This is a genomic window from Pseudomonas sp. BF-R-01, assembly GCF_019946615.1.
Taxonomy (GTDB): Bacteria; Pseudomonadota; Gammaproteobacteria; order Pseudomonadales; family Pseudomonadaceae; genus Aquipseudomonas; species Aquipseudomonas migulae.
Genome location: NZ_JAGYFX010000027.1, coordinates 1 through 57671 on the forward strand (window position 1 = coordinate 1; position 57671 = coordinate 57671).

At 59.7% G+C, this 57671-nt stretch carries 49 protein-coding genes and 1 tRNA gene (1 of these 50 running past the window's edge); 19 read left to right on the top strand and 31 right to left on the bottom strand.

Going from position 1 to position 57671, the window contains the following annotated elements; genetic code table 11:
* Positions 1 to 58: 58 nt before the first annotated feature.
* The 4 genes from KGB27_RS12580 to KGB27_RS12595 form a co-directional block, all read right to left on the bottom strand.
* Entirely contained in the window at positions 59 to 1033 is a 975-nt protein-coding gene (locus KGB27_RS12580) for a serine/threonine protein kinase (RefSeq protein WP_008034976.1), read from the bottom strand.
* A 182-nt stretch (positions 1034 to 1215) separates the two neighbouring features.
* Positions 1216 to 3117, bottom strand: a complete 1902-nt coding sequence (locus KGB27_RS12585) for a PhoX family protein (protein WP_207284827.1) — start codon at positions 3115 to 3117, stop codon at positions 1216 to 1218.
* Between the two features lie 58 nt (positions 3118 to 3175).
* Positions 3176 to 3940: a TOBE domain-containing protein gene (locus tag KGB27_RS12590; protein ID WP_223480091.1), complete on the bottom strand. Its 765-nt coding sequence runs from the start codon at positions 3938 to 3940 to the stop codon at positions 3176 to 3178.
* A gap of 180 nt (positions 3941 to 4120) precedes the next feature.
* Positions 4121 to 4861: a ComF family protein gene (locus KGB27_RS12595; RefSeq protein ID WP_223554707.1), complete on the bottom strand. Its 741-nt coding sequence runs from the start codon at positions 4859 to 4861 to the stop codon at positions 4121 to 4123.
* 92 nt (positions 4862 to 4953) lie between these two features.
* Here KGB27_RS12595 and bioB point away from each other — a divergent pair, with 92 nt between their 5' ends.
* The 10 genes from bioB (at position 4954) to KGB27_RS12645 (ending at position 17511) form a co-directional block, all read left to right on the top strand.
* Positions 4954 to 6009, top strand: coding sequence for a biotin synthase BioB (gene bioB / locus KGB27_RS12600; protein WP_008024223.1), 1056 nt, complete (start codon positions 4954 to 4956; stop codon positions 6007 to 6009).
* A gap of 137 nt (positions 6010 to 6146) precedes the next feature.
* Complete coding sequence (gene bioF / locus KGB27_RS12605) at positions 6147 to 7325, top strand: 8-amino-7-oxononanoate synthase (protein WP_223554710.1); 1179 nt, start codon at positions 6147 to 6149, stop codon at positions 7323 to 7325.
* Entirely contained in the window at positions 7318 to 8049 is a 732-nt protein-coding gene (locus KGB27_RS12610; RefSeq protein WP_008035901.1) for an alpha/beta fold hydrolase, read from the top strand. Before bioF ends, KGB27_RS12610 begins: the two co-directional genes overlap by 8 nt.
* A complete protein-coding gene (bioC, locus tag KGB27_RS12615) occupies positions 8042 to 8854 on the top strand; it encodes a malonyl-ACP O-methyltransferase BioC (RefSeq protein ID WP_223413648.1) in 813 nt (270 codons plus the stop codon). Before KGB27_RS12610 ends, bioC begins: the two co-directional genes overlap by 8 nt.
* Entirely contained in the window at positions 8851 to 9531 is a 681-nt protein-coding gene (bioD, locus tag KGB27_RS12620; RefSeq protein ID WP_223554712.1) for a dethiobiotin synthase, read from the top strand. Before bioC ends, bioD begins: the two co-directional genes overlap by 4 nt.
* Before the next feature lie 120 nt (positions 9532 to 9651).
* Positions 9652 to 9948, top strand: coding sequence for a hypothetical protein (locus tag KGB27_RS12625; RefSeq protein ID WP_008024213.1), 297 nt, complete (start codon positions 9652 to 9654; stop codon positions 9946 to 9948).
* Between the two features lie 278 nt (positions 9949 to 10226).
* Positions 10227 to 12032, top strand: a complete 1806-nt coding sequence (locus KGB27_RS12630; protein ID WP_008024212.1) for a phenylacyl-CoA dehydrogenase — start codon at positions 10227 to 10229, stop codon at positions 12030 to 12032.
* Positions 12033 to 12307: 275 nt separating this feature from the next.
* The gene (locus KGB27_RS12635; RefSeq protein ID WP_008035909.1) at positions 12308 to 13594 is read left to right on the top strand and encodes a GGDEF domain-containing protein; all 1287 of its coding nucleotides are present in this window, start codon (positions 12308 to 12310) and stop codon (positions 13592 to 13594) included.
* Positions 13595 to 13684: 90 nt separating this feature from the next.
* Positions 13685 to 15481 (top strand): acyl-CoA dehydrogenase C-terminal domain-containing protein, encoded by a 1797-nt coding sequence (locus KGB27_RS12640; RefSeq protein WP_223554715.1) that lies wholly within the window; start codon positions 13685 to 13687, stop codon positions 15479 to 15481.
* Positions 15482 to 15732: 251 nt separating this feature from the next.
* Positions 15733 to 17511, top strand: coding sequence for an acyl-CoA dehydrogenase C-terminal domain-containing protein (locus KGB27_RS12645; protein WP_008024204.1), 1779 nt, complete (start codon positions 15733 to 15735; stop codon positions 17509 to 17511).
* A 227-nt stretch (positions 17512 to 17738) separates the two neighbouring features.
* Here KGB27_RS12645 and KGB27_RS12650 read toward each other — a convergent pair whose 3' ends face one another.
* Entirely contained in the window at positions 17739 to 18659 is a 921-nt protein-coding gene (locus tag KGB27_RS12650) for a LysR family transcriptional regulator (RefSeq protein ID WP_008024202.1), read from the bottom strand.
* A gap of 169 nt (positions 18660 to 18828) precedes the next feature.
* Between KGB27_RS12650 and KGB27_RS12655 the strand changes: the two genes are divergently transcribed.
* From KGB27_RS12655 to KGB27_RS12670, 4 genes are all read left to right on the top strand, one after another.
* Positions 18829 to 20112, top strand: coding sequence for an aspartate aminotransferase family protein (locus tag KGB27_RS12655; RefSeq protein ID WP_223554717.1), 1284 nt, complete (start codon positions 18829 to 18831; stop codon positions 20110 to 20112).
* A 241-nt stretch (positions 20113 to 20353) separates the two neighbouring features.
* A complete protein-coding gene (locus KGB27_RS12660; protein ID WP_192227621.1) occupies positions 20354 to 20710 on the top strand; it encodes a type II toxin-antitoxin system RelE/ParE family toxin in 357 nt (118 codons plus the stop codon).
* A complete protein-coding gene (locus KGB27_RS12665; RefSeq protein WP_207284820.1) occupies positions 20703 to 21023 on the top strand; it encodes a helix-turn-helix domain-containing protein in 321 nt (106 codons plus the stop codon). Before KGB27_RS12660 ends, KGB27_RS12665 begins: the two co-directional genes overlap by 8 nt.
* A gap of 84 nt (positions 21024 to 21107) precedes the next feature.
* Positions 21108 to 21266: a YqaE/Pmp3 family membrane protein gene (locus KGB27_RS12670; RefSeq protein ID WP_207284819.1), complete on the top strand. Its 159-nt coding sequence runs from the start codon at positions 21108 to 21110 to the stop codon at positions 21264 to 21266.
* Positions 21267 to 21378: 112 nt separating this feature from the next.
* Here KGB27_RS12670 and KGB27_RS12675 read toward each other — a convergent pair whose 3' ends face one another.
* The 10 genes from KGB27_RS12675 to KGB27_RS12720 form a co-directional block, all read right to left on the bottom strand.
* Positions 21379 to 23205, bottom strand: a complete 1827-nt coding sequence (locus KGB27_RS12675; protein ID WP_223554719.1) for a S9 family peptidase — start codon at positions 23203 to 23205, stop codon at positions 21379 to 21381.
* Positions 23171 to 24346: a pyrroloquinoline quinone biosynthesis protein PqqE gene (pqqE, locus tag KGB27_RS12680; RefSeq protein ID WP_008024195.1), complete on the bottom strand. Its 1176-nt coding sequence runs from the start codon at positions 24344 to 24346 to the stop codon at positions 23171 to 23173. The genes KGB27_RS12675 and pqqE overlap by 35 nt, the downstream gene beginning before the upstream one ends.
* The gene (gene pqqD / locus KGB27_RS12685; protein WP_008024193.1) at positions 24318 to 24593 is read right to left on the bottom strand and encodes a pyrroloquinoline quinone biosynthesis peptide chaperone PqqD; all 276 of its coding nucleotides are present in this window, start codon (positions 24591 to 24593) and stop codon (positions 24318 to 24320) included. The genes pqqE and pqqD overlap by 29 nt, the downstream gene beginning before the upstream one ends.
* Positions 24590 to 25342: a pyrroloquinoline-quinone synthase PqqC gene (gene pqqC / locus KGB27_RS12690; protein WP_192416808.1), complete on the bottom strand. Its 753-nt coding sequence runs from the start codon at positions 25340 to 25342 to the stop codon at positions 24590 to 24592. Before pqqC ends, pqqD begins: the two co-directional genes overlap by 4 nt.
* 129 nt (positions 25343 to 25471) lie before the next feature.
* A complete protein-coding gene (gene pqqB / locus KGB27_RS12695; RefSeq protein WP_207284816.1) occupies positions 25472 to 26383 on the bottom strand; it encodes a pyrroloquinoline quinone biosynthesis protein PqqB in 912 nt (303 codons plus the stop codon).
* Between the two features lie 72 nt (positions 26384 to 26455).
* Positions 26456 to 26530 carry a pyrroloquinoline quinone precursor peptide PqqA gene (pqqA, locus tag KGB27_RS12700; protein ID WP_009045898.1) on the bottom strand — a complete coding sequence of 25 codons (75 nt, stop codon included), beginning with the start codon at positions 26528 to 26530 and terminating at the stop codon, positions 26456 to 26458.
* 155 nt (positions 26531 to 26685) lie between these two features.
* Positions 26686 to 29112, bottom strand: a complete 2427-nt coding sequence (pqqF, locus tag KGB27_RS12705) for a pyrroloquinoline quinone biosynthesis protein PqqF (RefSeq protein WP_223554721.1) — start codon at positions 29110 to 29112, stop codon at positions 26686 to 26688.
* A gap of 48 nt (positions 29113 to 29160) precedes the next feature.
* Positions 29161 to 29955 (bottom strand): carbon-nitrogen hydrolase family protein, encoded by a 795-nt coding sequence (locus KGB27_RS12710; RefSeq protein ID WP_223554723.1) that lies wholly within the window; start codon positions 29953 to 29955, stop codon positions 29161 to 29163.
* 12 nt (positions 29956 to 29967) lie between these two features.
* Positions 29968 to 31650, bottom strand: coding sequence for a flavin monoamine oxidase family protein (locus KGB27_RS12715; protein WP_223554725.1), 1683 nt, complete (start codon positions 31648 to 31650; stop codon positions 29968 to 29970).
* Between the two features lie 263 nt (positions 31651 to 31913).
* Positions 31914 to 32375 carry an Lrp/AsnC family transcriptional regulator gene (locus tag KGB27_RS12720; RefSeq protein ID WP_008027020.1) on the bottom strand — a complete coding sequence of 154 codons (462 nt, stop codon included), beginning with the start codon at positions 32373 to 32375 and terminating at the stop codon, positions 31914 to 31916.
* Positions 32376 to 32549: 174 nt separating this feature from the next.
* Between KGB27_RS12720 and KGB27_RS12725 the strand changes: the two genes are divergently transcribed.
* Both KGB27_RS12725 and KGB27_RS12730 read left to right on the top strand, forming a co-directional pair.
* Complete coding sequence (locus KGB27_RS12725) at positions 32550 to 34904, top strand: glucose/quinate/shikimate family membrane-bound PQQ-dependent dehydrogenase (RefSeq protein ID WP_223415956.1); 2355 nt, start codon at positions 32550 to 32552, stop codon at positions 34902 to 34904.
* Positions 34905 to 35049: 145 nt separating this feature from the next.
* Positions 35050 to 35697, top strand: coding sequence for a peptidase M41 (locus KGB27_RS12730; protein ID WP_223554727.1), 648 nt, complete (start codon positions 35050 to 35052; stop codon positions 35695 to 35697).
* A gap of 69 nt (positions 35698 to 35766) precedes the next feature.
* Here KGB27_RS12730 and KGB27_RS12735 read toward each other — a convergent pair whose 3' ends face one another.
* The 6 genes from KGB27_RS12735 to rpsU form a co-directional block, all read right to left on the bottom strand.
* Positions 35767 to 36075 carry a DUF3077 domain-containing protein gene (locus KGB27_RS12735; RefSeq protein WP_223452636.1) on the bottom strand — a complete coding sequence of 103 codons (309 nt, stop codon included), beginning with the start codon at positions 36073 to 36075 and terminating at the stop codon, positions 35767 to 35769.
* Between the two features lie 717 nt (positions 36076 to 36792).
* Positions 36793 to 36869 (bottom strand) — tRNA-Ile (locus KGB27_RS12740).
* Positions 36870 to 36884: 15 nt separating this feature from the next.
* Positions 36885 to 40631, bottom strand: a complete 3747-nt coding sequence (locus tag KGB27_RS12745) for a bifunctional diguanylate cyclase/phosphodiesterase (RefSeq protein ID WP_223554729.1) — start codon at positions 40629 to 40631, stop codon at positions 36885 to 36887.
* 122 nt (positions 40632 to 40753) lie between these two features.
* On the bottom strand, positions 40754 to 42601 hold the full coding sequence (gene rpoD / locus KGB27_RS12750) for an RNA polymerase sigma factor RpoD (RefSeq protein ID WP_008027035.1): 1848 nt from the start codon (positions 42599 to 42601) through the stop codon (positions 40754 to 40756).
* 67 nt (positions 42602 to 42668) lie between these two features.
* Positions 42669 to 44648: a DNA primase gene (dnaG, locus tag KGB27_RS12755; protein ID WP_008035947.1), complete on the bottom strand. Its 1980-nt coding sequence runs from the start codon at positions 44646 to 44648 to the stop codon at positions 42669 to 42671.
* A gap of 481 nt (positions 44649 to 45129) precedes the next feature.
* Positions 45130 to 45345: a 30S ribosomal protein S21 gene (rpsU, locus tag KGB27_RS12760; RefSeq protein WP_002551877.1), complete on the bottom strand. Its 216-nt coding sequence runs from the start codon at positions 45343 to 45345 to the stop codon at positions 45130 to 45132.
* A gap of 199 nt (positions 45346 to 45544) precedes the next feature.
* Between rpsU and tsaD the strand changes: the two genes are divergently transcribed.
* A complete protein-coding gene (gene tsaD / locus KGB27_RS12765) occupies positions 45545 to 46570 on the top strand; it encodes a tRNA (adenosine(37)-N6)-threonylcarbamoyltransferase complex transferase subunit TsaD (protein WP_008027039.1) in 1026 nt (341 codons plus the stop codon).
* 23 nt (positions 46571 to 46593) lie between these two features.
* Here the strand turns inward: tsaD and plsY are convergent, their stop codons facing one another.
* Complete coding sequence (gene plsY, locus KGB27_RS12770; RefSeq protein WP_008035949.1) at positions 46594 to 47163, bottom strand: glycerol-3-phosphate 1-O-acyltransferase PlsY; 570 nt, start codon at positions 47161 to 47163, stop codon at positions 46594 to 46596.
* 74 nt (positions 47164 to 47237) lie between these two features.
* On the opposite strand from plsY, the gene folB reads away from it, so the two are divergent.
* Positions 47238 to 47594 carry a dihydroneopterin aldolase gene (folB, locus tag KGB27_RS12775; protein WP_223554731.1) on the top strand — a complete coding sequence of 119 codons (357 nt, stop codon included), beginning with the start codon at positions 47238 to 47240 and terminating at the stop codon, positions 47592 to 47594.
* On the top strand, positions 47585 to 48103 hold the full coding sequence (gene folK, locus KGB27_RS12780) for a 2-amino-4-hydroxy-6-hydroxymethyldihydropteridine diphosphokinase (protein WP_207284808.1): 519 nt from the start codon (positions 47585 to 47587) through the stop codon (positions 48101 to 48103). Before folB ends, folK begins: the two co-directional genes overlap by 10 nt.
* A gap of 82 nt (positions 48104 to 48185) precedes the next feature.
* On the opposite strand, the gene KGB27_RS12785 is transcribed toward folK, so the two are convergent.
* The 9 genes from KGB27_RS12785 to pdxA all read right to left on the bottom strand — a co-directional run.
* Positions 48186 to 49415 (bottom strand): multifunctional CCA addition/repair protein, encoded by a 1230-nt coding sequence (locus KGB27_RS12785; RefSeq protein ID WP_008027047.1) that lies wholly within the window; start codon positions 49413 to 49415, stop codon positions 48186 to 48188.
* 63 nt (positions 49416 to 49478) lie between these two features.
* Positions 49479 to 51041 carry a SpoVR family protein gene (locus tag KGB27_RS12790; RefSeq protein WP_008027050.1) on the bottom strand — a complete coding sequence of 521 codons (1563 nt, stop codon included), beginning with the start codon at positions 51039 to 51041 and terminating at the stop codon, positions 49479 to 49481.
* Positions 51038 to 52309 carry a YeaH/YhbH family protein gene (locus KGB27_RS12795; RefSeq protein ID WP_008035961.1) on the bottom strand — a complete coding sequence of 424 codons (1272 nt, stop codon included), beginning with the start codon at positions 52307 to 52309 and terminating at the stop codon, positions 51038 to 51040. Before KGB27_RS12795 ends, KGB27_RS12790 begins: the two co-directional genes overlap by 4 nt.
* 204 nt (positions 52310 to 52513) lie before the next feature.
* A complete protein-coding gene (locus KGB27_RS12800; protein ID WP_008027052.1) occupies positions 52514 to 54436 on the bottom strand; it encodes a PrkA family serine protein kinase in 1923 nt (640 codons plus the stop codon).
* A 296-nt stretch (positions 54437 to 54732) separates the two neighbouring features.
* Complete coding sequence (gene glpE, locus KGB27_RS12805) at positions 54733 to 55062, bottom strand: thiosulfate sulfurtransferase GlpE (protein ID WP_008027054.1); 330 nt, start codon at positions 55060 to 55062, stop codon at positions 54733 to 54735.
* 33 nt (positions 55063 to 55095) lie between these two features.
* Positions 55096 to 55980 carry a symmetrical bis(5'-nucleosyl)-tetraphosphatase gene (locus KGB27_RS12810; protein ID WP_008027057.1) on the bottom strand — a complete coding sequence of 295 codons (885 nt, stop codon included), beginning with the start codon at positions 55978 to 55980 and terminating at the stop codon, positions 55096 to 55098.
* Positions 55980 to 56360 carry a Co2+/Mg2+ efflux protein ApaG gene (gene apaG / locus KGB27_RS12815; protein WP_008027059.1) on the bottom strand — a complete coding sequence of 127 codons (381 nt, stop codon included), beginning with the start codon at positions 56358 to 56360 and terminating at the stop codon, positions 55980 to 55982. The genes KGB27_RS12810 and apaG overlap by 1 nt, the downstream gene beginning before the upstream one ends.
* Positions 56361 to 56483: 123 nt before the next feature.
* A complete protein-coding gene (rsmA, locus tag KGB27_RS12820) occupies positions 56484 to 57302 on the bottom strand; it encodes a 16S rRNA (adenine(1518)-N(6)/adenine(1519)-N(6))-dimethyltransferase RsmA (RefSeq protein WP_008027060.1) in 819 nt (272 codons plus the stop codon).
* Positions 57299 to 57671, bottom strand: partial view of a 4-hydroxythreonine-4-phosphate dehydrogenase PdxA gene (pdxA, locus tag KGB27_RS12825; RefSeq protein WP_223554733.1) — the 3' portion only. The gene runs 617 nt beyond the window's last position; 373 of the gene's 990 nt are visible here — the last part of the coding sequence; its start codon lies beyond the right edge, outside the window — the gene reads right to left on this strand; its stop codon occupies positions 57299 to 57301. The genes rsmA and pdxA overlap by 4 nt, the downstream gene beginning before the upstream one ends.

Below are 57671 nucleotides of genomic sequence, written 5' to 3' on the forward strand. Positions count from 1 at the left end.
GTGTATCTGGCTAACCGCGTTATCGTTCTTCGCGGGCAAGCCTCGCTCCTACAAAGGGTTAGAACAGTTTCAGGGGTTCTTCGTTGAGGGCGGCGAGTTGCTCGCGCAACGCCAACACCTGATCACCCCAATACCGCTCCGTCCCGAACCACGGAAAACTGTGCGGGAACGCCGGGTCATCCCAGCGGCGTGCCAGCCACGCGCTGTAATGCATCAGGCGCAGCGCGCGCAGCGGTTCGATCAGCGCCAATTCCCGTGGGTCGAAATCATGAAACTCGTTGTAGCCGTCCATCAATTCCGACAACTGCCCCAGACATTCCTGACGGTCGCCGGCGAGCATCATCCAGATGTCCTGCACCGCCGGGCCCATGCGGCAGTCGTCCAGGTCGACGATATGGAACATCTCGTCGCGACACATCATGTTGCCGGGGTGGCAATCGCCGTGCATGCGGATGTTCTGGTGCGGCGTGGCGTTGTAGACCTCTTCCACACGCTTGAGCAGATCACGGGCGACAGATTCGTAGGCCGGCAGCAGGCTTTTGGGGATGAAGTTGCCTTCGAGCAAGGTTGTCAGCGAGGCATGACCGAAGTTCTTCACGCCCAGGGCTTCACGGTGTTCGAACGGTTTGGTCGAGCCGACGGCGTGCAGGCGACCGAGCAGTTGGCCCAGCCGATACAGCTGATCGAGATTGCCCGGCTCCGGTGCGCGGCCGCCACGGCGGGGGAACAGGGTGAAACGGAAACCGTTGTGTTCGTGCAGGCTGGCACCGTTGTGAATCATTGGCGCCACCACCGGCACGTCGCACTCGGCGAGTTCGAAGGTGAACTGGTGTTCTTCGAGAATCGCTTCGTTGGTCCAGCGCTGCGGGCGGTAGAACTTGGCGATCAGCGGTTCGGAGTCTTCGATGCCGACCTGATAGACACGGTTCTCGTAGCTGTTGAGCGCCAGAACGCGCGCGTCGCTGAGAAAGCCGATGCTTTCGACGGCATCGAGCACGAGGTCTGGGGTGAGGGTTGCAAACGGGTGGGCCATGCTGACTCCTGCGCGCAGCAGGCTGCCGCGTCCGGCCAAGCATGGTAGCGCAGACGGGCTGTCTTTAGTGGTTGGGGTTGAGATGAGTGTTGTTTGGGCTGACGCCTTCGCGGGCAAGCCTCGCTCCTACATTTGGAATGCATTTCCCTGTAGGAGCGAGGCTTGCCCGCGATGGGGCCGTATCAGGCGCCGACGATCCCGCCGTCTTCGCGGGAAATCGCCATCACCGAAGACCGCGGCTTGCCGTTCGGCAGGTGCTCAGGGAACGTCGAGCCACCGTTTTCCCCCGGATGCTGAATCCCGACAAACAGCGTCTTCTGGTCCGGAGAGAAGCTGATCCCCGTCACCTCGCAACCCACCGGCCCGACCATGAAGCGACGGATCTCACCGGTCACCGGGTCGGCACAGAGCATCTGGTTGTTGCCCATGCCGGCAAAATCACCGGCGTTGCTCGAATCGCCATCGGTCAGGATCCACAACCGTCCGGCCTTGTCGAAACCCAGGCCGTCCGGGCTGTTGAACATGTTCTGCGGCGTGATGTTCGACGAACCACCCTTCGGCGTGCCGGCGTGGACACCCGGGTTGCCGGCGACCACAAACAGATCCCAGGCAAAGCTTTTCGAGCCGTGATCATCACGGTCGGTGCGCCAGCGCAGAATCTGCCCGTAGACGTTCTTCTCGCGCGGGTTCGGCCCGCCCACCGGTTGACCGTCTTCACCGCGCTTGGCGTTGTTGGTCAGCGTGCAATAGACCTGGCCGTCCTTGGGGCTGACGACGATCCATTCCGGACGGTCCATGCGCGTGGCTTTCACCACTGTGGCGGCGAGGCGTGCATGAATCAGCACTTCGGCCTGATCGGCAAAACCGCTGCTGGCGTCGATGCCGTTTTTGCCGTGGGTCAGCTCGATCCACTCGCCCTGGCCTTTCGGGTGATCGGCATTGCCGTCGCCCGCGTCGAAACGCGCCACGTACAAGGTGCCGTGGTCCAGCAGGTCGCGGTTGGCTTTCGGGTTCTTGTGGTTGATCTTGTCGCGGCTGACGAACTTGTAGATGAACTCGCCGCGTTCGTCGTCGCCCATGTACACCACGGCGTGGCCGTCATGGGTTTCGGCCAGGGCCGCGTTTTCATGTTTGAAGCGGCCCAGCGCGGTGCGCTTGACCGGTGTCGATGTCGGATCGAACGGGTCGATTTCCACCACCCAGCCATGACGGTTGAGTTCGTTGGGGTTCTTCGCCAGGTCGAAGCGCTCGTCGTGTTGATGCCAGTTAATCTCTTTACTGGTCGCCACTGCACCGTATCGTTTCTGCGCGGCGTCGAATTTCTGCTCGGCGTTGCTGCTGCCGAAACAGTCGGTGAAGTTCTCTTCACAGGTCAGGTAGGTGCCCCACGGCGTCTTGCCGTTGGCGCAGTTCTGGAAGGTGCCGAGCACGTTCTTGCCGTGCGGGTCGGCGCTGGTTTTCACCAGCGCGTGGCCGGCGGCCGGGCCGCTGAGGCTGATCGGTGCGTTGCCGTGAATGCGCCGGTTGTAGCGCGAGCCCTGAACGAATTGCCAGTGGCCGTTCTTGCGCTGCACCTCGATCACCGACACGCCTTCGCAGGCCAGCGCCTTGCGCACTTCTTCGGCCGATTGCGGCATGCCGCCGTGCGGGTAAAGGTAGCGGTAGTTGGTGTATTCGTTGTTGATCGCCATCAGCGCCCGGTCTTTCTCACCCGGAAACTCGAACAGGCTCATGCCGTCGTTGTTGTCGCCGAACTGGACTTCCTGTTGCTCGGCGCTGCCGTTGCCGCTTGGATCAAATGCCGGACCGTTCTTTTGCAGCGGCTGGCCCCAGCTGATCAGCACCGAAGACTTGTAGCCCGGTGGCAGGGTGATTGCGTCGCTGGTGGCGGCGGGAATGCTGTCGAAACCCAACAGTTTGCTGGTGCCTGCGCTGACACTGGCCGCGAGCACGCTGCGGCTCAGCAGGTTGCCGCCGAGGAACATCGCGGCACCGCACAGGGCGCCCGCGCTGATGAAACCACGACGGCTGAGGCCGACCATTTGCTCGAGGTCGGTGGATTGGTTGTCTTCTAATAGGCTCACATCAGGCTCCCTGCTGGTTTTTGCAGTCACCTTAAAGCGCGTTAATGACGCTTGTGTTTCAGAGCGGTGTACCAAGCAGCACATTGGAGGGGGAAAATTGCACCCGCAGCGCTTTGCCGGTGGCCAGACCGTGGGTTCGCAAGTGCAGCGGTTCGGCCAGCGCGCACAGCGTCTGGCCATTGGGCAGGCCGATGCGCACTTCACTCGGGCCGTCTTCGGCGTCGAGGATTTCCTCAAGGGTGCCGGTCAGGCAATTGTGTCCGGGCGTTGCCTCGTCATCGATACCCAGCAGGTCGAGCCAACCGGCCTTGATCAGGGCGACGACTTCGGTGCCGATTTGCAGCTCCAGGCGCAGGGTGCTGTCGTGAGTGATCTGCGCCACGAGGATCAAGCCTTCAGCCAGTTCCAGGCGGATCAGGTCGTTGCGTCCCTGAGCTTCGATTTCCACGACCTTGCCGTGCAATTGATTGCGCGCGCTGGTTCTGAGCATCAGACGGCCGAGCAGGTTGAGGTCGCTGGCGTCTTCGGCCGCTTCCAACACCTGCGCCTGCAACGTTTGCAGCTTTTGATAGAGGCGCAATACGCGTTCGCCTTCGCTGGACAGCTTGGCGCCACCGCCACCCTTGCCGCCGACGCTGCGCTCCACCAGCGGTTTCTGCGCGAGGTTGTTCAGCTCGTCGATGGCATCCCATGCAGCTTTGTAGCTCAGGCCCGCGCTTTTCGCGGCGCGAGTGATCGAGCCCTGTTCGGCGATGTGTTGCAGCAAGGCGATGCGCTGCGGGCGACGGACAATGTGCTGGGACAACAACGTAGGCAAGGACATGGCGAGACGCTTCAAGGCTGTGACGATGGAGAGGACGTTGGCGGCTTGGACTAAGGGAGTCAAGTCTGACCACATTCCTTGTAGGAGCGAGCCTGCTCGCGATGGACTTGAGAACGACGCGTTCATTCAGAAAGCACGCATTATCGTTAACGTCCATCGCGAGCAGGCTCACTCCTACAGTCAGGCGGTGTCGCCGGGTTTGGGTGTTCGGGCCAGGCAATAAACGTCGACTCGCGCGGCACCGGCGTCCATTAATAGACGAGCCAATGCCTGGGCCGTGGCGCCGGTGGTCAGTACGTCGTCAACCAGCGCCAGGTGACGGCCCTTGATCAGCGCTCCGGGCATCAGCGCGAAAGCGTTACGCAGGTTCTTCCTGCGCGCATCGGCCTTCAGCTCCTGTTGCGCGCTGGTGTCCTGAATCCGTTTGAGCAGTTGTTCGTCACAGGGGATATCCAGGCTGGCGCTCAACCAGCGGGCCAGCATCGCGGCCTGGTTGAAGCCCCGTTGGCGCAGACGTTTAGCGGCGAGCGGAACGGGGACCAACGCATCTGGCCGTTCCAGCCCTTCATCGAAGCGATGTTGCAGGTATTGAGCAAGAAGTTCGGCGAGCAGGCGACCATACGGCCACTTCGCGCTGTGCTTGAATCGGGTGATCAGGCTGTCGACCGGAAAACCGTAGGTCCACGGGGCAATGACTTGCTCGAAGGGCGGCGGTTGCTGCAAGCACTGGCCGCACGTCAGGCCCGCTGCGGGTAATGGCAGGGCGCAGATCTGGCAGTGATCGCCGAGCCAGGGCAGCTCGGTTTCGCAGGCCATGCAGATCGGCGTGGCTTCTTCGGCCGTCTCGTCGCAGAGTAAACAGGTCTGGTTGTTTTTTAACCAGATGTAAACCGGTCCTTCGTATCGTGGTTGACAGCGCATCGCTCTTCCTTAAATATGCCGAACATCCGTGTCGCGTCTGTGGGTATTCCGTCCCCCGACCGCTTGCCCAGCATAAAACAAAGGAAACGCCCATGAGCGCCAGCACCTCTGCAACCCTGCGTCATGACTGGTCTTTGGCCGAAGTCAAAGCACTCTTCGTTCAGCCATTCAATGACCTGCTGTTTCAGGCGCAGACCGTGCACCGCGCGCATTTCGACGCCAACCGTGTCCAGGTTTCCACGCTGCTCTCGATCAAAACCGGCGCCTGCCCGGAAGATTGCAAATATTGTCCGCAGTCCGGTCACTACAACACCGGCCTGGAAAAAGAAAAACTGATGGAAGTGCAGAAGGTCCTCGAAGAGGCCGCTCGCGCCAAAGCCATCGGTTCGACACGTTTCTGCATGGGCGCGGCGTGGAAACACCCGTCGGCCAAAGATATGCCCTACGTGCTGAAGATGGTCGAAGGCGTGAAGGCCATGGGCCTGGAAACCTGCATGACCCTCGGTCGTCTGGACCAGGAGCAGACCGAAGCGCTGGCCAAGGCCGGCCTCGATTACTACAACCACAACCTCGACACTTCGCCGGATTTCTACACCAGCATCATCACCACCCGCACCTACAGCGAGCGCCTGCAAACCCTGGCCTACGTGCGTGATTCGGGAATGAAGATCTGCTCCGGCGGCATCCTCGGCATGGGCGAGTCCCTCGATGACCGCGCCAACCTGCTGATTCAACTGGCCAACCTGCCGGAGCATCCGGAGTCGGTGCCGATCAACATGCTGGTGAAAGTCGCCGGTACGCCGCTGGAAAATGCCGAAGACATCGATCCGTTCGACTTCATCCGCATGCTCGCCGTGGCGCGCATCCTGATGCCGAAGTCCCACGTGCGCCTGTCCGCCGGCCGTGAAGCGATGAACGAGCAGATGCAGGCCCTGGCGTTCTTTGCCGGCGCGAACTCGATTTTCTACGGCGACAAATTGCTGACCACCGCCAACCCGCAGGCCGACAAGGACATGCAACTGTTCTCGCGCCTCGGCATCCTGCCGGAAGCGCGCGAAGAGCACGCCGACGAGGTGCATCAGGCCGCCATCGAGCAGGCGCTGGTGGAGCAGAAGAGCAGCGAGCAGTTCTACAACGCCGCCGTCTAACCAACGCGAAACCCTGTAGGAGCGAGGCTTGCCCGCGAAAGAGTCACTGCGGTCGCTCAGTCAGGCCGCGGCGTTCCCTTCGCGGGCAAGCCTCGCTCCTACAGGTTATGTATGTTTTCCTTACTTGCGAGGCCTGCATGTCTTTCGATCTCGCCGCACGCCTTGCTGCCCGTCGTGCTGAAAATCTCTATCGCCAACGCCCCTTGCTCGAAAGCCCTCAGGGCCCGGAAGTGGTGGTCGATGGCCAGCCGTTGCTGGCGTTCTGTAACAACGATTACCTGGGCCTGGCCAATCATCCGCAAGTGATCGAGGCTTGGCGCGCCGGGGCTTCTCGATGGGGCGTCGGCGGCGGCGCTTCGCATTTGGTCATCGGCCACAGCACGCCACATCACGAGCTGGAAGAAGCGCTAGCTGACTTGACCGGCCGCCCGCGCGCGTTGCTGTTCACCACCGGCTACATGGCCAACCTCGGTGCGGTCACCGCGTTGGTCGGGCAGGGCGATACGGTGCTGGAAGATCGCCTCAATCACGCCTCGTTGCTCGATGCCGGTTTGTTGTCCGGCGCGCGCTTCAATCGTTATCTGCACAACGATGCAGCGAGCCTGGCCAATCGTCTCGAGAAAGCCACCGGCAATACGCTGGTGGTCACCGACGGCGTGTTCAGCATGGACGGCGATATCGCCGACCTGCCAGCGCTGGCCCGAGAAGCCAAGGCCAAAGGTGCGTGGCTGATGGTCGATGACGCGCACGGTTTTGGTCCGCTGGGTGCCAACGGTGGCGGGATCGTCGAGCATTTCGGCCTGAGCCAGGAAGACGTGCCCGTGCTGGTCGGCACCCTCGGCAAGGCGTTCGGGACGGCGGGCGCGTTCGTCGCCGGCAGCGAAGAGCTGATCGAGAGTCTGATCCAGTTCGCCCGTCCCTACATTTACACCACCAGCCAACCGCCGGCCCTGGCCTGCGCGACGCTGAAAAGCCTGGAGTTGCTGCGCAGCGAACACTGGCGGCGTGAACATCTGAAAACGCTGATCCGTCAGTTCCGCTACGGCGCCGAGCAGATCGGCCTGGAGTTGATGGACAGCTTCACGCCCATTCAACCGATCATGATCGGCGACGCCGGGCGCGCGGTGCGACTGTCGCAGATGCTGCGCGAACGCGGCTTGATGGTCACGGCGATTCGTCCGCCGACCGTGCCCGCCGGCAGTGCCCGGCTGCGGGTAACCCTGACCGCCGCGCACAGCGAAGCGCAGGTGCAGCTATTGTTAAATGGACTGGCCGATTGTTTTCAACAACTGGGACCGGAGCCAAGCCATGCGTAATCGCCTGATTCTGCTGCCCGGCTGGGGTCTCGGGATTTCTCCGCTGGAACCCTTGGCGGCTGCGTTGCAGGGGCTGGACGAACACCTGCGCGTCGAGATCGAGCCGTTGCCGGATTTGGAATCCAGCGACCTTGAAGAATGGCTCGACGAACTCGACTCGGCCGTGCCTCAGGATGCGTGGCTTGGCGGCTGGTCGCTCGGCGGCATGCTTGCCTCCGAGTTGGCGGCGCGACGCGGTGATCGTTGCTGCGGCTTGCTGACCCTGGCGAGCAATCCTTCTTTTGTTGCCCATGAACAGTGGCCGAGCGCGATGCCCGGCGAGACGTTTGATGCGTTTCTGGCAGGCTGCAATGCCGATCCGCGCATGACCTTGAAACGCTTTTCGCTGCTGTGCGCGCAAGGCGCCGAAGACCCGCGCGGGCTGTCGCGGCTGCTGCTCGGTGGTGCGCCAAACGCCTCTGCTGCGGTGTTGATGAGCGGCCTGGAGCTGCTTGCACAACTGGATACCCGCCAGGCGTTGCAGGCCTTTCGCGGTCCGCAGTTGCACCTGTTCGCCGGCCTTGACGGACTGGTTCCGGCCGAAGCGGCGGGGGACTTGCTGGCGTTGCTGCCGGATGTCGAAATCGGTCTGATTGAACAGGCCAGCCACGCGTTCCTTCTGGAAGACCCTCACGGTGTGGCGGGGGCGATCCAGGCCTTTTTGCATGAGTCCGGTGATGACTGATTTATCCCTTCCCAGCCTGCCCGGCGGCCTGCCGGACAAACGCCAGGTGGCGGCGTCCTTTTCCCGTGCGGCGGCCAGCTACGACAGCGTGGCCGAATTGCAGCGTGACGTCGGCAGCCAGTTGTTGAGCCGTTTGCCGGAAGATTTCGTGCCTGGTCGCTGGCTGGACCTGGGCTGTGGCACCGGGCATTTCAGTCGTGTGCTGGGTGAGCGTTTTCCTGGCGGTCACGGCGTGGCGCTGGACATCGCCGAAGGCATGCTCAATCACGCGCGGCCATTGGGCGGGGCCACGCACTTCATCGCCGGGGATGCAGAGCGGTTGCCATTGCAGGATTCGACCTGTGATTTGATTTTCTCCAGCCTGGCGGTGCAGTGGTGCGCAGACTTTGCGTCGGTGCTCAGTGAAGCCCATCGGGTGCTGAAACCCGGCGGAATGTTTGCGTTTGCTAGTCTGTGCGTGGGCACACTGTTTGAGCTGCGAGACAGTTGGCGTCAGGTGGATGGCATGGTGCACGTCAACCGCTTCCGCGAGTTCGGGGTTTATCAACACCTGTGTGCGGCCAGCGGTTTGAAGGTCGCGAGTCTGCAAACCCGTCCTCACGTGCTGCATTACCCGGATGTGCGCAGCCTGACCCATGAACTCAAGGCGCTGGGCGCGCACAATCTGAACCCCGGTCGGCCGGGTGGTTTGACCGGCAGGGCGCGGATCCTCGGCCTGGTCGAGGCGTATGAGCAGTTTCGTCAGGCCCAAGGCCTGCCGGCGACTTATCAAGTGGTGTACGCCGTTTTGGAGAAACCCTTATGAGCGCAGCGTATTTCATCACCGGCACTGACACCGATGTCGGCAAGACCACCGTGGCTGCGGGTTTGCTGCATGCCGCGCGGTTGGCCGGCCTGAGTACGGCGGCGGGAAAACCGGTGGCCTCCGGTTGCGACGTGACGCCCAAGGGCTTGCGCAACGCCGATGCGTTGGCGCTGCTGGCGGAATGTTCGGTGCCGCTGACGTATGCACAGGTCAACCCGGTGGCCTTCGAACCTGCCATCGCTCCGCATCTGGCGGCGCGCGAGGCCGGCGTCGCGTTGACGGTGCAATCGTTGCTGATGCCAATGCAGCAGATTCTGGAGATGCAGGCAGATTTCACCCTGATCGAAGGCGCTGGCGGCTGGCGCGTGCCGCTGGCGGATCAGGACAACCTGTCGGACCTGGCCATGGCGCTGGGTTTGCCGGTGATTCTGGTGGTCGGCGTACGGCTGGGCTGCATCAACCATGCGCTGCTGACGGCCGAGGCGATTGCCCGTGACGGTTTGCAATTGGCGGGTTGGGTGGCCAACATCATCGATGCCAAGACAGCGCGCCTTGAAGAAAACCTGGCCACGCTGGCCGAGCGGATCCCGGCGCCGTGCCTGGGGCGCGTGCCGAAACTCAAGTTGGTGACGGCCGAGGCGGTGGCGGAACACCTTCAGCTGGATTTGCTGGACTGAAGTTTCAAGCACTGGTTTTACCTATGACAAGGCACTGTGCCATTAGTGTTTTTGTCGGGCCTTTTGCAGGCGGGTCTGGTTCAATGGCCGCTGTTGATCCTTTGTAGGACGAGTTCTCCCATGGAAATCTCAGGAAGTACCGCTTTTTATGCTGGTCTGAGCACTATTCAGACGGGGCAGAACCGTGTCGATCAAGCCTCCGGCCAGATTGCCAACAATTCGGTCGAGCGTTCGGTGACCAGTCAGTCCTCCGATGCTCAGGTCAATCGCCTGCGCTCGGTTGATCGCAGCCAGCAGTCGGACCTCGCCAGCAACATGGTCGAGATGGCTCAGGGCAAGTTTCAGGTCGAGGCCGGTGTCAAAGTTGCCAAAGCTTCCGATGAAATGCTCGGTACGCTGATCGACACATTCGCTTGATCATCTGCTGAAACCGCTCTGCCAACGCCGCGACCCTTCGCGGCGTTTTTGTGTGTAAGTCCTTCTCTCCCAACTAAACTTTTCTGCAGGACGTGTTGCTCAGTCAACGGCGTTGCGTTGTCGCGTGTGCAGCTTTGCGCGGGGAGTGAAGACGAACGGCAAAAGATCGGCGCTTGACAAGATTTGGGCGTAAACGTATGTTTCAAACAACTGTTTGACCGTCACAACAAATCAACGCGGTCGTTCATTCCCGGTTACATCAGCAGAGGTTTATCGCTATGCCTGACTACAAGGCCCCCTTGCGTGATATTCGCTTCGTTCGTGACGAACTGCTCGGCTACGAAGCGCACTATCAGAGCCTTCCGGCTTGCTCGGACGCAACTCCGGACATGGTTGACGCCATTCTCGAAGAAGGCGCCAAGTTTTGTGAGCAGGTACTGGCTCCGCTGAACCGCGTGGGCGACACCGAAGGCTGCACCTGGAGCGAGTCCGGCGTTAAAACCCCGACCGGCTTCAAAGAAGCCTACAAGCAATTCGTTGAAGGCGGCTGGCCAAGCCTGGCCCACGACGTAGAGCACGGCGGCCAGGGCCTGCCGGAGTCTCTGGGTCTGGCAGTCAGCGAAATGGTTGGCGAAGCCAACTGGTCGTGGGGCATGTACCCGGGCCTGTCGCACGGCGCGATGAACACCATTTCCGAGCACGGCACGCCGGAGCAGCAACACGCCTACCTGACCAAACTGGTCTCCGGCGAATGGACCGGCACCATGTGCCTGACCGAACCGCATTGCGGCACCGACCTGGGCATGCTGCGCACCAAGGCCGAACCTCAGGCCGACGGTTCCTACAAAGTCTCCGGCACCAAGATCTTCATCTCGGCCGGTGAACACGACATGGCCGACAACATCGTCCACATCGTGCTGGCTCGCCTGCCGGATGCACCGGCTGGCACCAAAGGCATCTCGCTGTTCATCGTTCCGAAATTCATGCCGAACGAAGACGGTTCGATCGGTGCGCGCAACGCCGTGTCCTGTGGTTCCCTGGAACACAAAATGGGCATCCACGGCAACGCCACCTGCGTGATGAACTTCGACGCGGCCACCGGTTTCCTGATCGGCCCGGCGAACAAAGGTCTGAACTGCATGTTCACCTTCATGAACACCGCACGTCTGGGTACCGCGCTGCAAGGCCTGGCCCACGCCGAAATCGGTTTCCAGGGTGGCCTGAAATACGCTCGCGATCGTCTGCAAATGCGCTCCCTGACTGGCCCGAAAGCGCCGGAAAAAGCCGCCGACCCGATCATCGTGCACCCTGACGTCCGTCGCATGCTGTTGACCATGAAAGCGTTCGCCGAAGGCAACCGCGCAATGGTTTACTTCACTGCCAAGCAAGTCGACATCGTCAAGTACGGCGTGGACGAAGAAGAGAAGAAGAAAGCCGACGCACTGCTGGCGTTCATGACGCCAATCGCCAAAGCCTTCATGACCGAAGTCGGTTTCGAATCCGCCAACCACGGCGTGCAAATCTACGGCGGCCACGGCTTCATCGCCGAGTGGGGCATGGAGCAGAACGTTCGCGACAGCCGCATTTCGATGCTGTACGAAGGCACCACCGGCATCCAGGCACTCGACCTGCTGGGCCGCAAAGTGTTGATGACTCAAGGCGAGGCCCTGAAAGGCTTCACCAAGATCGTCCACAAGTTCTGCCAGACCAACGAAGGCAACGAAGCCGTTCAGGAATTCGTCGCACCGCTGGCTGCAATCAACAAAGAATGGGGCGAGCTGACCATGAAGGTCGGTATGGCAGCCATGAAAGACCGCGAAGAAGTCGGCGCGGCTTCCGTGGACTACCTGATGTACTCCGGTTACGCCTGCCTGGCCTACTTCTGGGCTGACATGGCACGTCTGGCGGCCGAGAAACTGGCAGCCGGCACCACCGAAACGGCGTTCTACACCGCCAAGCTGCAGACTGCGCGCTTCTACTTCCAGCGCATCCTGCCGCGTACCCGCACTCACGTTGCAACCATGCTGTCGGGCGCCAACAACCTGATGGACATGAAAGAAGAAGACTTCGCACTGGGCTACTAAGCCTTAACGCAGCCTTCTGAAAAAACCGCTGCTCCTTTGGGAGTGGCGGTTTTTTTTCAACTCGACTTTGGTGAAAAAAACCACGGTCGGGGGCAGTTCTCCCGTCTTTTGTAACGACCTTTGATGGGGGAGCGGTGAATTGCTGGTTGGCCGGATAGTAGTCAGTAATGCGGCGTCAAAAAAACCTTAGCAAATCACTCAGAAAATCAGGGTCACTGCCGTTAAAGTAGTGGGCACAATGCCATCTATAGACATGACGGGTCGGAGCTTTACCCTTGCCGCGTTCTTCCGCTGTACGTTTCAGTCATTTCCTACCCTCACTTCTGCTTTTGCTTGCGGGGCTGGCGGCTGCGTACGTCAAGGACCTGAACGTCTTCTTCACTTCGCTGTTCAACGTGCTGCCTACGTTGGTGCTGTTGCTCGGCGGCGCTTATTGCGCGGTTTACCGACGTCAGCGTGAACTGTTTCTGATGGTCACGGTGTACATCGCCTACTACCTGCTCGACACCCAGACCGACTATTACCGCGACAACGGCAGAGTGCGTGAAGACGCCGCCGTGGTCTTTCACCTGTGCTGTCTGTTGCTGCCGCTGATGTTTGGCATATTCGCCGCGTGGCAGGAACGCACCCATCTGTTCCAGGACATGATTGCGCGTTTCGCAGTGTTGCTGGCCGTCGGCAGCGTGGCGTTGGGCCTGGAGCAAAGTTACCCACAGGCGCTGTTGATGTGGCTGTCGGAAATCCGCTGGCCAGCCCTGCATGGCGCGTGGATGAGCCTGATTCAGCTGTCCTACCCCGTGTTTATCGCCTCGTTCCTGCTGCTGAGCTGGCAATACTGGCGCAACCCCAGACCTTTGCACGCCGCCCAGTTGGTGGGTTTGCTCGGGTTGTTCTGGGCGTTGCCGAAGACGTTCATCCTGCCGTTCACCCTGAACATCATGTGCAGCCAGGTGATGTTGATGATTGCTGCGGCGGTTGCCCATGAAGCCTATCAAATGGCCTTCCGCGATGAGCTCACCGGTTTGCCTGGCCGCCGCGCGTTGAACGAACGCATGCAGCGCCTGGGGCGCAATTACGTGCTGGCCATGAGCGACGTCGACCACTTCAAGAAATTCAACGACACCCACGGCCACGACGTCGGCGATCAGGTGCTGCGGCTGGTAGCCAGCAAACTGTCGAAAATCGGCGGCGGCGGTAGGGCGTATCGTTACGGCGGTGAGGAATTTGCGCTGGTGTTCGCGGGCAAGACGCTTGAAGAGTGCATGCCGCACCTGGAAGTCATCCGCGAATCCATCGCCACCTACAACATTCAACTGCGTAACCAGGACAACCGTCCTCAGGATGACCAGCAAGGTCGTCAGCGTCGTGCCGGATCAGGGGCTTCGAGTGTGTCGGTCACCGTCAGCATCGGCGTCGCCGAACGCGTGGAACAGCGCAACCCGGAAAAAGTGCTCAAGTCCGCCGATGAGGCGCTCTACGCCGCGAAAGGCGCCGGGCGAAACTGCGTGGTGGCTTACGGTCAGAACCGTCGTGGTGCGGTGCGCGAGGCGGCTGCGGGTTGAGTGATGATGGCGCATTCAGCGTCTGGACTGTGATTGTGAGGCGTGGTCGGCGGCAGTAGGTTTGATCAATCTGCTGCCGGAGAAATGACCATGCCCGAGTACAAAGCTCCCCTGCGCGACATGCGCTTTCTGATCGACCACGTCTTCGACTTTCACAGCAACTACGCCGCACTGGGCGCCACGGATGCCAGTCCGGACATGGTCAATGCGATCCTCGAAGAAGGCGCGAAGTTCTGCGAGAACGTGCTCGCACCGCTCAATCGCAGCGGCGACGAAGAGGGCTGCCATTTCGACAACGGCGTGGTGACAACGCCTACAGGCTTCAAGCAAGCCTTCGCACAATACGTCGAAGGTGGCTGGCATGGTCTGGCGGCCGATCCCGCTTATGGCGGCCAGGGCTTGCCGAGTTCCCTGGGGCTGGTCATCAGCGAGATGGTCGGGTCCAGCAACACTTCCTGGGGCATGTACCCGGGCCTGACGCACGGCGCGATGTCGGCGATCCACGCCCATGGCACCGAAGAGCAGAAAAACACCTACCTGAGCAAGCTCACCGCGGGCCAATGGACCGGCACCATGTGCCTGACCGAAGCCCATTGCGGCACAGACCTGGGCATCATCAAGACCCGCGCCGTGCCGGCAGCGGATGGCAGTTACGCGATCTCCGGCAGCAAGATTTTCATCTCTGCCGGCGAACACGACATGAGCGACAACATCATTCACCTGGTGCTGGCGAAACTGCCGGATGCGCCTGCGGGCACCAAGGGCATTTCGCTGTTCATCGTTCCTAAGTTCCTACCCGATGCCGAAGGTGAGGCGGGTGCGCGCAACGGCGTTTCCTGCGGTTCGATCGAACACAAGATGGGCATCAAGGCTTCGGCCACCTGCGTGCTGAACTTCGACGAGGCCAAGGGCTTTCTGATCGGTGAGCCGAACAAGGGCCTGAACTGCATGTTCACCATGATGAACCATGCGCGTCTCGGCACCGGGATGCAGGGTTTGTGTCTGGGGGAAGCGAGTTTTCAGGGCGCGATCAAGTACGCCAATGATCGTTTGCAGATGCGTTCGCTGACCGGCCCGAAAGCACCGGAAAAAGCCGCCGATCCGATTATCGTTCATCCAGATGTGCGTCGAATGTTGCTGACCATGAAGGCCTTCAACGAAGGCAATCGCGCGCTGACCTACTTCACCGCGCAACTTCTGGATGCCGCGCACCTGAGCCCGGATGAAACCGCGCGGCAGGACGCCGAAGACCTGTTGGCGTTCCTGACGCCGATCTGCAAGGCCTTCATGACCGACACCGGGCTGGAAGTGACCAACCACGGCATGCAGGTGTTCGGCGGCCACGGCTTCATTCGTGAGTGGGGCATGGAGCAGTTGGTTCGCGATTGCCGGATTGCACCGATCTACGAAGGCACCAACGGCATTCAGGCGCTGGATTTGCTCGGGCGCAAAGTGCTCGGCAGCCAGGGCAAACTGCTACGCGGCTTTACCAAAATCGTTCACAAGTTCTGCGCGGCGAACGCCGATCATCCGCAACTCGCCAGCTACGTGGCGCAACTCAACGGGTTGAACCAGCAGTGGGGCGAACTGACCACTCAGGTGGGCATGGCCGCGATGAAGAATCCGGACGAAGTGGGCGCCGCGTCGGTGGATTACCTGATGTACAGCGGTTACATCATCCTCGGTTACTTGTGGCTGCGCATGGCGCTGGTGGCTCAGGCGCAACTGGATGCGGGCAGCGGCGATGCCGATTTCTGCCGGGGCAAACTGGCGACCAGCGAGTTTTACTTCAAGCGATTGCTGCCGCGCACGGCTGCTCATCGCGCGGCTATCGAAGCGGGTAGCGATTGCTTGATGCAGCTGCCAGCGGAGTTGTTTGCGCTGTAACGGTTGTGTTTGAAAGCTTCGCGGGCAAGCCACGCTCCTACAGGTCGTGCGCCAAATTTAAAATGGCGCAAACCCTGTAGGAGCGAGGCTTGCCCGCGAAGGCGCTCTGGCAGACACAAAAACGCAATGACCAAAAATTACAAAACGGTCACAGCCTGACCCTATGTGTCGCAAAAGTTGTTGGGTTACACTCGGACCCAACGAAAACACTCTTCCTACGAATTACCTGTAAAGATCCTGCGAGGTTTGCCATGGCTGACTACAAAGCGCCCCTGCGCGATATGCGCTTCGTCCTCAATGAAGTATTCGAGGTCGCCAAGCTCTGGGCCGAGTTGCCTGCACTGGCCGATACCGTCGACGCAGAAACCGTTGAGGCCATTCTTGAAGAGGCCGGCAAGGTCACCAGCAAAAGCATCGCGCCCCTGAGCCGTGCGGCTGACGAAGAAGGTTGCCATTGGGCGGACGGTGCTGTCACCACGCCGGCAGGTTTCCCACAGGCTTATCAGACTTATGCTGAAGGCGGTTGGGTCGGCGTCGGTGGCGATCCGACCTACGGCGGCATGGGCATGCCCAAGGCGGTTTCGGCCCAAGTCGAAGAAATGGTCAACTCCGCGAGCCTGTCGTTCGGTCTGTACCCGATGTTGACCGCCGGTGCTTGCCTGTCGATCAACGCCCACGCCAGCGACGAGCTGAAAGCCGCCTACCTGCCGAACATGTACGCCGGCGTCTGGGCCGGTTCCATGTGCCTGACCGAGCCGCACGCCGGTACAGACCTGGGCATCATCCGCACCAAGGCTGAGCCTCAGGCGGACGGTTCCTACAAAGTCAGCGGCACCAAGATTTTCATCACCGGCGGCGAACACGACCTGACCGAGAACATCATTCACCTGGTACTCGCCAAGCTGCCGGACGCACCGGCGGGGCCGAAAGGCATTTCGCTGTTCCTGGTGCCGAAGTTCATGGTCAATGCCGATGGCAGCCTGGGTGCACGTAACCCGGCGACCTGCGGTTCGATCGAACACAAGATGGGCATTCAGGCCTCCGCGACTTGCGTGATGAACTTCGACGAAGCCGTGGGTTACCTGGTCGGCGAGCCGAACAAAGGCCTGGCGGCGATGTTCACCATGATGAACTACGAGCGTCTGGGCGTCGGTATCCAGGGCCTGGCCTCTGGCGAACGTTCTTACCAGAACGCCGTTGAATACGCCCGCGACCGCCTGCAAAGCCGTTCGCCGACCGGCGCGCAGAACAAGGACAAAGTGGCCGACCCGATCATCGTCCACCCGGACGTGCGTCGCATGCTGCTGACCATGAAAGCCTCGAACGAAGGCGGCCGTGCCTTCTCGACTTACGTGGCCATGCAACTGGACACCGCCAAGTTCAGCGAAGATGCGACCACCCGCAAACGCGCGGAAGACCTGGTAGCGCTGCTGACCCCGGTAGCCAAGGCATTCCTGACTGACCTCGGTCTGGAAACCACCGTTCACGGCCAGCAGGTTTTCGGCGGCCACGGTTACATCCGTGAGTGGGGCCAGGAGCAACTGGTTCGCGATGTGCGCATCACTCAGATCTACGAAGGCACCAACGGCATCCAGGCGCTGGACCTTGTCGGGCGCAAGATCGTTGGCAGCGGCGGGGCGTTCTACAACCTGTTCGCCGACGAGATTCGTCACTTCACCGCGACGGCCAGCGCTGAGCTGGACGAGTTCACCAAGCCGCTGAACGATGCTGTGACCACCCTCGACGAACTGACGGCGTGGTTGCTGGATCGGGCGAAAAACAACCCGAATGAAATCGGTGCGGCTTCGGTCGAATACCTGCAAACTTTCGGTTACGTGGCTTACGCCTACATGTGGGCACTGATGGCCAAGGCCGCCTTCGGCAAAGAAGCGCAGGACGATTTCTACGCGAGCAAATTGGGCACGGCGCGGTTCTATTTCGCACGCCTGCTGCCGCGTATTCACTCGTTGAGTGCGTCGGTGAAGGCCGGTAGCGAGTCGCTGTTCCTGCTGGACGCGGCGCAGTTCTGACAATGTAACGTCATGTAAGCATTCTCTTACATGACGTGCTGCTTTTCTCCCATAGATGCAAATTGGATCCACGGCTAATCTACTTCACATGGACGTCGCGCAGGAAGCGCAAAGCAACAACACGGACACGTAGGATTCTGCCAGGACGGCGGAGTGAAATGGATGTCAGGGAAACAGTCTGCAAAGCCCCGCTTCGGCGGGGTTTTCTTTTGCCCGCAGAAAAGTAGTCAGCTCATCCCGTCCAGGGTTGTCGGGACTTCATTCGGGCCATTCATCACTTCTTCAAGCAAGGTCCGCAACAACGCCAATGACGCTTGTTGCCGTTGCACATCGCGACACACCAACCCGACTTTCAATGGCACCCGTGGCTCGGTCAGCGGCTTCCAGAGCAGTTCGTCATTGCCCAGCATCTTCTGCGAGCGGCCGGGCAGGACAGTCGCCAACCGGGTGTGCGGCAGGCTGTCGAGAATCCCCGCCATGTTGTTCAGTTCGGCCTGCACTTGCGGACGTCGCCCCAGGCTGGCCAGTTGCGTCTGCCAGATCTGTCGCACCTGAAACTCTTCACCCAGCAGCAACATCGGCAACTCGGCGGCCTGACTCATGGAGACTTTCTTGAATTCACGCAGCGGATGATCCGCCGGGATGACCAGTGTCAGTTCATCTTCGTACAGCATCACGCCGTGTAGCCCTGGCTGACGGGGCGGCAGGTAACTGATGCCGATATCCAGCGAACCGTTGAGCAGCCGTCGTTCGATTTCCAGTCCCGTCAGTTCATAGATCTGCACCACCAGGTGCGGCTGCGCCTTGCGCACGCGTTCGAGCATCTGCGGCACCAGGCTGGTGTGGACGGTTTGCAGCACGCCAATGGCCAGGGTGCGCAGCGCTTGTCCCTTGAAGTTGCCCAATGCTTCACGCGCCCGTTGCAGGCCGTCGAGCAAGGGCAGGGCGTGGTTGTACAGCGTGTGTGCGGCCAGGGTCGGCAGCAAGCGTTTACTGCTGCGCTCGAACAGGCTCACATCGAGGTGTTGTTCGAGCTGGCGAATCTGTTGGGAGAGTGCCGGTTGGGAGATTGAAAGCCGCTCGGCGGCCCGGCCCACATGGCCCTCTTCGTAGACCGCGACGAAATAACGCAGTTGTTTAAAATCCATAAGTTTTACTTATTGAAAATGCTGGGAAATCGAAATGGCTCAAGGTCCTGCCTGAGCCTAGTCTAACCGCATTCACAGGGCTTACAGGGCCATAGAACGCGATGACTACCGTTTACGCCGAAGGTGTTTACATAGGTAAGGCAAAACACTTCACACGAGGTGTTTTCGGATGAATTTGTTCAATTTACGACGCAACGCTCCCAGTCTTGATGACCTGAGCGCGGACACTTTCCTGTCGTACAGAAGTGACAATCTTTCCAGTGAGTGCCTGATGCCCAGTGTCGAGCGGCCGAAACAGATTTTTGTGCGCGGTCAGGGCTCCTGGTTGTGGGACAGCGAAGACCGCGCCTATCTGGATTTTTCCCAGGGTGGCGGGGCCAATAGCCTCGGACATAGCCCTTCGGTACTGGTCAACGCGATCACGGCGCAAGCTCAATCGCTGATCAACCCCGGTTTCGGCCTGCACAATCGCGGCATGCTCAACCTCGCCGAGCGGCTCTGCGTCAGCACTGGCAGTGACCAGGCGTACCTGCTCAACAGTGGCAGTGAAGCCTGTGAAGCGGCGATCAAACTGGCGCGCAAGTGGGGCCAGCAACATCGCGGCGGTGCGTCGCGGATCATCGTGGCCAACAACGGTTGCCATGGCCGTAGTCTCGGGACGATTCCGGCGTCGGACAGTTCCAGGCTGACCAACCGCTTCGAACCGCAACTTCCAGGCTTCAGCCACGTACCGTTCAATGATCTGGCCGCTCTGCACGCCGCCGTTGATGCCCGGACCGTGGCAATCATGCTTGAGCCGATCCAGAACGAAGCCGGGGTCATTCCCGCCACCGAGGATTACCTCAAGGGCGTCGAACGCCTGTGCCGTGAGCTTGGCATCCTGTTGATCTTCGACGAAGTGCAAACCGGTCTTGGTCGACTCGGCACCTTACTCGCGGAACAGTCCTACGGTGTGCGGGCCGATATCGTCGTCCTCGGCAAAGGCCTGGGCGGTGGTGTGCCCTTGGCGGCGCTGCTGGCGCGAGGCAAAGCCTGCTGCTTCGACGTCGGCGAGCTGACGGGCACTCACCATGGCAACGCGCTGATGACCGCTGCTGGCCTGGCTGTGCTCGATAGTGTGCAGGACAAGGGCTTTCTCGAGCATGTCAGGGAAACCGGCCAGCACTTGGGCGAAGGCCTGGCACGTCTGGCTCATCGCTATGGACACGGCGAACTGCGCGGTCAGGGATTGCTCTGGGGTCTGACCCTGTCCGACGATTCGGCTGACGCCGTAGTCAAAGCAGCGCTGTACGAAGGCTTGCTGCTCGACGCCCCGCAAGCCGATTGCCTGCGATTCACCCCAGCGCTCACGGTCAGCAAATCCAACATCGACGAAATGCTCCTGCGCCTGGCCCGCGCGTTTTCCCGCGTGCGCACCGCACAACTGCAATGCCGCAAAGGGATTGCCGTCTGATCAGAACCGCCCTACACGAATTCCCGAACCGTCTCGCGGTATAACGCATCGCCCCACGTTTGATTCTTTTGACGTGGGGCGTTTTTTTGTCTCTGCGTTTTGCCAAGCGCACTTCGTCGCTTGAACGGGAGCTAAATCGGTGGCTTTTTAGAAAAGCCGGCAGGGAGTGCCGGTGCCAGTGAAGGATTCCTGGTTTTGATTTCTATACCACTTAGTGGTATGTTTTTTGGAAGGGATGCCAATGTCACCAAGGTTGTTCAAGACAAAGCGTTTTGCGATGCAGGCGGGTAAGGCCTGGATTGGTGATGATGAGCTTCGGGAGGCATTCACCGAAATGCTCAAGGGCCAGGTGGAAAGTCTCGGCGGCGGGGTTTGGAAGAAGCGTTTGAATGCCAATCGCCACCGCTCGATTGTTGTGGCGAAGGGCGGTCGTTACTGGATCTATCAGTTGCTGTTTGCCAAGAAGGATCGGAGCAATATCAGTTTTGCGGAACTGACCGAACTGCGTGGTTTAGCCAAGGTTTATGGCGTTATGACCGACATGCAAGTCCAGCACTTGCTGGATACCGAGGAGTTTGTGGAGATACACCATGAGTAAGAAATACAAAAGCGACGTGTTTGAGTCGATTCACGAATCCGCCAGTGCCTTGTACGCCATCGGCGCAATCAGCAAGGCAACCATGCGCGAGTTCGATGAATCCTGTCTCGCGACGGTGCCGGACGCGATTCCTGCGGAGCAGATCAAAGCACTGCGCGAACGCAACAACGTCAGCCAGCCGGTATTTGCGCGTTATCTGAACACCAGTGCGTCGACGGTCAAACAGTGGGAAGCAGGGGATAAACACCCCAGTGGCATGGCGCTGAAGTTGTTGAGCATTGTGCAGAAACACGGTCTGGAGATACTGGCCTGAGGAACCGCACTGAACCCTGACGAACGGTGTTGGTCGATTAGCAGTAAGGCTCACGTGAGCCCACTTCAATTCAGGAGCTGCCCCATGGACTTCATTCGCATCCTCATCGCCATTCTATTGCCGCCACTGGGCGTGTTTCTGCAAGTCGGTTTCGCTGGTGCGTTTTGGCTGAATATTCTGCTGACGTTGTGCGGTTATATTCCGGGGATCGTGCATGCGGTGTACATCATCGCCAAGCGCTAAGGTTCGCATCGCAAGATAGATCGCATTCGCTGGCAAGCCAGCTCCCACAGAGTTTGTGCACGCTGAAGATCCTGTAGGAGCGTGGCTTGCCCGCGAAGGGCGCGACACGGTTTCAGCTTTCGAGCGCCATCACCCGTCGATAAAACAACCACTCCTGCTCTAGCGCATGGGCCTGATTGCCGGCCTTGCGGAAGCCGTGACGTTCGTCCGCGTAATAATGCGCTTCTACCAGAATGCCGTTTTGCTGCAGCGCCTCGGCCATGTCGCGGGTCTGTTGCGGCACGACCACAGCGTCCAGTTCGCCCTGAAAGAAAATCACCGGCACGCTGATGTTGCTCGCATGCAGCAGGGGTGTGCGTGCGGCGTAGCGCTCGGCGTCCAGCTCGGGATCGCCAATCAGCCAATCCAGGTAATCGCCTTCGAACTTGTGGGTTGCGCGGCCCAGGGCAACGGGATCGCTGACGCCGTAAAGGCTGGCACCAGCGCGAAAGACCTTCTTGAACGCCAACGCACACAGCGTGGTGTAGCCGCCGGCACTGCCACCGCGAATAAACGCCTGGTCGCCATCGATCAATCCGCGCTCTGCGAGATGGGCGACTACTGCGCAGGCATCTTCCACATCCACTTCACCCCAACTCAAATGCAGCGCCTGGCGATAGGCCCGGCCGTAGCCGCTGCTGCCACGGTAGTTGAGGTCGGCCACGGCGAAGCCGCGTTGTGCCCAGTACTGGATGCGCGGATCAAGCATCGGGTAGCACGCCGATGTCGGGCCGCCGTGGATGAATACCACCAGCGGCGGTTTCGCTTCGCCGGTCATCGCAGGGTAGAAGAAACCATGAGCCTCGCCCGAACCGCTCGGGTAGCGCAGGGTTTGTGCGATGCTGATCTGATCGGCGGGCAGCGGCGCGATTCCACCGGCCAATACCCTGGCGGCTCGGGTCTTGCGGTCGATGGCGATCACGGCTGATGAACTGACCGGCGAAGCGGCGATGCAGTAGATGAATTGTTCATCCAGTGCGAGATGTCGGAATCGGCTGTAGTCCCCGGTGAAATCTTCTGTAGCGTCACCGCCAATGCCCAGTCGGCCGAATCCGCCTTCGGTCCAACTGGCCAGATAGCTGTTTTCACCCAAGGGCAGCCAAGTGCAGCCACCCAACTGCCAGGGCGCTGGTCCATGATCCGCCGCAGTGCTGGGCAACGGGCGCAACGCATCGGAAGACTCCGCCCACGGCTGCCAGTAACCGCCGCGATCCGTCAGGCAAAGCAGTCGGCCACGGTCATCAAATCGCGGTTGTTGCAACGACTCCTGAATATCTTCACCCGCCAGGCAGCGCGCTTGAGCGTAACGGCCATCGCTCTGGCGCTCGGCAACCATCAGGCGGGTCGCCGTCCATGGTTGGTCTGGGCGGCTCCATTCGATCCAGGCCAACCGTCGAGCATCGGGGCTCAGTGTCGGCGCGGCATAAAAGTCAGCACCCTCGGCCAACAGATGCCGCGTGCTGTCCGCCAGATCGATGGCCACCAGTCGATGCCGATCCCGATGTTCTTCAACGGCCAACACTTGCCCGTTGGCAAATTGCAGATCGCCGTAGCGGCATTCACCGGACGTCAGCGCTTCGGGCGTTTCGCCTTTGAGCGATTGGCGATACAGCTGCTGATCCGCCTCGTTGACGAAAACTACCCCGTCATCTGTCAGACAGAATGCTCCGCCGCCATATTCGTACACCCGACTGCGCACGCTGAAACCCATTGGTGTCAGGCAATGGGCCTGGCCATCACGCCAATGCCAGATTCGACAAGCGGCGTCCTCGGGACGGTACTCGTTCCAGAACAGGCCATGCTGGCCAACCTGCAGTTCGGCAAAGTCGATACCGGCAGCGACCGCTTTGGCGGCGCTGAAGGGTTCAGCTTTTTGCGATGAGTCGTGAGTTTCGTTCATTGCGAAAGGCCAGTTGTTCGATGGTCTGGGTCGCGTGCTCGGCTTCTTCGCGGGCCTTGAGAATCACGCCGTGATGTTCCGACTTGCTGCACACCGGGTCGGCGTTGCTGGCGTCACCGGTGAGCATGAAGGCCTGGCAGCGGCAGCCACCGAAGTCCTTTTCTTTCTCGTCGCACGAGCGGCAGGGCTCGGGCATCCAGTCGTAACCGCGAAAGCGGTTGAAGCCAAACGAGTCGTACCAGATGTGCTGCATGCTGTGATCGCGCACGTTAGGAAACTGCACCGGCATCTGTCGGGCGCCGTGACACGGCAGCGCGGTTCCGTCCGGGGTTACTGTCAGAAAAATACTGCCCCAACCGTTCATGCAGGCTTTCGGTCGTTCTTCGTAATAGTCCGGCGTGACGAAAATCAGCTTGCACGGATGCCCTTCGGCTTCCAGTTTGGCGCGGTATTCGTTGGTGATGCGTTCGGCCCGGACCAGTTGTTCCTTGGTCGGCAACAGACCGACCCGATTGAGCTGCGCCCAGCCGTAGAACTGGCACGTGGCGAGTTCGACGAAGTCCGCCTCAAGGGCGATGCACAGCTCGATGATCCGGTCGATCTTGTCGATGTTGTGCCGATGGGTGACGAAGTTCAGCACCATTGGATAACCGTGTGCTTTCACTGCGCGAGCCATTTCCAGCTTCTGCGCGAAGGCCTTTTTCGACCCGGCCAGCAAGTTGTTCACCTGCTCGTCGCTGGCCTGGAAGCTGATCTGGATATGGTCCAGGCCGGCCTTCTTGAAGTCGCTGATTTTCTGCTCGGTGAGGCCGATGCCGGAGGTGATCAGGTTGGTGTAGAAACCCAACTTGCGCGCCTCGGCAATCAGTTCGGCGAGGTCCTGGCGCACCAGCGGTTCACCGCCAGAAAAGCCCAGCTGCGCCGCGCCCATTTCCCGTGCTTCGCGGAACACCTTGATCCACTGTTCGGTGCTCAGCTCTTTGCCTTGCTCGGCGAAATCCAGTGGATTGGAGCAGTACGGGCATTGCAACGGGCAGCGATACGTCAGCTCGGCCAGCAGCCACAGCGGCAGGCCGATTTCCGGTTTGGGCGGTAACTTGTCCGACACGGAATCAGGCAAGTTCGATCCAGTGCTGAGCACGGGCGACCTCCATGAATTGCTCGATGTCATCACCGAGCTCCGGCACGCCAGGGAACTGCGCGTCGAGTTCGGCGATGATCGCCGCGACGTCGCGCTCGCCGTCGATCAAACCGCCGATCAGCGCGGCGCTTTCATTCAGTTTGATCATGCCTTCCGGGTACAGCAGCACATGGCCTTTCTGCGCCGGTTCATACTGGAACCGGTAGCCTGGACGCCAGGTTGGGGTCTTGCTGCGATCAAAACTCATAAGCTGATTCCTTTGTGCCAGACCCGTTGCTCGGTCACGCTGTGATACGGCGGGCGTTTCAGTTCATAGGCCATGCTCATGGCATCGAGCATGCTCCAAAGAATGTCCAGTTTGAACTGGAGAATTTCCAGCATGCGCTCCTGTCCTTCACGCGTCGTGTAGTGCTGCAGGGTGATCGCCAGACCGTGTTCGACGTCGCGGCGCGCCTGGCCCAGACGGGTGCGGAAATATTCGTAACCGGCCGGGTCGATCCATGGGTAATGCTGCGGCCAGCTGTCGAGGCGCGACTGGTGGATCTGCGGCGCGAACAGCTCGGTCAATGAGCTGCTGGCGGCTTCCTGCCAACTGGCCCGGCGGGCGAAGTTGACGTAGGCGTCCACGGCGAAACGCACGCCGGGCAACACCAGTTCCTGCGAGCGCAGTTGGTCCGGGTCGAGGCCGACGGCCTGTCCCAGACGCAGCCACGCTTCGATGCCGCCGTCTTCGCCGGGGGCGCCGTCATGGTCGAGCAGGCGTTGAATCCACTCGCGACGGATTTCCCGGTCCGGGCAGTTGGCCAGAATCGCGGCGTCCTTCAGGGGGATGTTCACCTGATAGTAGAAGCGGTTGGCGACCCAGCCCTGGATTTGCTCGCGGGTCGCCCGGCCTTCGTACATCGCCACGTGATAGGGGTGATGGATGTGGTAATAGGCGCCCTTGGCGCGCAGGGCGGCTTCGAATTCGGCGGGGGACAGTGGGGTGTCAGTCATTTCGGTCTCCGGGGGAACAACCGGTGGATTCTGTTGTGTCTTATCGGACGCTTTCGCGGGCAAGCCTCGCTCCTACAGGGATAGCGCCGAATCTGTAGGAGCGAGGCTTGCCCGCGAAGAGGCCATCCGCTACAACACAATACTCATGCCGTCATACGCCACTTCAACGTCCCGCCGAACCAGCTCGGCGCGCTCCGGCGAATCCTCATCGAGGATCGGGTTGGTGTTGTTGATGTGGATAAGCACCTTGCGCTGCTTGGGCAACTGTTCCAGCACTTCCAGCATACCGCCGGGGCCGTTCTGCGCCAGATGGCCCATTTCCCGGCCGGTGCGGGTGCCGACACCACGGCGCTGCATTTCGTCGTCGTCCCACATCGTGCCGTCCACCAGCAGGCAGTCGCTGCCGGCCATGATCTCCAGCAGCGGCGCGTCGACCTTGCCCAGGCCCGGCGCGTAGAACAGCTTGCCGCCGGTGTTCAGGTCTTCAATGATCAACCCGATGTTGTCGCCCGGATGCGGGTCGAAGCGGTGCGGCGAATACGGTGGCGCGGCACTGCGTAGTGGCAGTGGAGTGAAACGCAGACTCGGGCAGGTCGGGATGGTGAAGCTGCAGTCGAGTTCGATGCGGTTCCAGTTCAGCCCGCCATTCCAGTGGGTCAGCATGGTGAACAGCGGGAAACCGGTGCTCAGGTCTTCATGGACCATGTCGGTGCACCAGACGTTGTGCGGGCAACCCTCGCGCAGGCTGAGCAGGCCGGTGGTGTGGTCGATCTGGCTGTCCATCAGGATGATCGCGCTGATACCGGTATCGCGCAGGGCGCGGCCCGGTTGCATTGGGGCAAAATTCTGGAGCTGGGCGCGGATGTCCGGCGAGGCGTTGCACAGCACCCAGTTCACGCCGTCATCGGAAATCGCGATGGACGACTGGGTCCGCGCCTTGGCGTTCAGGCTCCCGTCGCGAAAACCTGCGCAGTTCACGCAGTTGCAGTTCCACTGGGGGAAACCGCCGCCGGCGGCGGAACCTAGAATCTGGACAAACATGGGTGCTCCATCATTTAAACGCTGAAAATAAAAACGCCTCGGCAAACCGAGGCGCTGAACGGCAGGACAAGCTTAGCGGCTTGCGAAGTACATGGTGACTTCAAAGCCGATACGCAGGTCGGTGTAAGCAGGTTTGGACCAGGACATGGGAGCGCTCCTTCAGGTGATGGGACAGTTGAGATCTATACATATAGTCCACCTCCAGCCGGAGATGTTCAGATAGTTAGGTGGCTATGTTACTCAAAATTACAGAGCGATTGGCCTGCAATCTCGGAAAAAGCTAATTGCACCAGCGGTAATGATCATTTTGCCACTTGCCAAGGCGCCTCCGGCTGCGAACTGCTGGCCAGCCCGCGCCAGCCGCCCTCGGCATTGATCAGGCGTTGTGCGGCGGCGCGCAGGGCAGAACGATCGATGTCCAGAATGGCTTGGGGAAGCTGCGTAAGATAATCCGACGAGTGGCCGGCCAGTTTGCCCTGCCAGAGCAGTTCGGCGGCCTGGGCGACGGGCAACGCAGCGATCTGGAATTGATCGGTCAAGGCCTGACGCTGGGCAACGAAGGTCGCCTCGTCGATGCCGTCGATCATTGCGGGAAGGTCGTTCAGAAAGTCTTCCATGTGTTGCAGCAGGTTTAGAGGGGCGACGCTCGGTGATTGCACGCCGAACAGAACACCCGTCTGCCCATGGACCTGACGCAGCGCACTGAACACCGCATAACCCAGTTGCAACTCCACGCGAAGACGCTGGTAGAACGGTGTCTGACAAATATGCGCGAGCAAACGCCACGCAGCTTCGTCAGAGATTTCCTGCGTGGCCGTCGGACAGAACAGCAACAGCGCGTGTTCGCTGGAACCGGTGTCGAGGGTGGTCCACAGACGCTGCCCGTTGATCGAGGGCGGCGACGACGGTTGAGTGTCCGCAATGCCGGGCACGCGACTCAGGGCGAAACCCATCGCTGCTTGAGTCTGTGCCGACAACCCGATTGCCAAGCCTTCCCAGCGCGCCGTCGACCACAGCTGCTGCAAGTCATCAGCGACTGAGCTTTGCTCAAGGCAATGATCAGGCAGCGCTTTCAGCAGTTGTTTAATCGGTATCAACGCGGCGCTTTTCGGTTCTTCCTGTGAGAAACCGGCGTCAGGGTTTGTCAGCTCTTTCAGCGCATGTTCGAGGACGGTCGGCATCGACTCTTGCAGCCCCGTCATTTTCAGCAACCATTCATTTCCAGAAGCGCTGAAGGAAAAGTCGACGCCTGCCTGACGGGCATCCTCGCGCAGCGGCTGCAGGCGATTTTCCAGACCCTGCTGATGGCGGGGTTGAGGTCTGGACTCTAATCGCCAGCGCAGATAAATCGCGCCTTCAGCGCTGTTGTCCGGCAGGGCCTGGCTGAATTGCATCGGCGAGTTTTCGCGACGGCTGCGCGAGCGGTCTTGGGCAAATGTCCGCAGGCCACGGTGTTTGCTGGTCTGGCCGCGAATCAGGCCGGCATTTGAGGGTGGCGCCTCGGCGCGCAAGAACGGATTCGGTGTCGGCAGTTGCCATTCACCACTGAAGTTATCCACAACGCCGATTTTCTTCAGGATGTCCTTGAGCGCTACAACGCCTTGTTCGGATAACCCGGTTTCAAGCTGTTCGCTGTCCAGTCGGGCCAGTTGCAGCGCACTGCTGACTTGTTGCTGGCGCTGAAGCACGGCAGCGTACTCGTCACGCAGGAGGGTCCAATCTTGTTGAGCTGCAAAAAAGCCCAGCCAATCCAGGAGCTTCTCGCTCAGGATGCTCGTCGATGCGGTCGTTGTGAATTCAACGTGCAGCACGGCTTGTCCGGCAAATTGATACAGCGGCTTGGCATTCAGATGCTCAGCCAAACCGCATTCGCGCAATACAGTCAGCAGCCCGCCGGGTTTCGCGGCGTTCAACCAATGGCACAGAAACGCCAATGCTTCGGTCGACGCATTGGGCAGCGCTTCGAAGGTAAACAGCAGATCCAGCCGACGCTCGCCAGCCTGTTGATAACTTGCGACTGAAGATTCCATCAGCGGCACAGGGGCCAGTTGCGGGAGGTTTTCTCCCACGGAAATCACCGCGCCGAACGTCAGCGCCATTTGCTTCAACTCTTCGATACTTTGCGGGCCGGCCAGGCTCAGCGTCATCTGTCCGGTCTGATAAAACCGCTGATGGAAATCCTGCAGCGCTTGCTGAAACTCCGGTTGCTGCACGGGCAGGCTGTCGCGGTTGCCGGCATGAAAGCCGCGCAACGGATGAGTCGGCGAAAGCCCATCGAACAACGCCAGTTGTTGCTGTGCCGTAGGATCCTGCGACCAGGCGAAAAACTCCGCGTGCAGCACTTCCCGTTCCCGCAACTGATCGTCCAGATTCATACGCGGATGAGCGAGCATGTCTGACAGACGCTGCAATCCTCCGTTGAAGACTTGAGGTGGCAATTCGAAAAAGAAGTCGGTGGTGCGCTCGCTGGTCCGTGCATTCACCTGCCCGCCATGACCTTGTACGTAGGCCATCAGCCCTTGTTCCGCAGGAAAACGCTCGGTACCGAGAAACAGCAGGTGCTCAAGAAAATGCGCCAGGCCTGGCCATGCCAATGGCACGTCATGACTGCCCGCAGCGACCCGCAACGCGGCCGCACAACGCTTCAGATTCGGGGCATGACGCAGCGTCACCCGCAGGCCGTTGGCCAGGGTTTCAGTGTGAGGGCGAGGGGGATTCAGCGCAGGCATGAGCACTTCCAGAACAGGGAAGCGCTAATGCTAGCGGATTACTGGGTGTCAGCGCTTGTTCAGCTCGCCGTAAAGCTCCGGGCGGCGATCGAGGAAGTAACGATTGGCGGCGCGGGAATCGATCATCAACTGGCGATCCAGCTCACCGACAATCAACGCTTCATCGAGGCCCGCCTGTGCGATGCGGCTACCATCCGGTGCGGCGATGCTGCTCTGGCCGCAGTAGTGGATGTCGCCTTCGTTGCCGCAGTAATTGGCATACGCCACGTAACACTGGTTTTCGAAGGCGCGGGCGCGGACGGTGACGTCCGCGATGAAGTCGTAAGGAATCATGTTCGCCGTCGGCACCAGAATCAGCTCGGCGCCGGCCAGGGCCAGACGCCGCGCGTTTTCCGGGAACTCCATGTCGTAGCAAATCAGGAAACCGAGCTTCCAGCCGTTGAGCTCCACCAGCGGAAAATCATCCTGGCCGGCGCTGAACATCGAGTGATCTAGGTCGCCGAACAGGTGAGTCTTGCGGTAGTTGCACAGGCGTTCGCCATTGGCGTCGATCAGTTGCACGGCGTTGTAGATCTGCCCGTCTTCGGTACGCTCGGGATAGCCATACAAAATGGCGATCCCCGCTGTCTTGGCAATGCGCGCGATCTGCTGCGCCGATTCACCGTTGTGCACCTCCGCCAAGACGCTGACGGCATCGACGCCGATGTTGTAACCGGTCAGGAACATCTCCGGTAGCACCAGCAAATCGGCGCCTTTGGCCTCCAGCGCCAGTTGATGCAGGCGTTGCAAATTGCCGGCGACGTCCAGGGGCAGCGGCTGACATTGGTAAAGGGCTACGCGCATTTCGAACTCCTTTTACTCGGGCAGGGCGATCGGACCGATCTCGTTGAACACATCTCCTGGACCCGGGTTCTCGGCGTGAGTTTCACCGCCGAAGTGTTTCATGATGCCCCACACCGCATTGAGCGAGGTCTGCACCGCGCCTTCGACCCACGCCGGTGTCCACGAAACGTCGTCGCCGGCGATGAAAATCCCGCGCTGTTCGGCTGGCATATCAGCCTGCATGAAGTGTGCGTACATGCGCTGGTTGTAACGGTAGTGACCGGGCAAAGCGCCTTTGAACGCGCCAAGGAAATGCGGGTCGGCTTCCCACGACACGGTGATCGGATCGCCGATGATTCGCGCGGCGATGTCGACTTTCGGGTAGATCTTTTTCAGCGCGTTCAACGCCAGTTCGACGCGTTTTTCCACTGGATGTGGAAGCATTTTCAACGCATCGCTCATCCACGAGTACGACAGGCAAATCACGCCCGGCTTGTCGTCGCCGTTGTCGAACAGATAGGTGCCGCGGGTCAGGCGATCGGTGAGGGTCATGCTCATCAGGTCGCGGCCGGTTTCCGGATCCTTGTCCTTCCAGAACGGGCGGTCGACCATCACGAAGGTTTTCGACGATTGCATGTAGCGGGTACGGTCGAGGGCCATCCACATCTTTTGCGAGAACAGGGTTTCGTCGCACTCGATCTGGGTGGTCAGCAGCCAGCTCTGGCAGGTGGTCAGTACCGCCGCGTACTCGCGGGTATCGCCGTTGTTATCGGTGACCGCAAAACGGCCGTCCGCGGCGTGAGCGATTTTTTTGACTCCGGAGCGTGGTGCGCCTCTGTGCAGCGACTTGAGGCTGGTGCCTTCGGGCCAGTGCACGCAACGTTCCGGCGCATGGCGCCAGATGCCTTGCGGCACTTGTTCGACGCCGCCGACGACCAGATGTTGGTGATCGTCGCAGTTAGTCATCACTACGCGGAAGATTTCCAGCATCGAGTTCGGGAAGTCCGAGTCCCAGCCGCCAGTGCCGAAACCAACCTGGCCGAATACTTCGCGGTGATGGAACGACAGCTTGGCGAAGGCTTCGGAGGTGGCGACAAAGTCGTAGAAGGTGCGGTCGTCCCACAGCGGAACCAGGGTGTTCCACAACTCTTTGAGGCGTGGCACGTCACGGTCGCGGATCGCTTGCTGGATATCGGAGAACTGTGAGCCGGCTTCCAGTGCGTCCGCCCACGCGTCAGCCACTTCCTGGAACAGTGCCGGAAGATCCGCCAGTTTCTGTGCGTAATGGGTTTTGCCTTCCAGGTCGATGACGGTGCTGCCAGAGGCAGGGGTCAGCGGATTGGGAAAGGGTTTGGTCTCGAGGCCGAGCTTGTCGACGTAGTGGTAAAACGCGGTGGACGACACCGGGAAGCGCATGCCGCCCAGTTCGGCGACGATGCCATCGGTCCCGTTGAACGCCTGCGAGCGCAGACGGCCGCCCAATTTCGAGGCTTCATAGATGACGGGCTTGAGGCCCAGTTTCATCAGTTCGTAGGCCGCGACCAAACCGGCGATACCGGCGCCGACAATCGCTACTTCGGCGCCGTGGTTGTGCGCAGGAATGCTGCCGAGGCCGGCCGGGTGTTCGATCCAGTCGTCGAAGGCGAAAGGAAAGTCCGGGCCAAAAATGGTGACTGGTTTTTTACCGTCTGCAGGATGGCGATTGTTCTTGTTCATGGCTGACCTTGCTGGCGACCGGACGCGGGGTGCGCGTCTGAGTATAGGAAAAGATGGCAGCCATTCTAGAGAGCGTAGAACACGTTAATAAGACGCAATGTGTCGTCGTTTTGCTAATTAATTGAGCAAAATGACGAGCTATTGCTACACACCGTCCAGTGTGGGAGCGAGCCTGCTCGCGATGACGGAGTGTCAGTCGACATTGATAGTGATGGGTAAATCGATTCGCCGGCAAGCCGGTCTCGCTCCCACCTTGGTCGGCGTTAAACCGGCTGGCCGCGATCTATCTTGCTGCTGAGAATGATCGACGTGGTCGTCTTCTCCACCCCGTCCACACTGCCGATCTGATCCAGCAACTGATCCAGCTGCTCCGGCGAATCAGTGCGCAACCACGCCACATAATCAAATTCGCCACTCACTGCACACAACTGCTGAACCTGAGCCATCGCACTCAAGCGCCGCAACACTTCCTTGCCGGAGCGCGGTTGCACCGTGATCCCGACGTACGCCTGCAATCCGCCGTCCACCACACGCTGGCCCAAGCGCACGCCGTAACCGGTGATGACCCTGGCCTTTTCCAGGCGCGACAGCCGCGACGTCACGGTGGTGCGGGCAATGCCCAATTGCCGGGCGAGCATGGCCACGCTTTCACGGGCATTGATTTGCAGGGCCGCGATCAATTGGCGGTCGATTTCGTCAAGAACGGGCGGGCGGGTGTCAGGCAATGGTCGTCTCCAGCAACACAAATCAATGGCTCAACATGTTACAGCACCGCTCGCATACCGGATGTTTGATCTAGCCTCAGTACCGTTCATGCCATTTTTACCTGCGACAATTTGCCATAAGTAACTAGGTAGTACATTATTCCGCGCTTGTCACAAATGGGGAAAATTACCGACATGAATAATTCTGGGGCTGCCGGCGGCGGCAAATGGTTGCTGTCGGGGCTGGGTGTCCTGATTGCGTTGATCGGACTCGGCCTGGCCGGTGGCGGCGGTTATCTGGTCTCGCTGGGCGGCAGCTGGTATTTCCTGCTGATGGGCCTGGCGATGCTGGTGTCCGGGCTGATGATCGCCCGTCGCAAGCCGCAAGGTGCGTGGCTGTATGGCGTGGCGCTGATGCTTACCGCGATCTGGGCCGTATGGGACACCGGTTTCGAATACTGGCCACTGGTCTCGCGCGTGCTGACCTTCGCCGTGATCGGCGTGGTCGTTGCGCTGATCTATCCGACGCTGGTCCGTGCTTCAGGCGCGACTGCCGGCCGTGGCGCTTATGGCCTCGCCGGTATCCTGGGCGTCGGCGTTGTCGCAACGATGGCCTACATGTTCGTGCCGACCCATGTGGTCAAGGCCAGCATTGAACCGGCTGTTACGCCGGTCGCTCCGGGTACCGAGCAGAAAGACTGGGCCCATTGGGGCAACACCACCGCTGGCAACCGCTTTGCCGCGCTGGACCAGATCAACAAAGGCAACATCGACAAGTTGCAGGTGGCGTGGACCTTCCGCACCGGCGACATCCCGCAAAGCACCGGCGCTGGCGCTGAAGACCAGAACACCCCGCTGCAAATCGGCGACACGGTCTACACCTGCACCGCTTACGGCAAAGTCTTCGCGCTGGACGTCGACACCGGCGCCCAACGCTGGAAGTTCGACCCGCAAGGTACTGCGCCAAACTGGCAGCGTTGTCGTGGCCTGGGTTATTCCGAGACGCCAGTGTCTTCGGATAACCAGCCCACTGCCTGTACGAAACGTCTGTTTCTACCGACCGGCGATGCCCGTCTGATCGCGATCAATGCCGAGACCGGCAAGCCGTGTGAAGAGTTTGGCAACAAAGGCACGGTCGATCTGACCACCGACATGGGTGAAGTGAAGCCCGGTTACTACCAGCAAACCTCGACCCCGCTGGTCGCAGGTGACGTGGTGATCGTCGGTGGCCGTGTGGCCGACAACTACTCCACCGGTGAACCGCCAGGCGTGGTCCGCGCTTACGATGTACGCAGCGGTGAACTGGTGTGGGCGTGGGATCCGGGCAATCCGAACACCACCAAACGTCCACCGGCTGGTGAGACTTATACACGCGGCACACCGAACGTCTGGTCGGCCATGTCCTACGACGCCAGACTCGGTCTGGTCTACTTGCCCACCGGCAACGCCACGCCAGACTTCTTCGGCGGCCAACGCACGGCATTCGATGACAAGTGGAGTTCGTCCATCGTCGCCATCGACGTGAAGACCGGTCAGGTGCGCTGGCACTTCCAGACCACCCATCACGACCTGTGGGACTTCGACCTGCCGGCCCAACCGTTGCTGTACGATGTGCCGGACGACAAGGGCGGCCTGCAGCCAGCCTTGGCGCAAGTCACCAAACAAGGCGAGATCTTCCTGCTCAACCGCGAAACCGGCGTGCCAATCGCGCGCGTCGAAGAGCGCCCGGTTCCGCAAGGTAGTGTGCCCGGCGAACGCTATTCGCCCACCCAGCCGTTCTCGGTGGACATGCCGTCCATCGGCAACAAGACCCTGACCGAAGCCGACATGTGGGGCGCTACGCCGTTTGATCAATTGATGTGCCGCATCCAGTTCAAAGGCATGCGCCACGAAGGCGTCTACACCCCGCCGGGCATGGACCGCGCGCTGCAATTCCCGGGCTCGTTGGGTGGTATGAACTGGGGCAGCGTCTCGGTAGATCCAAACACGAACTACATGTTCGTCAACGACATGCGCCTGGGCCTGGCCAACTACATGATCCCGCGCAACAAGATCGCCGCCGGGGCCAGCGGTATCGAAATGGGCGTCGTGCCACAGGAAGGCACACCGTTCGGGGCGATGCGCGAACGCTTCCTCTCGGCGGTGGGCATTCCGTGCCAGAAGCCGCCGTTCGGCACGATGTCCGCCATCGACCTCAAGACCCACAAACTGATGTGGCAAGTCCCGGTCGGCACCGTGCAAGACACCGGCCCGCTGGGTATCCGCATGCATTTGCAGATACCGATTGGCATGCCGACCCTCGGTGCTTCCCTGGCCACCCAGTCCGGCCTGCTGTTCTTCGCCGGTACCCAGGATTTCTACCTGCGGGCGTTCGATACGGGTAACGGGAATGAGATCTGGAAGTCGCGTTTGCCGGTGGGTAGCCAGTCGGGTCCGATGACTTACGTTTCGCCGAAAACCGGCAAGCAGTACATCCTGCTGACGGTGGGCGGTGCGCGTCAGTCGACGGATCGTGGGGATTACGTGATTGCGTATGCCTTGCCTGAGTAAAGGCTGAATCGCACGTACGAAAAAGCCGCGCGATTGCGCGGCTTTTTTTTGTTGAGCGAACCGACCCGAAGCCAGCAACGCACAGGATGGACAGCAATCGCCACTCGTAGTCGAATACTAAGTCGAGGGATGCAAGGAGACGGAGATGACGAAGCAGATGCCTTCAGCCATGCACGATCGTGCGTTGCAGATTGCCCATCACGAAATGGGCCACTACGTCGTGGCCCGCGCATTGGGGTTTGCAACCGGCGGCGTGACCCTGTCCGTGACCATGGACTTGCGGCATCAAGGAGGCGCTGCCATTACTCTGGCGCGCCCGATTTCATCGATGGAAGCAATGAAAGCGCACGTGGAAGCCCGAATAATGGTCCTGATGGCTGGCGCCATGGGGCAGACATTGTCTTCGACACATCGATCCGGGAATCGCGTCGACAAGACGAAAGCCGTCACCATCCTGAAAGGTGCGCTGGGGGCGGAACAGGATTATGCAAAAGTAAAAGAGCTTCAGCATTTGCTGCGCAACATTACCTGTCCCGATACGGATCCCACGTCATCTGACCTTATTGCGGCTGAGCTTCAAGCGATGACTGATCGCATGTGGGGCCGGACTCAAGCAATCGTCGAGGACCTGGCGGACACGATTACCGAACTGGGACGCGTGTTGGTAGACGCCATGGTCATCGTGGAGCAGTGGGGCAGGGCGGCGGATACGTATGAGGTGGTGTTTACGCGTGAAATGCTTGAGCGGTTGCGGCCAGTGCAGGCCATTCCATCGTTGGGTGTTTGGGCGTAAGACAGCGCACCACCGATCATCCTGTGAAAGCCCCGAATTCTCGGGGCTCATTCCACGGCCCATCGGCCGTTATTTTTTGGACTTCGTATCGGTGCGATCAGGTCCGCGCTCCAGCACCTTCATCACATCGTCGACCACGGCCTTGCTCATCGACGTCAGGTAATGCGCGGCCCAGGCGTGGCGGTCGGTGTCTTTGGCGTAGGCGGCGTCCATGGTCAGCTCCTTGGCGAGGTACAACAGATTTGAGGCCTGAGCTAGAGCATCGGCGAGGGGGACGCCACTACTGACATGGAACAGTGGTTGGTTTGAGCAGTAGATGAAGGGGGTGAGGCCGATGGTTTTCAGTTCTGAGGGGTGGAGCGGATTTGTTTGAGGCATGGTTTTACTCCAGGGTTCCAGGAGCTGCCATTTTTCGTTACCACACGAAAAGGTGGCAGCTGTACGCAGGGTGGTAAACCGGGAACCAAGGAAACCGGCACGCCCGAGGGCGTCCCACGCACAGCCGCCATATCAAGAATTCAGGCCTGAAAACTACCTTCGTTCGTAATGCGTGCATTAGTGCGCTGGTTTCGCCGGGTTACCACACCCGATCACTGCATTTGCAGCGACGTCCGGAGACTATCCCGTCGAAGAACAGCGCAACAAGGCATCAAAGTGCCCACAAAACACGATTCGGAGTTTGCCTACAAGGTCTGCGGACGTCATCCGATATTGCGCCACCTAAAGTAAACAAAACCAAACGCCATTCACGCAAAAGCCGCGCATTACGCGGCTTTCTTGTTTGGACGGTTTCGATGTCGCTGGGCAAGTTGGGCTTTATGCTGCTGTGCGGTAAGGACTGGTTGCGGCGACCTGGTTCGACCAAACGCTAGGGGCAGAAACGAAAAAAGACGCCATAGGCGTCTTCTTCGATTCGGTAAAGCAGATCCGGACACCACTTTTACGAACCGCCTTGCGCGGTTACGGCTTTCGCCGCTGGGAAGCGCTCAATCTCATCCGGTCAGTCGCTTCGACAAGCCAGACTTAATGAAAGTTGATATTCACGTCAATCATTAAGTCTGACGAAAGCCGCGCATTAAGCGCGGCTTTTTTGTTTGGTGGGCCCACACGGACTTGAACCGTGGACCAAAGGATTATGAGTCCTCTGCTCTAACCAACTGAGCTATAGGCCCTCAGTAGGCCGCGGATTATAGCGACGGTTTCTCGGCTGTGCTATCCGAAAAATCCGATACGGCTATACGAAGAAACGTCGCGGCGAATTCGTCCGCCCGCAACGGTAAGCTGACGATGTAGCCCTGAATCTGTTCGCAGCCTTCTTCGGCGAGAAATAGTTGCTGCGCCAGAGTCTCGACACCTTCGGCTATCACGGTGAATTGCATGCTGCGACCCAACGCGATGATGGCGCGGACGATTGCCGCATCGTGGGGATCATCCGGCAGGCCGCGGACGAAAGACTGGTCGATCTTGAGAATATCCAGCGGCAGGCGTTTGAGGTAGCTCAGGGAGGAATAGCCGGTGCCGAAGTCGTCGATGGCCAGTTGCACACCCAGGTGTTTGAGTTGATGCAGCACCGCCAGCGCTTCCTCGGCCTGGCTCATGATGAAGTTCTCGGTAATCTCCAGTTGCAATAAGCCGGGCTGAAGGCCGTTGTCCTTGAGCAGTTGTTCGATCCGGCCGAGCAGGTTGGGTTGACGCAGTTGTGCGCCTGCGAGGTTGACCGACAGCGGGCCGAGGCACTCATAGGTCTGATTCCACTCGTACATCTGCCGACATGCGGTCTCGAGCACCCAGTCGCCGATTTGCAGAATCATCCCGTTCTCTTCGGCCAGCGGAATGAAGTGCTCTGGCGGCACGGCGCCGAAGGTCGGGTGATGCCAGCGGATCAGCGCTTCGGCGCCGACAAGGCGATGGTCCTCCAGGCTGATTTTGGGCTGGTAACACAGGGACAGCTCATTGCGCTCGATGGCACGGCGCAGCTCGTGCTCCAGTGCGACGCGCTCGCTGGCCTGGGCGGTCAGGTCGCGGGTATAGCTTTCGACCCGGTTGCGGCCCTTGGCCTTGGAGCGATACATGGCCGCGTCGGCGTTTTTGACCAGCGTGGCGACGTCACAGCCGTCCTTGGGATACAGGCTGGTGCCGATGCTGGCGCTGATGAAGAACTCATGCTCGCCCGCCTGGAATGGCGCGCTGAAGCAGTTGAGCAACTTGGTTGCGATATTGTCGGCGTCGGTGGATTGCTGCAGGCCTGGCAGCAGGATGATGAACTCGTCGCCGCCCAGCCGCGCCACAGTGTCGATATCGCGCAACTGCTCCTTCAGACGCACGGCGATGCCCTTGAGCAGCAGGTCGCCGACCGGGTGGCCGAGGCTGTCGTTGATGTGTTTGAAGCGGTCCAGATCGAGGAACAACACGGCGCCCTGGCCGCCGTTTTCCTGCTGGTTGTTGAGTGCGGTCAGCAATCGGCTCTCGAACAGTGTGCGGTTGGGCAGGCCGGTGAGCGGGTCGTGGTGCGCCTGATAATCGAGTTTGGCTTGCGCGTGCTTCAGGCTGGAAATGTCCGCGAACACGGCAACAAAGTGGGTGATGAACTTGTCGCGGTTGCGCACGGCGCTGATGGTCAGCCAGCTCGGGTACAACTCGCCGTTTTTGCGCCGGTTGGAAATCTCGCCCTGCCAATGGCCTTCGGCGGTCAGTTGATGCCACATGGCGGCGTAGAAGGCGCTGTCATGCAGGCCTGAGGCAAGCAGGCGCGGGGTGTGGCCCAGTGCTTCGCTTTCGCTGTAGCCGGTAATTTCGGTAAACGCGCGGTTGACCGCGCTGATGTGTTGCTGCGTGTCGGTGATCAAAACCCCCTCGGCGGTGCTCTCGAACACCGTCGCGGCTTGTTGCAGTTTTTCCTGCATCAGGTGTCGCTCGGTGATGTCCCGGGCGATGGTCAGCATGCAGTCTTCATCGCCGATCGGCAGCGGTCGGCTGGACACCTCGCAGAGGCGGATCTGCCCGTCGCTGCGGCGGATATGGCAACTGAAGTCACGGACGAAACCATCCCGGTGCAGCAGGTCGAGCATCTGTTTGCGTTCGTTGAGATTGACCCAGATCCCCAACTCAAGCGCCGAACGATCCACCGACATCGCACTGTTGAAACCGGTAATGCGGCTGAAGCCATCGTTGACCTCCAGCAGCAAGCCATCGCTCTGCCGGGACAGCAGCAAACCGTCGGGGGACGCGTGGAAGGCTTTGGCGAATTTCTCTTCGGATGTTTGCAGCTGTTGCTGGGTTTCCTTGAGCTTGCTGATATCGCGCACAACCACCACCAACGCCGGGGTCGTATCGAGATCGAAAGGTTCGGCGGAGATCAGGCCGGTAAACACTTGGCCATTGCTGCGGCGAAAGGGCATCTCCAGGTTACGGATGCTGCCGGCCTGCAAGCGTTGCAACAGACCTGGCCCAACGCCGGGTATGCCCCAGATGTTCAGGTCGGTGGCGGTCTGACCGATGACTTCCTCGGCTTTGAGACCAATCTGCTCCTCGAACGCTTCGTTGACCTCCAGCAGGCAGCCATCCGACAACCGCGCAATGACCAGAATGTCCGGGCATTGCTGGAATACCGAGGCAAACTTCTGCTCCGACAGGCGCAACGCCTCTTCGGTGCGCTTGGTTTCGCTGATGTCGATCATCAGCCCGCGCATCACCGGTTCATGGCCGTGCTCGATCAGGCTGACGATGTCGCGCACCCACAGGCAACGGCCGTCGGCGGTGATGACCCGGTAATCGAGGCTGTGATCGCGCCCGGCCAGGACTTCGTGATCGCAGAAGGTCTGGGCGCGGGTCAGGTCGGCGGGGTGGATGATGTTGCGCCAGAACCCCGGAATCAGCCAATGGGACAGGGGATAACCAAGCAATTCTTCGGCGTGGGGCGACACATAGCTGTAGGTGAAATCGGTGATCCGCGCTTCCCAGGCGATGGCCGAAAGGCTCTCCACCAGCCCGCGATAATGGTATTCGCTGCTGCGCAGTTCCTGTTCAAGGTCGACGCGGCGGGAGATTTCCGAACTCAGTCGGCGATTGATCCGGATGACCACCGCCAGCACGGTGATCAGCAACAGCAACCCCGGCAGGCCGTAAACGATCAGATCGGACCAAAAGGTTCGATGATCGAGGACGTTACCGACCCAATGTTCCTGGATGGCGCTGATTTCTGCCGGTGTCATGTCCGCCAGGACTTTGTCCAGGATGCCGACCAGAATCTTCTTGTTCTGAGGCACGCCCATGGCCAGTTGATAGCGATAGGGCGTCTCGCCGCTGACATAGAGGCCATCGAGCTTGAGTTGGCGCAAGCTCCAGACGCTGGAAGCGAGATCGCCGACCACCGCGTCCACTTCATCGGTCGCCAATGCCTGCAAGGCCGAACTGACGTTGGGCATGCCCACAAGGTTCAGGTCGGGGTGGTGAGTGCGCAGCAGTTCATGAGGCGCGTAGTTTTCCACCACGGCGATTTTCAGACCGTACAACTCTTCAAGCTTGTGCGGTTGAGCGCCTCCGACGTGGGCAAGGATGACGATCGGAAAGTCGAGGTAGGGGCGCGTAAACGCCAGGTATTTCTGACGCTCCGGGGTCGACATGATGCCTGGCAACAGATCCAGTTTCGCTTGTTTGGCCTGCTCAAGCACAGCCGTCCAGCTCACAGGCTCGATGGGCGTGAGCTTGATGGCCAGGCGTTGGCGAATCAGGTCGATGTAATCCGCCGCAAGGCCCTGATAGCGGCCCTGATCGTCACGAAACTCAAAGGGTGGCCATGACGCATCGACACCCAAGCGTAAGTCAGGGTGGGCCGTCAACCAGCTACGTTCTTCGTCGGTCAGAGTCAGCGCGCCAGCCGTTGCGGTCCAGGTCATCAGCGACAGCAAAAAAAGCACGGTCGGCAGTCTGGGCATAACGGTCTCGTTATGGCTCGGGGGAATGTTTCGAGTGTAGACGGGCAATTCGGCGGGAGGGAAGTGCGGGGGATTTAATCTGCATAAAGCAAAACCCCCGGCCTGGGCCGGGGGTTTTGTGATCACTCGTCGAGGAAGGAGCGCAGATGCTCGCTTCTCGTCGGGTGGCGCAGCTTGCGCAGCGCCTTGGCTTCGATCTGACGAATCCGTTCACGGGTCACGTCGAACTGCTTACCAACCTCTTCAAGCGTGTGGTCGGTATTCATGTCGATACCGAAGCGCATGCGCAGAACCTTGGCTTCACGGGCAGTGAGGCCGGACAGGACTTCGCGAGTCGCTTCTTTAAGGCTCTCAACGGTAGCAACATCGATTGGCGACTGCATGGTCGAGTCTTCGATGAAGTCACCCAGATGGGAGTCTTCGTCATCACCGATCGGGGTTTCCATGGAGATCGGCTCTTTAGCGATCTTCAATACCTTGCGGATCTTGTCCTCAGGCATTTCCATGCGTTCGCCCAGCTCTTCCGGGGTCGGTTCGCGACCCATTTCCTGCAACATCTGCCGGGAAATACGGTTGAGCTTGTTGATCGTCTCGATCATGTGCACCGGAATACGGATGGTGCGGGCCTGGTCGGCGATCGAGCGAGTGATCGCCTGACGGATCCACCAGGTGGCATAAGTCGAGAATTTGTAGCCGCGGCGGTATTCGAACTTGTCTACCGCTTTCATCAAACCGATGTTGCCTTCCTGGATCAGATCGAGGAATTGCAGGCCACGGTTGGTGTACTTCTTGGCGATGGAGATCACCAGACGCAAGTTCGCTTCGACCATCTCTTTCTTCGCGCGGCGGGCCTTGGCCTCACCGATCGACATGCGACGGTTGATGTCCTTGATCTCGGCGATCGTCAAACCTGTTTCGGTTTCCAGCGCGGTCAGCTTCTGCTGGCAACGAATGATGTCCGGCTGCAGGCGACCAATGGCTTCAGCATATTTGCTTTTGCCTTTGGCCAGAGCGTCGCTCCAGCTTTCGTCAACTTCGTTGCCCGGGAACTGGCGCAGGAAGTCGGCACGCGGCATACGGGCATCACGCACGCACAATTGCATGATCGCGCGCTCTTGCTGACGCAGACGATCCAGGGCACTGCGAACACGCTCGACCAGGCCTTCGAATTGCTTCGGCACCAGTTTGATCGGCATGAACAGCTCAGCCAGGGCCAACAGTTCAGCGATAGCTGCCTTGTTGTTGCGACCGTGCTTTTTCAGAGCCTTGCGGGTGATTTCCATCTGATCAGCGACAGCGCCAAAACGCTGTGCGGCGATGATCGGATCCGGACCGCTTTCGGCTTCTTCTTCGTCATCCGAAGCTTCGGCGTCATCGTCGTCGGTATCGTCGTCCGCTTTCACGGCTTTCGGATCGACTGGCGGCGGCACTTCTGCAGCAGGCGGCGCAATGCCGTCGTCCGGGTCGATATAACCGCTCAGGACGTCGGACAGGCGGCCACCTTCGGTGGTGACGCGAGTGTATTCGGAGAGAATATGGTCAACCGTGCCAGGGAAGTGCGCGATTGCGCCCATCACTTCGCGGATGCCTTCTTCAATACGTTTGGCGATTTCGATTTCGCCTTCACGTGTCAGGAGCTCTACCGTACCCATTTCGCGCATGTACATGCGCACCGGGTCGGTGGTGCGACCGATGTCGGTTTCGACCGCTGCCAACGCTGCTGCTGCCTCTTCGGCCGCGGCTTCGTCGGTATCGGCGTCGGCCAGCATAAGGGAATCCTTATCTGGCGCAACCTCGAATACGTTGATCCCCATGTCATTGATCATGCGGATGATGTCTTCCACCTGTTCCGGATCTGAAATATCCTCCGGCAGGTGGTCGTTGACCTCCGCGTAAGTCAGGTAGCCCTGCTCACGACCAAGTGTGATCAACTCTTTGATACGAGACTGCTGTTGCGCTTTTCCGGACATAACACCCTATCCACTGAAGGTCTTGGCGGGCAAAAAACAAGCCGAGGATTATACCTGAGCTATGACCTCACGCGCCAGTTGAGGTCGGGTTTGGTACAGTCATATTGCGTTTTAATAGGTCGCGCATCTGATTTGCGATCTGATTTGCTTCCTCTGCGGTCAATCCCGGCTGTCTTGCTTTTCTGATAAGTGCTTCCAGGCTATCGGTGTGTTGACCGGCTGATAGCCTAGTAATGGTGTCTAAAAACTGTTGTTCAAGGTTGCCGCCTTCAATCAGCCATTCCTTTTCCGCCAATGCTTTGAGAAGACGTCCCTGCTCCGTCCCGTGCCAGCGGGCCATTAACTGAATTGAGTTTAGCTTAGGATTTTTTTGCACGGCCTCGATAAGGGCCACCAGCAATTGCGCGTAGGTGTTGCTCTCATTGGCGAAGTGATCGGCGGTTTCTACCCTGCCAGCCAGTTCCGGATGATGAATGAGCGTGCGAAGCGCAATCAGGGTCGGGGCTTCCACGGCAATCGGTGTGCGCGGGGGGCTTTGTTGATCGCGATCACCGCCACGCTTGCCATTTTTGTCCCACGGTTTCTTGTCCCATTTCTTGCCGCCGGCGCCGGGTTTCTTCGGCGTCCATTCCTGCTGCGGCACGTACATCTCTTGTGCCTGCGGCTGATGGTAATCGCCGTAATCCGGCATCGCGTCGTAATCGATGCCCGGATCGTAAGCGGGCGGCGCGTCCTGAGGTGCGCTTTGCACCAGCTGGGTCACCGCTTCGCCACTGAGCCCGGTGATTTCGGACAGGCGCTTGCGCATGAGGATCCGCAGGTTCGCGCCCGGAACCTTGTCGATCAGCGGCGCCGCGAGGGTGGCCATGTGGGCCTTGCCTTCGAGCGAGCGCGGGTCCGATTCCTCGGTCAGTTGCTGAAAGAAATAGTCCGCCAATGGCTGCGCGTGCTGGTTGATCCGCGCGCGGAAAGCATCGGTGCCTTCGGAGCGGACCAGCGTATCCGGGTCTTCGCCCTCGGGTAGAAACAGAAAGCGCGCCCGTCGCCCGTCTTGCAGGCAGGGCAGGGTGGCTTCCAGTGCTCGCCATGCGGCGTTGCGGCCAGCCTGGTCGCCGTCGAAGCAGAACAAAACGTTGGGCACGACGCGAAACAGACGCTTCAAGTGCTCTTCGCTGGTGGCGGTGCCGAGTGTGGCGACGGCATTGCGCAGGCCTTGCTGGGCGAGGGCGATGACGTCCATGTAGCCTTCGACGACGATGATTTCGTCGAGGTTACGGTTGTTTTTGCGTGCTTCATAAAGGCCGTAGAGTTCCTGGCCTTTATGGAATACCGGGGTTTCCGGTGAGTTCAGGTATTTCGGTTTGTCATCGCCCAATACCCTGCCACCGAAAGCGATGATGCGCCCGCGGCTGTCGCGGATCGGAAACATCACGCGATCGCGGAAGCGGTCATAGCGTTTGCCGGTTTCGGCGTTTTCGATGAGCAGGCCGGCATCGACCATGGCTTTCTGTTGCAGCGTGTCGCTGCTCAGGTGCTTGAACAGATTGTCCCAGCCGGGCGGAGCGAAACCGAGGCCGAAGTCCCGGGCGATCTCGCCGGTCAGTCCGCGACCCTTCAAGTAATCCACCGCGGCTTTGCGCGACGGATGGCTTTTCAGTGCCTGACGATAGAAATCGGCGGCGGCGGTGAGCAGCGGGTAAAGCGGCGAATCGGTCGGCTGCCGCGGTTTGTGCGGCCGGCCGCTTTCTTCGCGGGGGATTTCCATGCCGGCGGCTTTGGCCAGTTCTTCGACAGCCTGGATGAAGTCCAGGTTGTCGTGGTCCATCATGAAGCCGAGGGCGTTACCGCCAGCACCGCAGCCGAAGCAGTAATAGAACTGCTTGTCGGGGCTGACGCTGAAAGACGGGGTTTTTTCTTTGTGGAATGGGCAGCAGGCAGTGTAGTTCTTGCCGGCCTTTTTCAGTTGCAGGCGCGAGCTGACCACATCGACGATGTCGGTGCGGTTCAGAAGGTCGTCAATGAAGCTCTGGGGAATTAGCCCGGCCATGGCGGTCTCGTCATCTGCGCTGAAATGGACCCAAAACGAAGGGCCGGCGAACGCGGGTCATTGCTTGAGGCGCGCAAAGTGTGCGGCTCGACCAGTGTCGTCTGCGTAATCGCTGTCGGGAAGTGTATCTGCCGAAAATCCACTGACGTTAATACCAATCAGTATTCGACTATTTGAAAGTGTTTCGCTGAATCCGCTGCGGCCAGTCGATGGCCTCGGATAGCTCATAAGCGGGCACGCAAGAAGGTGCCTTGGGCTGATCGTCGTGAGAGGAATCAGTGGGTGTGCTCGTCAGTAGCCTTGGAAGGCTCGTCAGAAAAGACGTGCACCGCTGGCAAAAGAGCCAGGTCTGACGCTGTGAAGCAGGTTTGTCTCGGTCGCGTCTGCGGCTTTGACGGTGAAGCATCAAGCGTTGTCCGCAAATGCCATTAGCCCGGCTGAGGGCCGGGCTTGGCAGAAGCTTGCTACGAACGTCTGTGTATTAGTACAGACGAACGGCGCGGCGCTGTTCGCGCTGAACTTTCTTGGCGTGACGCTTAACAGCGGCTGCTGCTTTGCGCTTACGCTCAGAAGTTGGCTTCTCGTAAAATTCGCGGCTACGAACTTCAGCCAGTACACCGGCTTTTTCGCAGGAGCGCTTGAAACGACGCAGAGCTACGTCGAAGGGTTCGTTCTCTTTTACTTTGACGGCTGGCATCCAGAGCTACCTTCATTCATTACCGGGGTCAACATCCTCGCGGCAAAAGAGCACTTGAAGACGTCGGTTTTTAAGGGTTGCGGATGTTAACCCCTCATCGCTCGGAATGCAAAGCCTCTGATCGAAAACCGCTAGTCGGGGCATCACATGGCGACTATTATGCGCGCCTTCGAATTCAGCCTAAACAAGGCGCAAACCCATGCTAGTACTGGGATTAGAAACCTCCTGCGACGAAACCGGTGTCGCATTATATGACAGTGAACGCGGCTTGCTGGCCGACGCGCTGTTTAGCCAGATCGACCTGCATCGCGCCTATGGTGGCGTCGTGCCGGAGCTGGCTTCGCGTGACCACGTCAAACGCATGCTGCCCTTGATTCGTCAGGTGTTGGCCGAGGCGGGCTGCGTGCCCACCGAGATCGACGCGATCGCCTACACCGCGGGTCCGGGGCTGGTCGGGGCGCTGCTGGTCGGTGCTTCCTGCGCTCAGGCGCTGGCCTTTGCCTGGGGTATTCCGGCGCTCGGCGTGCACCACATGGAAGGCCATTTGCTGGCGCCGATGCTGGAGTCGCAACCGCCGGAATTCCCGTTCGTCGCTTTGTTGGTGTCGGGCGGTCATACGCAGCTGGTTCAGGTCGACGGGATCGGTCAATACACGCTCTTGGGTGAAACCCTCGACGATGCTGCCGGTGAAGCCTTCGACAAGACCGCGAAGATGATGGGGCTGAATTATCCGGGCGGTCCGGAAATCGCTCGTCTGGCGGAGCAAGGCGTTGCAGGACGTTTCACTTTTCCGCGTCCGATGTGCGACCGCCCGGGCCTGGCTTTCAGCTTCAGTGGCCTGAAAACCTTCGCCCTCAACACCTGGCAGCAGAGCGTCAGCGCCGGGGACGACAGCGAGCAAGCCCGTTGCGACATCGCGCTGGCGTTCCAGCAGGCCGTGGTGGAGACTTTGACCATCAAGTGCAAGCGCGCCCTGAAACAGGCGGGAATGAAGCGTCTGGTCATCGCAGGGGGCGTCAGCGCCAACAAGGCACTGCGCTCTTCACTGGAAAAAATGCTCGGCGACATGAAGGGCGACGTGTTTTACGCCCGTCCGGAGTTCTGCACCGACAACGGCGCAATGATTGCGTTTGCCGGCTGCCAGCGCTTGCAGGCCGGTCAGCACGAAAGTCTGGCGATCAGCGTGCAGGCACGCTGGCCGATGGAGCAATTGTCGGGGCTGTGATGAGCGGCGCTCACGTCCGGTATTTAAAAATGCCGTTCGCGCCCGGCAAACAGGTCGCGTAGATTGCCTCGATGACGCCAGACGATCATGCCCGTGAGCGCGCTCATGGGCAGCAAGGCCGCCGGTTCCTGCCAGGCCAGCAGCGGCAGGGTCAGCGGTGTGGCGATCAGCGCAGCGAGTGAGCTGGTGCGGGTCAGGTAGAACGTCAGCAGCCAGGCACAGACCGCCAGCAGGGCTGCTGGCGGGTAAAGCCCCAGTAACATGCCGGCAGCAGTGGCGACACCTTTGCCGCCGCGAAAGCGAAAATACAGCGGGAACAGGTGGCCGATGACGGCGCAAACGCCGATCCAGGCCTGTTCTTGCAGCGAAAGACCCGCAACACCGGCGATCAGCACCGGCAGCAGTCCTTTGCAGAGGTCGCCGATCAAGGTCAGGATGGCGAGTTTCTTGCCGGCCAGACGCAACATGTTGGTGGCACCGGCATTGCCCGAGCCACTCATTCGCGGATCGGGGCTACCGGTCAGGCGGCTGAGCAAAATGGCGAAGGACAGAGAGCCGAGCAGGTAGGCGAGAGTCGCCAGTAACCAAAACATGCTAACTATTCCGGGCGAGGACGCCCTGATTCTAACGGCGCATTGCGCCCTTGTCGTGCAGCGGAGAAAAGTGCTTGGACAGAGTGTTTATCGAGGGCCTGGAAGTCGACACCGTGATCGGTGCCTACGACTGGGAGCGAGGCATCCGACAGTGCTTGCGTCTTGATCTGAGCTTCGCCTGGGACAATCGCCCGGCCGCGGCGGGTGATGACCTGACCCTGGCGCTCGATTACGCGAGCGTTTCGTCGCGCATCCAGGCCTTTGCCGAGCAAGCGCAGTTCCAGTTGGTCGAGACCTTTGCCGAACGTCTGGTTGAAGTGCTGATGAGCGAGTTCAGCATTACCTGGATGCGTCTCAAACTGACCAAGCCAGGTGCCGTCCCGGCGGCTACCGGTGGTGTGGGCGTGGAGATCGAGCGCGGATGTCGCTGACTCAGGTGTACCTCGGGCTCGGTAGCAATATCGAGCGCGAAACCCATTTGCAGGCTGGCCTGGAAGCCCTGGCGGGTTTTCTGGTGGATATAAGATGCTCGGCGGTGTTTGAAAGCCAGCCGGTGGGGATCAAGAGCGGGCCGTTCTTCAATTTCGTGGTCTCGGCTTACACCGATTTGCCGCTGATAGAACTGGACCGCCGACTGAAATTCATCGAGGCAGACAACGGCCGCTATGCACCGGACCGCAAGGGTTTGCCACTGGATATCGACGTGCTGTTGTTCGGTGATCTGGTGGGCAACTTCGACGGATTGATTCTGCCGCGCGCAGAGATCCTGAAAAATGCCTTCGTATTGTGGCCGTTGTCGCTCATTGCGCCGGATCGTGTGCATCCGGGTGTAGGCAAAAGCTTTGCGACGTTGTGGGGCGAAGCGCAGATTGATCAGGTGTTGGCGCCGGTGGCGTTTGAATGGCGTGGGGAGCCGTTGACTCCATTGCATCTCCTGTGAGGCTGATGACGCCATCGCGAGCAGGCTCGCTCCCACAAGGGTTGCGCTAAACCTGTGGGAGCGAGCCTGCTCGCGAAGCTTTTCAGGAAGGCGCCGTCTCTTTGTAAATCTTCAGCGCTTTGAGCCGCTCACGCTTGATCGCCTCTCCCAACTCCGGCCCCTTGAATCCCTTCTCCAGCAACGGTTGTACCGCCACGCTGCGAGCAGCGTTCGCCGCCCCGCGCAAATAATCCGCCTGTGGATAACTTCTCTGCTCCAGCCCTTTGCGCCCGCGCGCGTCCATTTCACACGCCGCAATAAACTCCTCAAACCGCTGCGGACGACGATAGACGTCAAAACTTTGCAGCAGCTCCAGCAGCGTCGAGGGCTTTAGCTCCAGGGCGCGATGGCCATGGGTGTGATATTGCCCCACCAGCAAAGCCAGTTCCTGGCAGTCCTTCGGTGCCTTGAAGCGTTCATTGACCGCTTTGATCAGCTTCAGGCCGGTGTGTTCGTGGGCGATATGCCGCGGCCAGTCTTCTTTCGGCGTCAGTCCTTTGCCCAGGTCATGCAGCAGGCAAGCCCAGCGCACAGTCAGTGGTTGTTTGTGCAACGCTGATTGCTCAAGCACGCTCAAGGTGTGTACGCCCGTGTCGATTTCCGGGTGATGAGCTTCCGGTTGCGGTACGCCGAACAGGGCATCGACTTCTGGCATCAGCACCTTGAGAGCGCCGCACTCGCGCAGCACTTCGATAAATACCTGCGGTTGATCTTCCAGCAGTGCGCGGGAAATTTCTTTCCAGCTACGTTCGGCGGTCAATGCCTCCAGTTCGCCCGACTCGCTGAGTTGGCGCATCAGCTCCAGCGTTTCCGGTGCGACGGTGAAGCCCAATTCCGCATAACGAGCGGCAAAGCGCGCAACACGTAGAACACGGAGCGGATCTTCGGCGAATGCGGGGGAAACGTGACGCAGAACGCGAGCTTCGAGATCGCGTTGGCCATGGTACGGGTCGGTCAAATTCTGTTGATCGTCTTCAGCCATGGCGTTGATCGTCAGGTCGCGACGAATCAGGTCTTCTTCGAGGGTGACTTCGGGGCTGGCGTGAAAGGTAAAACCGCCGTAACCGCGTCCGCTTTTGCGTTCAGTCCGGGCGAGGGCATATTCCTCACCACTTTTTGGATGAAGAAACACCGGGAAGTCCGCGCCCACCGGGCGATAGCCCTTGGCGAGCATTTCTTCGGTGGTGGCGCCGACCACGACCCAGTCGATATCGGTGACAGGTTTGCCCAGCAGGCGATCGCGTACCGCACCGCCGACTTTATAAATCCGCATAAAAAACCTCCGTTAGCCCGACAGAATAACCGTTGCGTCGAGCTTGCGGAGGCACGAACAGGATCAAAGATGAATGACGGCTAGGTCCAGCCGGCCGTATTCGCCTTCGCTGTGCTCGCTTCTGGGCGGTACGTGGTGGGTTTTCATCACCTGATCCCCTTGCAGGGTTTCCAGGTGAATGTCGAAGCCCCAGAGGCGGTGCAAGTGTTTAAGCACTTCCTCGGTGGACTCGCCCAGCGGTTTGCGGTCGTGTTGCTGGTGACGCAGGGTCAGGGAGCGGTCTCCGCGGCGGTCGATGCTGTAGATCTGGATGTTGGGTTCGCGATTGCCCAGGTTGTACTGCGCGGCCAGGGTTTCCCGGATGGTGCGGTAGCCATCTTCGTCGTGGATGGCCGGTACCAGCAGGTCGTCCTTCTGATCATCATCGAGAATGCTGAACAATTTCAGGTCGCGGATCACCTTCGGCGACAGGTACTGCAGGATGAAGCTTTCATCCTTGAAGCTGCTCATGGCGAACTTGATGGTGGATAGCCAGTCGGTGCCAGCGATTTCCGGGAACCAGCGATAATCTTCCTCGGTAGGGGTTTCACACATGCGCCGGATATCACGGTACATGGCAAAGCCCAGGGTGTAGGGGTTTATTCCGTTGTAGTACGGGCTGTCGAAGCCCGGCTGGAAGACCACGCTGGTGTGGGACGTCAGGAACTCCATCATGAAGCCGTCGGTGACCAGGCCTTCGTCGTACAGGTCGTTCATCAGGGTGTAATGCCAGAACGTGGCCCAGCCTTCGTTCATCACCTGAGTCTGGCGTTGCGGGTAAAAATACTGGGCGATCTTACGCACGATCCGCACGATCTCCCGCTGCCAGGGCTCCAGCAGCGGCGCGTGTTTTTCGATGAAGTACAGGATGTTTTCCTGCGGTTCGGCGGGGAAGCGTGCGTTGTCCCGGTCGCTGTACTTGTCCGCGCCTTTCGGAATGGTGCGCCACAGATCGTTGATCTGTTTCTGCAAATGCTCCTCCCGGTCCTTTTGCCGACGACGTTCTTCCTCGGCGGAAATCGGGTAAGGGCGTTTGTAGCGGTCAACCCCGTAGTTCATCAGCGCATGGCAGGAGTCCAGCAGGTCCTCGACCGCGTCGATGCCGTGGCGCTCTTCGCACTGCATGATGTACTGCTTGGCGAACACCAGGTAATCGATGATCGAGCTGGCGTCGGTCCAGGTGCGAAACAGGTAGTTGCCTTTGAAGAAGCTGTTGTGCCCGTAGCAGGCGTGAGCCACCACCAGCGCCTGCATGCAGATGGTGTTTTCTTCCATCAGGTAGGCGATGCAGGGGTCCGAGTTGATCACGATTTCGTAGGCCAGTCCCATCTGCCCGCGAGTGTAGGATTTTTCGGTGCTGAGGAAGTGTTTGCCGTACGACCAATGGTGATAACCCAGCGGCATACCGACGGAGGCATACGCGTCCATCATCTGCTCGGCCGTGATCACTTCGATCTGGTTAGGGTAGGTGTCGAGCGCATAACGAGCCGCGATACGACTGATTTCGCGGTCGTAGGCCTGGATCAGCTCGAACGTCCATTCGGAGCCGGTGGAAATGGGTTGGCGCTTCTGCTCTTTGGCGGTCATGTCACTAACCTGCGCTGGAAGAGTTCACGGAAGACCGGATAGATATCCCCGGCCGAGACCAGTTGTTGCTGGGCAAAGGTGTCAGAAAAGGCTTCGGCGATGCGCTCGTACTCGAACCACAGGGCCTGATGTTCGCGCGGGGTGATCTCAACGTAAGTGTAGTACTGCACGAACGGCATGATCTGGTTGATCAGAATGTCGCGGCAGATCGGCGAGTCGTCATTCCAGTTATCGCCGTCGGAAGCCTGGGCGGCGTAGATGTTCCACTCGTTGCTCGGATAGCGTTCGGCCATGATCTCCTGCATCAGTTTCAACGCACTGGAAACGATGGTGCCGCCGGTTTCGCGGGAATAGAAGAATTCTTCCTCATCCACTTCCCGGGCACTGGTGTGGTGGCGGATAAAAACCACGTCAATCTTGTCGTAATTACGTTTGAGGAACAGGTACAGCAGGATAAAGAAACGCTTGGCGATGTCCTTGGTCGCCTGGGTCATGGAGCCGGACACGTCCATCAGGCAGAACATCACCGCCTTCGAACTGGGGTTGGGTTGCTTGACCAGCAGGTTGTACTTGAGGTCGAAGGTGTCGAGGAACGGTATGCGATGAATGCGCGCACTGAGTTTTTCTATTTCCGCCTCGATTTCCTGAATATCGCCGAAGTTGTCCGGTTCTTCCTGCCTGAGTCGCAGCAATTCCTCTTTGGCTTCGCGCAGTTTCGCCCGGCTGCTGCCGGACAGGGCGATTCGTCGGGCGTGGGCCGAGCGCAAGGTGCGGATGATGTTGATCCGCGACGGGTTGCCTTCGTTGCTGATGCCTGCACGAACGGTTTTGAAGGTATCGGTGCCGGTCAGGTTGCGCTTGACCAGATTGGGCAGTTCCAGGTCCTCGAACATGAACTCGAGGAACTCTTCCTGGGTGATCTGGAAGACGAATTCGTCCATGCCTTCACCCGAGTTGCCAGCCTTGCCGGGCCCTCTGCCGCCGCCACCTCCGGGCGGACGGGCGATGTGTTCGCCGCTGGTGAACTCTTTGTTGCCGGGATGCACGACGGTCTGTTTGCCCCCGCGACCGTGGTGAAGCACCGGCTCGTCGATGTCGCGGCCGGGAATGCTGATCTGTTCGCCGTGTTCCATGTCGGTGATGGAGCGCCGGCTGACCGCCTCTTCGACAGCCTTTTTGATGTGATCACGGTAACGCCGCAGAAACCGCTGACGGTTCACCGTGCTCTTGTTCTTGCCATTGAGACGTCGGTCGATCACATAGCTCATGACTGCTCCTTAGAAGCTGTCCTGAAAGGGGCGAGCGGTGATGCAGCATCGGACCGAAGGCCAAGGGATATTCAACGCTCCCCCAAGCGCTTTGGATGCTGCCTGAACTCGCTACCGACTTTCGAACACCTTCCAGAGGCCTGTGTAACAGAAAATGCGTACACAGGCCTCTGGCTGACGACAACCGGTCTGACCGGCAGCGGGTTATTGTGATTTTCTGACCCGCAGGTACCACTCGGACAGCAGTCGTACCTGTTTGTCGGTGTAGCCCCGCTCGACCATCCGTGTGACGAAGTCGTTGTGTTTCTGCTGGTCCTCTTTGCTCGCCTTGGCGTTGAAGCTGATGACGGGCAGGAGGTCCTCGGTGTTGGAGAACATTTTCTTCTCGATGACCACCCGCAGTTTTTCGTAGCTGAGCCAGGTCGGGTTCTTGCCGTTGTTGTTGGCACGGGCGCGCAGCACGAAGTTGACGATTTCGTTGCGGAAATCCTTCGGATTGCTGATACCGGCCGGTTTTTCGATTTTCTCCAGTTCTTCGTTCAGCGCCACGCGATTGAGGATCTCGCCGGTTTCCGGGTCGCGGTATTCCTGGTCCTGGATCCAGAAGTCGGCGTACAGCACGTAGCGATCGAAGATGTTCTGGCCGTACTCGCTGTACGACTCGAGGTAGGCGGTCTGGATTTCCTTGCCGATGAACTCGATGTAACGCGGCGCCAGGTATTCCTTGAGGAAGCGCAAGTAACGTTCGCGGGTTTCAGCCTGGAATTGTTCCTGTTCGATCTGTTGTTCCAGCACGTAGAGCAAATGCACCGGGTTGGCGGCGATTTCGTGCGGATCGAAGTTGAAGACCTTCGACAGAATCTTGAACGCGAAACGGGTCGACAGACCGTTCATGCCTTCGTCGACACCGGCATTGTCGCGGTATTCCTGGATCGACTTGGCCTTCGGATCGGTGTCCTTGAGGTTTTCACCGTCATACACGCGCATTTTGGAGTAGATGTTCGAGTTCTCCGGCTCCTTGAGGCGCGAGAGCACGGTGAACTGGGCGAGCATCTTCAAGGTGTCGGGCGCGCAATGGGCCTTGGCCAGCGAACTGTTGAACAGCAGCTTGTCGTAGATCTTCACTTCGTCGCTGACCCGCAGGCAGTACGGCACTTTGACGATGTAGATCCGGTCGATGAAGGCTTCGTTGTTCTTGTTGTTGCGGAAGGTGTGCCATTCCGATTCGTTGGAGTGGGCCAGCAGGATCCCGGTAAACGGAATCGCCCCCAGACCTTCGGTGCTGTTGTAGTTGCCTTCCTGGGTGGCGGTCAGCAATGGGTGCAGCACCTTGATCGGTGCCTTGAACATTTCGACGAATTCCATCAGGCCCTGGTTGGCCCGGCACAGTGCGCCCGAGTAGCTGTAGGCGTCGGCGTCGTTTTGCGGGAATTCTTCCAGTTTGCGGATATCGACCTTGCCCACCAGTGCCGAGATGTCCTGGTTGTTTTCGTCTCCCGGCTCGGTTTTGGCCACGGCGATCTGGTTGAGGATCGACGGATAGAGCTTCACCACGCGGAACTGGCTGATGTCGCCGCCGAACTCGGCCAGGCGTTTGGTGGCCCATGGCGACATGATGGTGTTGAGGTAGCGCCGCGGAATGCCGAAATCTTCTTCGAGGATCGCGCCATCTTCGGTGGCGTTGAACAGACCCAAAGGAGATTCGAAAACCGGCGAGCCTTTGATCGCGTAGAAAGGCACCTTCTCGATAAGCTGTTTCAGCTTCTCGGCCAGGGACGATTTACCGCCGCCGACGGGGCCGAGCAGATAGAGGATTTGTTTTTTCTCTTCCAGGCCCTGAGCGGCATGGCGGAAATACGAGACGATCTGGTCGATGCATTCTTCCATCCCGTGGAAGTCTTCAAAGGCCGGATAGCGGCGGATCACCTTGTTGGAAAAAATTCGCGAAAGCCTCGAGTTGGTCGAGGTGTCGAGCAGCTCCGGTTCTCCGATGGCCAGCAACAGACGCTCGGCGGCGGAAACGTAGGCGCTGCGGTCCTTTTTGCACAGCTCCAGGTACTCTTGCAGTGAGAGTTCTTCCTGGCGTGTGGACTCGAAGCGTTGTTGGAAGTGGCTAAAGATACTCATGACGTCACCTCGCTCGATACGTGGAGCCGACGCCGGATCAGTCAGTCGATGCTGGCAGCGACCGGATATGCAGTCGCTGTTTACCCCCCAGAACCCTTTCAAAGCGTACCGCCCCGAAAGCTACTCCCGATGACCCGCGCGCCGGTGTACCGGCTCTCCCCTGTTTTGGATGGCCTGCGCTTAAGGATAGTTGCTTATTCGGGAGGTAAAGGCGAGATACGTAATTAGTTGTGGCAGACCGTTCGTCTGCCACCGCGCGAGCCCGCGGCAGCCGGGGCTTGCACGTTACAAAAAAATTATTCGGAAGTGCCTTGCGCGGTTTCCGAAGGATAAGTCGTACGCCACAGCTCAAAACCGCCGTCCATGCTGTAGACATCGGAGAAGCCCTGGCTGATCAGGTAGGCCGCTGCGCCCTGGCTGGAATTGCCGTGATAGCAGACCACCACCGTCGGTGCGTCCAGGTCTGCGCCCTGAATGAAAGCATGCAGGGAATGGTTGTCCAGATGCTTCGAGCCGCTGATGTGCAGCGCGGCAAATGTTGCCGGGTCTCGAACATCGACGACCACTGCGCCTTGTTCGCGCAGGGCCTGGGCCTGTTCTGGGGGGATACGTTTGAATTCGCTCATGGCGGGCTCCTGTGGCTCGGCTGAAAGCGCAGTCTAGCGCCGGGCGCTGGCTGGCGTTTGTTCGGAAATGGGGGAGGCGACTGACGGCAGGAAGGTGTGGCCATGCTCGTCGCATTTGCACTGCAGTCGCTCAAGGGTGTCGACGTTCATCAAGGTCATCGACCCGCCCCAGACGCAACCGGTGTCGAGGGCGAAGATGCCCGGTTCGTTGCACTGGCCTTCGAGCGCTGCCCAGTGGCCGAAGATGATCTTCACGTCCCTGGTCTTGCGCTCCTTGTAAGTGAACCACGGCGCATAACCTGGCGGCGCGGTGTCGACGCCTTCCTTGCCCTTGAGGTCGAGTTTGCCTTCGCTGGTGCAGAAACGCATGCGGGTGAAATAGTTGGTGATCACACGCAGGCGGGTTACGCCTTTGAGATCGCTGTCCCATTTCAGCGGTTCGTTGCCGTACATGCCGTCGAGGTAAGGCGCGAAGCGATTATCGTCGCGCAGGGCCTCTTCGACTTCGGCGGCGCACTTCAGGGCTTTGCGCAGCGACCATTGCGGGGGGATGCCGGCGTGGACCAGGGCGATGTTGCGCTGCTCGTCGTAATGCATGAGCTTTTGCTGGCGCACCCATTCCAGCAGTTCCACACGATCCGGTGCTTCGAGAATCTCGCGCAGGGTGTCGGCTTTCTTCAGGCGTTCGATGTTATGCCCGGCGGCCAGCAGATGAAGATCGTGGTTGCCGAGCACGCACACCAGTGATTCGCGAATGCTATAGAGGAAGCGCAAGGTTTCCAGCGACTGCGGGCCACGGTTGACCAGATCGCCCACCAGCCACAGTTTGTCCCGGGCAGGGTCGAAGGCGACTTGCTTGAGCAGGCATTTCAAAGGTTCGAGGCAACCTTGCAGGTCGCCAACGGCGTACGTCGCCATCAGTGCAGGGCTCCGGGCACCGCCAGGCGGAATGGAGCGATGATGGCGTCGAAGTGTTTGCCGTCTTCGGCAATCATTTGATAGCTGCCTTGCATGTTGCCGACCTTGGTCGTCATCACCGTGCCGCTGCTATAGGTATGGCTCTCGCCTGCCTTGATCAACGGCTGTTGGCCAACCACGCCGGCACCGCGAACCTCCTCGACATGCCCGTCACCATCGGTGATCACCCAGTGCCGAGACAACAGCTTGGCCGGTAATTCGCCATTGTTGTGCACGGTGATGGTGTAAGCGAAGGCAAAGCGGTTTTGCTCGGGTTGCGATTGTTCTGCCAGATAGCGGGTGACGACGCTGACGTCGACCTGATAACGAGGATCGGACATTCAAGAGGCCTTAAAAACGAAGCGGGACGCGGGGCGTAGCTGATGGAACTCAGTCTAGGCCAAGTATCGGGTAGTAAACCAGACATGATGGCTGGTGTCCTACCCGATAACGCTTGTTGCCTGTCAGTCGGCGGCGGGTTTCTGTAGGACTTGTTCGCTGAGTTTGTCGGCCAAGCGTACGAAGGCGGCCAGATCGAGCTGCTCCGGGCGCAGGCTGCCGTCGACACCGGCGGCGGTGATTTCGTCGTTGCTCAGCAGCAACTTGAGGGTGTTGCGCAGGGTCTTGCGGCGCTGGTTGAAGGCTTCGCGCACGACGCGCTCCAGCAAGCGGTGATCCTTGGCCGGGTGCGGCAGTACGGCGTGAGGCACCAGGCGCACGATGGCAGAATCGACTTTCGGCGGCGGGTTGAATGCGCCGGGGCCAACATTGAACAGGTGCTCTACACGACAATGGTACTGGACCATGATCGACAGACGACCCCAGTCACCGCCGCCAGGGCCTGCCGCCAGACGCTCGACCACTTCTTTCTGCAGCATGAAGTGCATGTCGCGAATGATGCCTGCGTTGTGCAGCAGGTGGAAAATCAGCGGCGTGGAGATGTTGTACGGCAGGTTGCCCACCACGCGCAGGCTGTTCGGCGCGGCGTTCAGGCTGTTGAAGTCGAACTTCAGCGCATCGCCCTGGTGCAGGTTGAAATTGCTCTTGCCGGCGAACTGCTGGTTGAGGATCGGGATCAGGTCTTTATCCAGCTCTACTACGTCCAGCTGGGCACCGCTGTTCAGCAGGCCCTGGGTCAGCGCACCCTGGCCCGGACCGATTTCCAGCAGGCGGTCTTCGGGCTTGGCATGGATGGAGCGCAGGATGCGGTCGATAACGCCGGCATCGTGCAGGAAGTTCTGGCCAAAGCGTTTGCGCGCCTTGTGTTGGTAATGCTCGGTCATAAACGGGTCTCGGCCATCTGGTAGGCGGTTTCCAGGGCGACTTGCAGGCTGCCGGTGTCGATTTTGCCGCTGCCGGCCAGGTCCAGGGCAGTGCCGTGGTCGACCGACGTGCGGATGATCGGCAAGCCGAGGGTCACGTTGACTGCTGCGCCGAAGCCTTTGTATTTCAGCACGGGCAAGCCCTGGTCGTGGTACATCGCCAGCACCGCGTCGCAGTGCTCCAGATATTTGGGGGTAAACAGAGTGTCGGCGGGCAGGGGACCGCGAAGGTCCATGCCTTCGCCACGCAGGCGCTCTAATGTAGGTTCGATGATGTCGATTTCTTCATGGCCCAGGTGTCCGCCTTCGCCGGCATGGGGATTGAGCCCG

Coding starts and splice junctions, on each gene's coding strand:
- KGB27_RS12645 (WP_008024204.1), top strand. CDS start 15,733: ATGGCTGACTACAAAGCGCCCCTGCGCGATATGCGCTTCGTCCTCAAT.
- rpsU (WP_002551877.1), bottom strand. CDS start 45,345: ATGCCAGCCGTCAAAGTAAAAGAGAACGAACCCTTCGACGTAGCTCTG.
- rpoD (WP_008027035.1), bottom strand. CDS start 42,601: ATGTCCGGAAAAGCGCAACAGCAGTCTCGTATCAAAGAGTTGATCACA.
- KGB27_RS12785 (WP_008027047.1), bottom strand. CDS start 49,415: ATGCGGATTTATAAAGTCGGCGGTGCGGTACGCGATCGCCTGCTGGGC.
- KGB27_RS12670 (WP_207284819.1), top strand. CDS start 21,108: ATGGACTTCATTCGCATCCTCATCGCCATTCTATTGCCGCCACTGGGC.
- KGB27_RS12790 (WP_008027050.1), bottom strand. CDS start 51,041: ATGACCGCCAAAGAGCAGAAGCGCCAACCCATTTCCACCGGCTCCGAA.
- KGB27_RS12800 (WP_008027052.1), bottom strand. CDS start 54,436: ATGAGTATCTTTAGCCACTTCCAACAACGCTTCGAGTCCACACGCCAG.
- KGB27_RS12795 (WP_008035961.1), bottom strand. CDS start 52,309: ATGAGCTATGTGATCGACCGACGTCTCAATGGCAAGAACAAGAGCACG.
- pqqB (WP_207284816.1), bottom strand. CDS start 26,383: ATGTTTGTCCAGATTCTAGGTTCCGCCGCCGGCGGCGGTTTCCCCCAG.
- folK (WP_207284808.1), top strand. CDS start 47,585: ATGTCGCTGACTCAGGTGTACCTCGGGCTCGGTAGCAATATCGAGCGC.
- KGB27_RS12640 (WP_223554715.1), top strand. CDS start 13,685: ATGCCCGAGTACAAAGCTCCCCTGCGCGACATGCGCTTTCTGATCGAC.
- KGB27_RS12590 (WP_223480091.1), bottom strand. CDS start 3,940: ATGTCCTTGCCTACGTTGTTGTCCCAGCACATTGTCCGTCGCCCGCAG.
- bioF (WP_223554710.1), top strand. CDS start 6,147: ATGTCTTTCGATCTCGCCGCACGCCTTGCTGCCCGTCGTGCTGAAAAT.
- KGB27_RS12610 (WP_008035901.1), top strand. CDS start 7,318: ATGCGTAATCGCCTGATTCTGCTGCCCGGCTGGGGTCTCGGGATTTCT.
- KGB27_RS12660 (WP_192227621.1), top strand. CDS start 20,354: ATGTCACCAAGGTTGTTCAAGACAAAGCGTTTTGCGATGCAGGCGGGT.
- KGB27_RS12725 (WP_223415956.1), top strand. CDS start 32,550: ATGAATAATTCTGGGGCTGCCGGCGGCGGCAAATGGTTGCTGTCGGGG.
- KGB27_RS12580 (WP_008034976.1), bottom strand. CDS start 1,033: ATGGCCCACCCGTTTGCAACCCTCACCCCAGACCTCGTGCTCGATGCC.
- KGB27_RS12650 (WP_008024202.1), bottom strand. CDS start 18,659: ATGGATTTTAAACAACTGCGTTATTTCGTCGCGGTCTACGAAGAGGGC.
- KGB27_RS12665 (WP_207284820.1), top strand. CDS start 20,703: ATGAGTAAGAAATACAAAAGCGACGTGTTTGAGTCGATTCACGAATCC.
- pqqC (WP_192416808.1), bottom strand. CDS start 25,342: ATGACTGACACCCCACTGTCCCCCGCCGAATTCGAAGCCGCCCTGCGC.
- KGB27_RS12675 (WP_223554719.1), bottom strand. CDS start 23,205: ATGAACGAAACTCACGACTCATCGCAAAAAGCTGAACCCTTCAGCGCC.
- rsmA (WP_008027060.1), bottom strand. CDS start 57,302: ATGACCGAGCATTACCAACACAAGGCGCGCAAACGCTTTGGCCAGAAC.
- KGB27_RS12735 (WP_223452636.1), bottom strand. CDS start 36,075: ATGCCTCAAACAAATCCGCTCCACCCCTCAGAACTGAAAACCATCGGC.
- apaG (WP_008027059.1), bottom strand. CDS start 56,360: ATGTCCGATCCTCGTTATCAGGTCGACGTCAGCGTCGTCACCCGCTAT.
- bioD (WP_223554712.1), top strand. CDS start 8,851: ATGAGCGCAGCGTATTTCATCACCGGCACTGACACCGATGTCGGCAAG.
- KGB27_RS12810 (WP_008027057.1), bottom strand. CDS start 55,980: ATGGCGACGTACGCCGTTGGCGACCTGCAAGGTTGCCTCGAACCTTTG.
- KGB27_RS12595 (WP_223554707.1), bottom strand. CDS start 4,861: ATGCGCTGTCAACCACGATACGAAGGACCGGTTTACATCTGGTTAAAA.
- KGB27_RS12730 (WP_223554727.1), top strand. CDS start 35,050: ATGACGAAGCAGATGCCTTCAGCCATGCACGATCGTGCGTTGCAGATT.
- KGB27_RS12630 (WP_008024212.1), top strand. CDS start 10,227: ATGCCTGACTACAAGGCCCCCTTGCGTGATATTCGCTTCGTTCGTGAC.
- pqqD (WP_008024193.1), bottom strand. CDS start 24,593: ATGAGTTTTGATCGCAGCAAGACCCCAACCTGGCGTCCAGGCTACCGG.
- plsY (WP_008035949.1), bottom strand. CDS start 47,163: ATGTTTTGGTTACTGGCGACTCTCGCCTACCTGCTCGGCTCTCTGTCC.
- KGB27_RS12710 (WP_223554723.1), bottom strand. CDS start 29,955: ATGCGCGTAGCCCTTTACCAATGTCAGCCGCTGCCCCTGGACGTCGCC.
- bioB (WP_008024223.1), top strand. CDS start 4,954: ATGAGCGCCAGCACCTCTGCAACCCTGCGTCATGACTGGTCTTTGGCC.
- tsaD (WP_008027039.1), top strand. CDS start 45,545: ATGCTAGTACTGGGATTAGAAACCTCCTGCGACGAAACCGGTGTCGCA.
- glpE (WP_008027054.1), bottom strand. CDS start 55,062: ATGAGCGAATTCAAACGTATCCCCCCAGAACAGGCCCAGGCCCTGCGC.
- bioC (WP_223413648.1), top strand. CDS start 8,042: ATGACTGATTTATCCCTTCCCAGCCTGCCCGGCGGCCTGCCGGACAAA.
- KGB27_RS12745 (WP_223554729.1), bottom strand. CDS start 40,631: ATGCCCAGACTGCCGACCGTGCTTTTTTTGCTGTCGCTGATGACCTGG.
- KGB27_RS12625 (WP_008024213.1), top strand. CDS start 9,652: ATGGAAATCTCAGGAAGTACCGCTTTTTATGCTGGTCTGAGCACTATT.
- pqqF (WP_223554721.1), bottom strand. CDS start 29,112: ATGCCTGCGCTGAATCCCCCTCGCCCTCACACTGAAACCCTGGCCAAC.
- KGB27_RS12655 (WP_223554717.1), top strand. CDS start 18,829: ATGAATTTGTTCAATTTACGACGCAACGCTCCCAGTCTTGATGACCTG.
- KGB27_RS12715 (WP_223554725.1), bottom strand. CDS start 31,650: ATGAACAAGAACAATCGCCATCCTGCAGACGGTAAAAAACCAGTCACC.
- dnaG (WP_008035947.1), bottom strand. CDS start 44,648: ATGGCCGGGCTAATTCCCCAGAGCTTCATTGACGACCTTCTGAACCGC.